Origin of the sequence: Enterococcus sp. DIV0174, from assembly GCF_050529065.1 — a bacterium.
Lineage (GTDB): Bacteria > Bacillota > Bacilli > Lactobacillales > Enterococcaceae > Enterococcus_B > Enterococcus_B thailandicus.
Genome location: NZ_CP172881.1, coordinates 1,440,931 through 1,498,601, shown reverse-complemented (window position 1 = coordinate 1,498,601; position 57,671 = coordinate 1,440,931). Strand labels below are relative to the sequence as shown.

The window sequence follows — 57,671 nt, the reverse complement described above, 5'->3', positions numbered from 1 at the left end:
TGAATCCAGAATTATTAAAAGAAAAAATCGTTCAAAAAAATCCAGCTAAGCAAGTCTTTTTTGGTTTTCAAAATACTGGTGGAACAAGGGAAAGTAACTTAATCACAATTTTACGTTTCAACGGAGGTAAAATGAAAATCAACCTTGACTCCAATGATTTTGAAATGACTCAGCTTTTGAATCAAGTCTTTGCTCGAACAAATTATCAATGGCAATCAGATCCAACTTTACCTGACTGGCTGAAAAGCCATGCCGCATTGATTATGGTGCTGAATAGCTTAGATCTTATTTATCGAAAAAAAATGAAAAATAAACAAGAATTAACTCGCTTATTTTCCATAACGGCTTCAGCATTTAAAGAAGCGTTTACTGTCTTAGAAGAAAACGGATATCCGATTGTGCCGAAGATTCAGAAAAATTTATTGCAAAATGAATTTTTGACGAAAATTGGTTTGAGACTAATGTATGCTACACCATTGATGGCATCAGCTCAGGGAAGTTATACAGAAATCGAGTTGATTATTTGTTCCTTTGAACGGCTTAAAAAAGAAACGGGAACAAAAACACCGAATCTTGATCAATTAATTAAAATCACTGCTCAAGTGAACGAGCGAAAGAGTGTTATCAAAAAGTTTTGATATATTTATTCCGAAAAGTGGAAACGACTCAATAAAAAAGAAAAAAATTAATAAAAAATTGCAACTAATTCTTTAACTCGGCTAACTCATTGAAAAATTATTCGTGCAAGTATTTTTTGTGGAATTTGTGCTAAATAAAAATTAAAAAGCAGCAAATCTAGTTCTTTGTAATTGCATGATGCGAAGAGTAAATGCTATGATTGTTGGAAAAGTATGGAGGAGAGATGGCAATATGGGCTTAAATGAATACCTTTTAGGATTAAATAATTTAGAAAAAATTATTCGTGCGCCTGGCTTCTTCAAGCACACAGAACACACGGTGGCGGCACATTCGTTTCGAGTAGCATCAATTGCACAAGTTTTAGGCGATATTGAAGAAGCTAATGGACAGACGATTGATTGGAAACTGTTATATGAAAAATCTTTGAATCATGATTATACAGAACGCTTTATTGGTGACATCAAAACACCTGTGAAATATGCAAATAAAGAACTACGAGGGATGTTACAAACAGTTGAAGAAAAAATGACTGATGAATTTATTAATCAAGAAATCCCAGAAGAATTTCAAGAAATTTATCGTCGTCGCCTATTTGAAGGAAAAGATGACACGATTGAAGGAGAATTGCTAGCAATCGCGGATAAAGTAGATTTGCTGTATGAATCATTTGATGAAATCAGCAAAAATAATCCTGAAAAAGTTTACCGAGAAATGTTTATTGAATCGATTTTAACAATTAAAGAATTCGATCATCGAGCAAGTGTAAATTATTTCTTTGATTTTATTTTTCCAGAACTATTGAACCAAGAATTTTTCGGAAAAGAAGAGTTTCTAGCAGATATTTCTGCCGCTTTACAAAGAAAGAAACGAACGAACTAACTTTTATGGAAAGACTCAGGAGGACGTAAGCGTTGAAAAAAAATATGGATGTTGAATGGGGCTACTCGGGAGAGCGAGGGCCAGAGCACTGGGCAAGTTTATGTGATTGGTTTGCAAAAGGAGCAGAATTTTCTTTGCAATCACCTATTCCACTTGTTACTTGCCAAGAAGTAAGTGATGTGAAAGAAACGATTTCTTTCCATTATCAATGTCAAAAATTCACAGATAAAGAATTTAAAAACACGATCCACTTAGTACCATTTGACCAAATCAGTTATGTCAAATATCAAGGTGAAGAATTTTATTTGACAGATATCCACTTCCATCTGCCTTCTGAGCATATTATCAATGGAAAACACGAAGACATTGAATTTCATTTTGTCCATACGAATCAGCGTCAAGAAAACTTGGTTGTTGGAGTTATGTATGAGTTGCGACATGAGGATGGCTGGTTTTATGATCGGAATCACGAAGAACGCTGGGACTTAGCAGCGCATGAACATTGGATGAATCCAATCGTATTTTTCCCTGAAAAGAAGAGCCACTATCATTATGTTGGCTCATTAACGACACCCCCAACTGCAGGCCCTATTCAGTGGTTTGTTATGGATCAAGTTGGGCAGTTAAATCAAGACTTCCTGACTCCATTTAAAGGACAGTATGCGCAGCCTAATAATCGTCCGCTACAAGCACTTAATGATCGGAAAATTGACTATTTTGAGGAGTCAAATACATGAATATCCAACAAATGAAGTATGTGATTGCTGTTGCGAATAATGGTAGCTTTCGAGAGGCTGCTAAGAAGTTATTCGTTTCGCAACCTAGCTTGTCTACCGGAATCAAAGAATTAGAAACTGAATTAGGAATCAGTTTATTTACTCGTACAAATCGAGGCGCGTATTTAACAGAAGCAGGACAAGATTTCTTGCAACGTGCAGAAAAAATTTTGGTTCAATTAGAATCACTTGAAAGTTATTATCAAACAAGTGAAACACGCGAAATGTTTTCTGTGGCTTCTCAACACTATGATTTTTTAGGGCCACTGATTGCCAAAATGATGGCAGAATTCAATCAAGAAATCAAACAATTCAGAATCATGGAAACGACTACTGCAAAAGTGATTGAAGAAGTGAGAGAACAGCATAGTGAAGTAGGCGTGCTATACATGAACGAAAAAAACCAAGCTGGAATCATGCGCTATTTACAGCAAGGTGAGCTAGTTGCCAGAACGATTCATACGTTCTCTACACATATTTTTTTGAGACAAGGACATCCACTAGCAAAACAGACGAAAATCCATAGAAAAGAATTGTTAGCTTACCCTCAAGTACGCTTTACTCAAGATGGCAATAATTTTCCTTATTTTTACGAAGATCTGATTGAGATACCTGCACAAGAATCAGTTGTTTATACCAGTGATCGTGGGACACTGATGAACTTAGTACTAGAAACAGATGCTTATGCTTCTGGATCTGGAATTGTTATTGGTGGTATCAAAGATCAAATCAAACTTATTCCATTAGCAGATAGTCAACCAAATCAACTCTGCGTCATTCATTCTGGTAAACGTACGTTGAGTGTAGAAGCACAGCGATTTATTCAAGGTTTAACGGATATACTAACAAGTGAATTAGCAAATAAAAAATAAGTTAGTTATCATTATAAAAAAAGTAACTTCAATTTCCGAAAGCGAGCGCCCAAAGTTAGATTGCTAGTCTAACCTTGGACGCTCGCTACATTTGAAGTTGCTTTTTTATTATGTCTTTAGCCCCAGTTACATTCTTAGATCGTGTGAATGTAACGGGTAGGTGGGTTGATAGTAAAAAATTCTATTAAAAATCTCTTTAGTCTCGTTAAAAGTCAGTTGTTTAGAGTATATAACAATGAAAGAGGTTGAACAGCTTAGTCCATACAAGGTGATGATGATTGAATCATGTTAAGTATTAACAGATAGAAACATAATTCTCCTGTTAAATTCCTATTTTTACAAATCATATAGCTTATAGAAATGGCTACTACTTCTTTCTATCATCAATTTTTTCTATAAATTTTTGTTGGATGAGCGAAATAAGATCTATCCACCTGTTCGAGTTGTTGATGGAATCCAGGTAGAAAAGTATTTGGTCAGTTGATTTTTTTTCAAAACTATCTGTGATTACGATATCAGCTTCGGAAAAATTATTTGTAAAGACAATATTGTTGGTGTTGAAAATTGTTTGGATACGTTTCTCAATAACGTATACGGCTGTAAAAACTTTGGACATTTGAATATATAATTTTAGGGTGGTACTTTTTTTAAAAGAAGAAACAGTGTAAAGCAATGCGGCAATATAATTTTCTAGTGATTTATCTTCAAAAAGTTCAGCGATTTCTTTTTTGATGCGATTCATATAATCATCAGTTTTATTAATACTTAAGTGTGGAACAGGAATCATCAATTCTAAGAAAAGAACGTACTTGTCACCAATCATAGAATAGAGAATATTGAAAATCGTTAAATAATACAAATAGATACCGTTTTCGTTAGCACTGATAGGTTCCAAGAAAACATTTGAAAATTTTGAATATATTTCATTTGCTAGTCGACAAGCAGGGTGATCAAATTCTTGGAATTTTCTTCCTAAATTAATTTTTGCTTCCGAGGAGATCAAATCGGACAGAAAAATTCTTGCGAAAAAGTTGAGATATAGCTTCTCTGAATCTGCTACATTTTCTGAAAGATTTTCAAACGGACTTTTATTAAATAGTTTGGTTACATCGTAGCTCTCTTGTAAAAGTTTCAGTAGGTCATAGAGCGAATCATCAGGGTCAATAACTAGAAAGTTATCATTTAAAAAGCGTTGTTGCACTATTTCGCTAAATAAATACAATGCATGATTTTTGGTTAAAGAAATTGCAGAATTACTATTATCAAAATTTACGATTGGCGTTGTGGAATCAAATGGCCACTCCATTCCTTGAAAATTATCTTGCAAGATTGTATATGAAAACATGCGAAGACAAATTTCGTTTCCTTTAAGAGAGTAGATTTGATTTGTACTGTTGACAGATAAATCAAATTGAGAAAGATAACCATTCAATTGTGAACAGAGTTTCAGTAAATATGCTTCCGAGATAAATAAATGATCGAGAATTTGTTGCTTTGAAATACTGTAATTTGTAAGCAATAAGACACAGAGCCTAAAAAGAGTAGAGTTATTGGAGAGTGCAAGTTTTAGCTGATAAAAATAAGTGATGATATTATCTGAAAACATTGGGTTTATCGAGATGATGCCTTGATTATTTGAAATAATAAGATCATTTTCATTTTTAGTATGCTCAACGAAGTAGTTGTTCAATTTAAGGATATCACCCTTGATCGTTAATTTTGGAATAGCTATTTCTTCTGATAGAAGCGTCAAGGTAGTACTTTTATTAGTAAGTATTATGTGTAAAATAATGAGTTCACGCTCAAAATGATTTGAAATAATCATAGTATGCCTCGTTTCTATTTTGATATTTCTATTTGATAAGAGAAGAACGATGCCTAAAGATATCTATCGTTTTTACGGTGAGATAGAAACCTATAAATAATGCTCTTTTATTGAATGTTGAACTGTGAAAAATGGTTGTTACAGGTAAATTGATACATTTTGTATCATTATCGTTATTAATTTAGCTTATTTATCAGACTGATTATACCGTGTATATTTTATAGAAAAACATTTCTTTAAGAACATCTTCAAAGTAAAAAGATGGCTTAACTTATATACTTGTTTTATTTAATGTTATCTCACAATACAATAGTACTTCTTTTCTTTAGGAATCGTCTAGTCAAAAAAGCATACTTTTTGATTGATTCAGCTTGTTTTCCAAGTATCATTTTTCCATAAAATGAGAAAAATATTTATTTGTAGTAGTTGCATATACAATTTTAGTCTACCGCTCTACTTGATTTGTATTGTCTCATTTGTCAGATAAGATGATAGAATTTTTATTGAACCTACTTGTTATTTGTTATGTGACATTTTTAAAATTGGAGGCTTAATTCTATTTACACGTTTCTTTTATTTGTAGACAAAGATCGATAAAAGAACGACTACTTAACCAAGCCAACCGTTATGTAACTGAAACAGTAAAGAAGGTTCTAAAGAAAAGAGGAAAGAGGCGATTTAGAATGATTAAAAAGTTGTTAGTAAGTACTTTGATTCTTGGAGGAGTAGTTGCTTTTGCACCAACAAATGTAAGTGCATGGACTAGTGGAGATATTGATCCTAGTGATACACCACAAGTTGTCGACGGTGTCGAAACTGGAGATGTAGCTGTAAATGGTTGGATCGGTGAATGGGATGAAACAGATCCAGGGTCACCAACTGATCCTGAAGATCCATCAGCTATTAATGTTACGATTCCTACAAAAGTTTTATACGCTAATAGCGTAGATGGCCAGGGTGCACCGACGGCTAGTATTATTTCACCAATCTATAAAATTGAAAATAATTCGACTACAACTAAGTTGAGTATTGCGGTGGCTAATTTTGCTTCAAAAAATGCAGTGGATGTTAAGCAAGATTTGTCAATAAAAGCTTCCAATGGTGCTGAAGTTGCATTACACAAAAAGACAGGTCAAATGTTGTCTAAGAAAACCTATTTAACTTCACTTGGAACAGATGCAGTTGATACATTTACATTCGTAGGTTCTGTTGATCCAAGTTATTTTCCAGCAAGTGGTGATGCTGCATTACGTCCTGAATATCAAATGGGTCTACATTTTACTGCTATCAAGTAAGCATACTGTTGTAAGAGTCCTTTATGAGGAAACGTAATTAAAGAGATAAAAGATTTTTTTCTCTCTTTTATTCATGATTAAGGAGCGTTACATATGGATAATATCAATAATCAAGAAGAACAAAAAAGGAAAAGAAAATTAATTGTCTTACTATTTTTAGTAATCCTCCTTTTAGCATCAGGTATGACAGCATACTTTCTGAAGGATCGTTTTTTTACGGAGCCCAGAGTAATTAGTGGGTTGCCTGAGTTAGAAACAGGTCTTGAAGTGATGAGCGATGAACAGATGTTGAAATTCATGCAGTCAGAAGTAGATAAAGACAAGATCAATATTAACTTGAAGCATGAGATTTCAGTCTCTAAAGAAACGAATGTTGCCCAACTTGCAGTGAAAAATAAGCCAACAAATGCGTACAGTATTCAAGTGGAGTACTTATTGAAAGAGGGGAATGAACAACTATATAAATCTGGTTTGATTCCCACAAATCGCCAACTATCTGAAGTAAAGCTGAAAAAAAGTCTGTCGGAAGGTAGTCATGAAGTAATGATTATCTATACGATTTTTGATGAGGAAAAACAGATTAATCAATCGACTATTGATGCCGTTCTGTATGTCAGCTAACGGAAGAGATTTCATAGTTAGGAATGGTGGTGAAGAACTGGGGAGATAGAAGATGAAAAATAAATCTAAAATAATTATTTGTTTCATGCTAGGCTCTGTTCTGTTCGGAAATTTTTCTCAAATCATCAATGCCGGCAGTTCAGCAGTATGGGCACAAGAAAAAAATAAAAGTCTAGAACCAATTCAAACTGAAGAAGAACCTGTACCAGTTAAATCAGGTGAGGACCAAATAGAGTCTGAAGAAACAACAGAGGCAATCCAAAGTCAAGAAAAAGTCAGCTTGAACGAAGAAAGTAATCAAGTAGAAAACGAAGATACTTCACACTCTGCTACATCTTCTGAAAGACAGTCAACTGAAAATGAAAATAATATGGAAGTTGACTCTACCAATGACTCTGCCAATAAGTATGCTGAATCAAAAGATGATAGGACAATTATTGCAGAAGCTGTCGAACAAGAGATTATTTTGGGGACACAGAAAGTGGAGCTTGATATCACCAAAATGTACAAAAATGTAACATTGGATGATGGATCGGCTATTGATGCTTCTGACGTAGAGGCATATATTGTCGCAGCTCCCAAGTTTGATTCAATGGAGGCATCAGAAAGCCATATTCAACTTTCACTGACACGAAAATCCAATAACCAATCAATTACATTATGGGTGCCAATCAAGATGAAATGGGCGAGTACCATCCAGCTTCGAGGGTTAAGTGATTATACCGCAGGTGCATATACCTTGCGTCAGAAAGATGGCTCTTACTATATCCGTTCGAATTATGGGGAAACCGATTTCTATCGTGGTACAGGCGTGGACAATAGTTATCTTAGTACACCTTATCACTCAATTACTTTGTTAAGAGGATTGGGCAACATCGATCAGTTGAGTAACATCTACTACAAAGAAACAAAAGGTACTAATACTGCCAGAGATGTGGTAGAAGATTTTGGAACAGATGGGCAACAATCTGTTCAACTAGGTGATGTCGTCAAAATCTGGCATAGAGAACAAAAACGAAATTTCTATACGAAAGATGAGAAAAAAATTGCGTACTCAACTAAGGACGAAGACAGCACGTATTTCGCAATCACTGCTGATGGTTTTGTTCCTTATCGCTTAAATCAATTAGAAGTCAAAGAGTCAACGATTTTAATGAGCACAACGAATGAAGAGCTGGATCAGAAGAAGGATGAACTGATTGATTTTCTCGGAATGACTGGAAATGGATTGAAAGTTTCTAAGATTACGCAATACCCAGACAGATCGAAGCCAGGAAAATCGACAGGGAAAGTTTTAGTCGAGGAAACCATTGGCGGAGTCAAGCTAAACTACGAATATGAAGTGACCTTTAATGTAACAGATGATCGACAAATCTGGGCAGATGTGGTTGAACAAACGATCGAGCTTGGAACATGGTCAGGTGAAATCCCCGCTGTTTCAAAAATGATTACTAACGTACGTTTAGAAGACGGAACAGCAATCAATGCTTCCGACTACACAGCGGAAGTCAACTCAGTTCCTAGCTTCGATAATATGACGGTCACAGACAAAATTGGTGTGAAAATCACCCGCAAGTCAAGTGGTGCGGTGACTTATTTACAAGTGCCAATCAAAATGTCGTGGGGAAATACCATTCAGCTTCGAGGGTATGATAATGGGACAAGTGGTGCATATACACTTCATAAAATAGGCAACTCTTATTATATTCGCTCTAACTTTGGAGAAAACAAAAATTATAGAAGTAACGGTATCCATGAGTATCATAAAGGAATGACTTATCAGTTAATCACGTTACTAAGAGGAACCGGAAGAATTGACCAATTAAGTAGCACATACTATAAAGGATTCAATGGTGAAATCACAACGAATGAAGTAGTCAGTAGCTTTGGAACGAACGCACAGCAGTATGTTCAACTGGGAGATGTCGTCCAAATATGGCATAAGGAACAATGGCGAAATTCTTACATTAAGAATGGTAGCAATACTCAATATTCAGACATGGATGAAGGAAGCGTTTATTTTGCAGTAACGGCTGATGGTTTTATCCCGTATCGTTTGAATCGGTTGGAAGCAAAAGAAACAACAATCACGACCAAAACCACCAATGCAGAGTTAGATAAACAAGCAGGTGATTTGATTGACTTTCTTGGGATGAGCGGGAATGGCTTGAAAGTGACCCAAATCACGCAATATCCAGATCGTTCACAAGCAGGAAAAACCACAGGGAAAGTCTTAGTGGAAGAAACAATCGAAGGTATCACTCATACTTATGAATATGAAGTGACCTTTAACGTACTAAGCGACTTAAATGTTTCTGCTAAACAAATTGCTGACATTTCTTTAGGGACAACGTTATCTGGCACAGCTAAAGATTATGTTGATGTGACTGCCAGTCCTGAATCAGCAGATCAATTAACATTTGAATGGGTTGGTGAACCAATTAGCGGGACAACTGTTGGTCAGCATCAAGCAACTGTTCGTGTCACAAGCCCAACTTATCAAGTTTCTGTAGATGTCAAAGTTGACTACACTGTACTCTATGAGAATAGCATTGTCATAGGAAGCGACCCGAATATTGGTCTTAGTTTGCTGGATGAGGGTGGCATGCCCAAATTGAGCGCAACACCAGGAACACCAAAAAGCAAATTAACACTACGCCCATTAGTCAATATTTATCGTGGTTCAATGACGGAACTAGTTTGTTCCTTACAAACAGATACTGTGTACCAAACGCCTGAAAATTTGTCAGATAACTGGAACCAGCAATTACAAGCAAGCGGTGCACAATACGGTGACGTGCTATCAGCTTCAGCTGCACATAGAGATAAACCAACTTTACAACTTAATGGGGCAGAAACATATATTAGCCGGGATGAAACCTTAGTAAAAGAAGCAGAAGGGTATACGGAAGCTTTCTATGAATTGACACCAAATGGTTATTCTTTATTACACGTCAATTGGTTGAAACCACAAGTGCAAGAAATTGAACAAGGGACGACAGAAGCAGAACTGGATCAACGAATCAATGAATTTCTTTCGACAGAAAACTATAATGAACTGTCAGTGAAAGAATTCGAAATGTATCCAGACACCTCTAAACTTGGTGGAAGTATGGCTGTAATCAGCGTTGTCGAAACGTTGAAGAGCGGGAAAACATTTGCATATAGCCACACGGTACCGTTTATCGTCAAAGCACCGAAGTTAACGCTGGCTGCAGATCTAACTGTTGAAAACCTGTCAAGAAGTGAGGAAGAAACCAATGTTGGTGATGAATTACTTTATGTTTATACGCTAACGAATAATAGCTCCGTTGCGTCACTTAAGTCAGGAAATCTTTCAATTGAGTTACCAGATGGATTGGAAGTCGTGACACGTAGTGAACAAAATGTGAGTATTGATGAGCTAGCACCTGGTAAAACTTTTACTTATCAAGTAAAAGTAAAAGTGACAGATGCTGTGTTGAATCAGAATCCAGTAGTTAAAGTAACAGGAAAAGCAACAAATGAAAGTTCAGTCGAGCAAGATATTCCAGAAGCTTCAATCGAGGTTCCGGGTGGCATCGTTACTCAGATCGATACATCTGAAATCAACCTAACAATACCAACAAAAATGAATTTTGGTTCAGACGAAGAAAAAATCATTTCACCTGTTTACAAAATGGAAAACAATTCAACTGTATCTGTCGAAGTCAAGATTGAACAGTTTGCTGCCGACGAGAATTTAAAAGGAAAAGAGTTAGCCCTGAATCTCATTTCGAATAATAAAAAAATTGTCCTTTATGAAAATGAGAAAGGATTACAAAAATCAGAATCGTTAGGAGTTCTAGGCTTTAACGAAATAAAGACAATAGACTTTGAGGGATCCGTTAAAGAGCAAACTGATCTATCAAAATCTTCATCCACTATGCATTTGAGATTTAAACCGACTCCGTAAATCATGTATAAGATGTTTAAAAAGTAAAGATATTGCAATGAAAACAGGTCTTAAAGGTAATAAGTAGATAGTCAGCTTCTTTTGTCTATTTTTATAAAAAACAAGCGAGAACATCTGCTACTAACATATAGCTATTTTTTAGGTTCATTGTGACGAAAACAAGCATCGTATGCATCTGTTTCTTCAAGATGCGATACTTGGTGTAGCAAGTTGTGCTTACAGACCATATGAACCTAGCACATAAGTAAAAAGGTGCCATCAATTTCCCAAATAGGAAATTTGAAGGCACCTTTTTTGTTTTGAAAAAATTGTTTTTTTCGCAATTATCATGAATCGGTTAAAGACATGACAATGATTGATTAACTCTTATTGTTTTTTCATTTGTAAAATTATTTCTTCAACAGGGGTCACGATAATCGTTTTCTGATTTTCATAAATAACGAATCCAGGTTTGGAGCCATTTGGTTTACGAATATGTTTTACTTGAACCAAATCTACAGGAACTTGCGCTGAATGACGATATTTTGAGAAGTAAGCAGCTAATTCTGCTGCTTGAGTAATCGTCTCATCAGATGGCTCGTTACTTTTGATAATCACGTGTGAACCTGGGATGTTTTTTGCATGGAGCCAGTAATCTGATTTTTTAGCAGTTTTCATTGTTAGTAAATCATTTTGTAAATTATTTTTTCCTACCAGAATTTGAGTACCGTCTTCAGCAAAGTAAACATCTGGTTGAGAAGGTTTCTTTTTCTTTTGTTTTTTAGCAGATTTCTTTTTAAAGTACCCTTGATCAGTTAATTCTTCTTTGATTGCTTCGATATCCATTGGACCTGCAATTTCAAGTTGAGCTAAGACAGAATCGAGATACTGAATTTCGTCTTTGGCTTCTTGGATTTGTTGGCCAATTAGTTTAACGGCATTCTTTAGCTTTTGATAACGGTGGAAATACTTCTGTGCGTTTTGGTTAGGTGTTAATGCAGGATCAAGCTTAATGGTCAGAGGTTGATCTGCTTCGTAGTAATTCGGTAACGTGACTTCTGTTGCGCCACGTGGGACTTGAGTCATAAAAGTGGTCAACAGTTCACCATTGCGACGAAAATCTTCAGCATTTTCAGAATCTTTTAGTGTTTGTTCTCGTTTTTTTAATTTATTTTGATTTCGTTTACGCTCGTTTTCCATTTTTCGAATCAATTCGCTACCTTGCTGTTTGGCACGGTCTTTCTCTGCTTTGTCATGATAAAAACCGTCAAGCAACGTGCTCAAGGTTGAGTAGTTTGTTATTTGATCAGCAGTTTTTGCAATTGATTGATAGGAAATGGGGGTAAAGAAGTCTTTATTTTTTGCTTCATAAAGCGTAGGGGAAAGTTTATCATTCAACTCATGGAAAAAGTTTTCCCAAACAGCCATTTTTTCATTAGGTTGTTCTGTCAAGCGACTTGTTAATTCTTGTGCTGTATCAAAACCAAGACCTTGGAAATTTTGCTGTAAAATTTTTGGTGTCAGTTCTAATTGGGAAAGACGTTGAAAGATTTTTTCTTTTTCTGCTGAAAATGGATTTAATTGTTCTTGTTTTGGTGGAGCAACATACGTAACACCAGGAATCAGCGATCGATAAGTATTTTGAGAGCTTCCGATGTGTTTGATTGCATCTAAGATTTTTCCGCTTTCCCGATTGACCAGTACAATTGTGCTATGACGACCCATCAGTTCAACAATCAAAACAATATTTTGTAAGTCGCCCAGCTCATCTCGTTTTGTAAAATGAAAATGAATGACACGGTCATTTTCAACTTGTTCGATTTTTTCTAACAAAGCACCATCCAGATGTTTTCTTAGCATCATTACAAAGTTAGGGGGGGTGTCAGGATTCTGATAATCAATTTGCGTAATCTGAATTCGCGCATAGCTAGGATGAGCGGATAATAACAAACGATGATTGGCTCCGCGCGAGCGAATAACTAAAATAATTTCATTTTCATAAGGTTGGTGAATTTTGGAAATTCGACCAGATAATAAGGTATCACGCAACTCACTAACCATTGCGTGGGTAAAAACACCGTCAAAGGACATAATGCTTCCTCTTTTCTTTTCGTAATTAGTTTCATTATAACGAAAAACAAGTATAAAAACCAATAGTGGCGTAATGTGCCAGTAAAGCGCTAGTCTATTTACGTACAAGTTTCTAGTGATTCATCAGTGAAAAGAATCTATATTTTGCATAAATAGTAAAAATTTCTGAGGGAGACGCAATTTTTTTCGTCAAAGTGCTAATTTATAGGTATAATAAAGAAAATGAACAAACAACATCGGAGGAAAAAGCGAGGTGTTTATTATTTGGGGAGAAATAAAAGAAAAAATCCAAGAAAGCTGGACGCAATTTGGTGACGCGTTTGCTGAAAATCCAATCAAATATTTTTGGCGTGCAGGTGGCTTACTTTTTTTATCACTGTTGTTAGCAGGCTCAATGATTTTTTTACCTGAAAAAATCAAAGCAGATCAAGTAGATAGTTTGGTGTATTCAACGATCACCTCTGATAAAGTCAAAGGGTTTGATTACAGTAATGCCAAGCAAACAATTGCTGATAGCAAAGCGATATCAGTCATGTTTTGCGTGCCAAAAGGTGAAACCTATGAACAAGTCTTGTCTATTTTTAATGATTCAAAGAAAATGGAAGAGTTGAATCGTCAAATTTATTTTTATCCTCTCGTTTATGACGTTGCTGAGGAAGAAAAAGAGTACGGGATCAACAGGGAACAAATCACATTTATTTTTTTTGATGGCGGTAAGGAGACGAACCGAGTCGTTATCGGTAAGGAAGGAATCACGGATGTTTCAAAAGAATTAGTACCGGAGTTGAATCGCCTTCCATTAGCAAATATTAAAAAACTTGAACTTGAAATGACAACAGACTCAACACAATAATTTGCACAATGCAAATATTTCTATTGACGAATAAAAAAAATTCGATTAGACTTAAATCAATTATTTGACGAAAGGGTGAACCACAATGAACTTATCAAACCAAACTTTACTAGGAAACAATAAAGCATGGCATAACTGGCGTAGATGAGTTGTATTGATGGCGAACTTTCCCATAGATACGACTTTTTAGAGAACAATCTAAAGTTTGTATCTATGCTAGACAAGAAATTTGACTACCGCATAGAGACTTCTATGCGGTTTTTTGTGCACTAAGGACAATACCGTAAAAGGAATTGTCCTTTTTTGTTGGGTTTGCTTAATATAAAACAATTTATTAAAACATTGTTATCGTTCATAGCAAAAATAACTAGTTATTAACAGGAGGAAAAAAATGAAAAATAAACGATTGATAGCGGTCGTAGCGCTACTGGGAATCTACTTGATTGGTAGTTTCGTTTACGAAAAAATGGCTGAGACGAAAAGTGCAGCTCCAGCAACAACGGAAGTAAAAGAAATCGGTGTTTTACAATATGTCAGTCATCCAGCATTAGATGAAATTTATCGCGGAATCAAGGATGGGTTGAAAGAAGAAGGATTGGTTGAAGGAAAAAATCTTAAAATAAACTTTCAAAATGGTCAAGCCGATCAAAGCAAATTAGCGACGATGAGCCAACAACTTGTTCAAGCAAATCCAGCGGCACTAATTGGAATCGCAACACCTGCAGCACAAGCATTAGCAAATACTACAAGTGAGATTCCAGTGGTGCTAGGCGCTGTAACAGATCCAGTTGGGGCAGGATTAGTTGAGTCCTTAGATAAGCCGGGAAAAAATGTGACCGGTGTTTCTGATCAGCCGCCTGTCAGTGCTCAAATCCAATTAGCTACAACCTTACTACCACAAGCCAAAAGAATCGGAATTCTTTATGCGTCATCGGAAGATAATTCTAAATATCAAGTTGCGCAAGCGGAAGCTGCTGCAAAAGAAGCTGGTTTGACAGTGACAAAATATGCAGTACCTTCAACAAATGAGATTGCACAAACAGTTCAAGTCATGAGTCAATCTGTTGATGTGATCTATATTCCTTTGGACAACACGATTGCCAATGCGATGCAAACAGTTATCAAGGAAGCAAACAAAGAACAAATTCCTGTTATTCCATCAGTTGATACAATGGTTGAACAAGGTGGTCTGGCAACAATTGGGATCAATCAATACCAATTAGGTGTTCAAAGTGGCAAAATGGCTGCAAAACTTGCACTAGGAAAAAATGAAGCAGCTACGACACCTGTTTATACCTTTGATAAAGGTGATATTATCATCAATCAAGAGCAAGCAGCTCGCTTAGGTGTCACGATTCCTGAAGAGGTAAAAGAAAAGGCTAAAAGTGTGACACAGGAGTCAACAAAATCAACTGAAAGTTCAAAGGAGGAAGACAAATGATCGTCTCATCTATTTCACAAGGAATGCTTTGGGCCATTTTGGGTTTGGGCATTTTTATGACTTATCGAATTCTTGATTTTCCTGATATGACAACAGAAGGGTCATTTCCGTTGGGTGCAGCCGTTTGTGTGACTGCGATTACGAATGGGGTAGCACCGATTTTTGCTACACTTTTAGGAGTAGGAGCAGGAATGGTAGCCGGCTTGGTAACTGGTTTGCTTTATACAAAAGGAAAGATTCCCGTTATCCTTGCTGGAATTCTAGTAATGTCTGGTTTGAATTCAGTGATTCTATATGTGATGAAAACACCTAACCTTTCTTTATTGAATCGGCCCATTTTACAAGATAGTTTCCAAAGACTTCAACTACCAAATTATTTTGATACAGTTTTGTTAGGTTTAATTGCGTTAGGTGTGATTATTTCTATTCTGTTGTTTTTCTTCAATACAGATTTAGGTCAAGGATACATTGCAACAGGGGATAATGAAACGATGGCACGTTCTTTGGGAATTAAAACAGATCGAATGAAAATTTTGGGGTTAACGTTATCAAATGGGGTGATAGCTCTTTCTGGTGCATTAATTGCTCAAAATGATGGTTATGCAGATGTAAATAAGGGAATTGGTGTAATCGTTATAGGTCTTGCTTCGATCATTATTGGCGAAGTGATTTTTCAAGAGTTAACATTGGCGGAACGGTTGATTGCTATTGTTGTTGGTAGTATTATTTATCAATTATTGATTTTGATCGTTATTAAATTAGGTTTTGATACAACTTACTTGAAACTATTCTCAGCAATCATTCTTGCGTTTTGTTTGATGATTCCGCAAGTGAAAAAAGCGCTGAATCTAAAAACGGGCTTTGAGAAGGAGGCAAAATAAATGACAGCAATCTTAACCATCCAAAATGGAAAAAAAGTTGTGAATAATGGACTGAATGAAAATAAAGTTTTACTTGAAGATATCAACCTCTCAATCAATGAAGGAGATTTTATTACTGTCTTAGGCGGAAATGGGGCAGGTAAAAGCACGCTATTCAATACAATTGCGGGGACACTGCAACTTTCTCAAGGCAGTATTTTGTTTAAAGATCGAGTGATTACGAAAGATTCCGAAGAAAAACGTGCAGCGTTTCTGGCACGTGTGTTTCAAGATCCTAAAATGGGAACAGCGCCGCGAATGACTGTTGCTGAAAATTTATTGTTAGCACAAAAACGTGGACAAAAGCGTCCTTTACACCTGAGAAATTTAAAAAAACAAAAAGAATTTTTCTACCAACTGTGTCAAGAAGTCGGAAATGGATTGGAAACACATTTAGATACGCCAGCAGGTGAACTTTCTGGCGGACAGCGCCAAGCGTTAAGTTTATTGATGGCAACGATTCGAGTACCAGAACTATTGCTGTTAGACGAACACACAGCGGCTTTAGATCCTAAAACAGCGAAATCATTAATGGAACTAACCAACCGCCGAATCACGGAACAAAAATTAACTTGTTTGATGATTACTCATCGAATGGAAGATGCATTAAATTATGGAAACCGATTGATTGTTTTACAAAAGGGACGAATTGTTCAAGATTTGAATGCACAAGAAAAACAAAACTTATCAATGAGTGATTTATTACAATTTTTTGAGGAAGTTCTTGATTAAAAAAGGTAAAAAAATGAGTAGTATTGAGAACCAAGCAAGAGTGTTGCGAATGTCTTCGCCAATGTTTGCGCAACATTGAGTCGTGTCTCCAACTTGTGGACGTTTTCTTCTGGTTGAATCGGATACAATCAAAAGAAAGAGGTAAGGACTTCTATCTATCCTTACCTCTTTTTAGCTGGCGAAGTAGAATGAAAAAGGAATTGACAAGCTCCTTTCATTCGTCCTATACTTAGTACAATCTAAGACAGTTTAGGCGTTTCGTGAGGTTATACTTTGAGTGAAAATTAAATAAGTTTCATGAGATGCTTTACGTTTTGTGAATAGTTCAAGACATCTTGCCACGTAGTCGTTTACTGTACTTTTTGTTTAGTACGAAAACACTAGGTGGTTTTTTTATATTTCATGACAAGATAAATAAACAAAATAGTATTACTTTGGACAATCAAGGAGGACAAAGCGTGATTTCTGGGAAAACAAAACTTGCAGGTTTTTTTGCAAATCCAGCGGAACATAGTTTATCACCACGGATGCATAATCGTGGGTTTCAAGCTTGTGGTGTTGATGCGGTATATTTAGCTTTTGAAGTAGATCAAACAAATCTGGCACGAGCAATTGAAAGTATTCGCACATTGGATATGTTAGGTGTGAATTTGTCAATGCCTAACAAAACGACGGCTATCGCTTATGTCGATGAACTAAGTCAAGAAGCACAGTTGATTGGTGCAATCAACACGATCGTGAATCAAAATGGGAAACTGATCGGCTATAATACAGATGGTATTGGTTTTGTGAAAGCAATGGCAGAAACCGCAAAAATTAAGATAAAAGACAAAAAAATAACTATTCTCGGTGCTGGTGGTGCGGCTAAAGCAATCACTGTCCAGGCTGCGCTTGAAGGTGCTAGAGAAGTTGTTTTATATAAAAGAAAAAATGAACGATTTTTAACGGTGAAACGTGACTTTGAAAAAATTGGAGAACAGACTGATTCAATCGTACGAGTGGTTGATTATGCAGATGAGGAACAACTCGTACGTGACTTGCAGACGAGTGAGCTATTAGTGAATGCAACAGATATTGGCATGGGTACAAAAGAAGGACAATCGCCGTTAGCAAAAGCTACCTTTTTACATGAAAACTTATTTGTGATTGATTTAATTTATTCACCAAGAAAAACACAATTACTAAAAGAGGCAGAAAAAATAGGTGCGCCTGCCTTTAATGGTTTAGGTATGCTATTATATCAAGGTGCAACGGCTTTTCATTTATGGACGAATCACGAAATGCCACTTGATATCATGAAAGATTTATTTGAATAAAGGGGAAAAAGAAATGATTATTATTATGAAACAAAATGCAACAGATGAACAAATTTCACAAGTCGTGAATCGTGTAAAAGAAGAAGGCTTAGCTGTTCAAATGAATCGTGGAAATGAGCAACAAATCGTTGGCTTAGTTGGTGATACTAGAAAAATTCAGGATGTTGCCTTTCAACGATACGACGGAGTAGAAGAAATTGTTCGTATTACAAATACGTACAAACTAACTTCGCGTGAGTTTCATCCACAAGATACAGTTGTGGATATTAACGGCGTCAAAATCGGTGATGGTTCGTTTGTCACAATGGCGGGCCCATGTTCCATTGAAGGCTTAGATCAAATTCGCGAAACAGCTCGAATGGCTAAAGCTGGTGGTGCGAAAATCTTGCGTGGTGGTGCATTCAAGCCAAGAACTTCACCTTATGCTTTCCAAGGGTTGGAAGAAGAAGGGTTGAAATACATTCGCCAAGCGGCAGACGAACTTAATATGCAGGTCATCACTGAAGTAATGGATGAAGCCCACATTGAAATGGTGGCACATTATAGTGATATTTTACAAATTGGCGCACGAAATATGCAAAATTTCCGTTTACTTGAAGCGGTTGGAAAAACAGGCATGCCAATTGGATTAAAACGAGGGATTGCTGGAACGATTAATGAATGGCTAAATGCTGCAGAATATATTGCTGTTCAAAATAATAATCAGATTATTTTTATTGAAAGAGGTATTCGAACGTATGAAACGGCAACTCGAAATACGTTTGATTTAAGTGCCGTTCCTTTGATTAAAAAGCTTAGTCATTTCCCAATCATTGTTGATCCAAGCCATGGGACTGGAGTTTGGGATTTGGTTCCGCCGATGGCTCGTGCTGGTGTTGCTGCAGGTGCCGATGGCATGATTGTTGAAATCCACCCCGATCCGGTTAATGCTTGGTCAGATGGCCCGCAGTCTTTGAATGAAAAAACGTATCTGAAGATGATGGAAGAAGTGCATATTTTAGAAAAAGCAATGAAAGAAATTCGTAAATTAAATAGCTAATGACAAAGGAAATGCAGGTGTGAACATGAGTATTCAAGTAGAGCTACCACAACATTCTTATGAAATCATTATTGAAAAAGGTGCATTATCGAGAATCGGTCAATGGGTGAACGCTTTGTGGTCTCCACAAAAAATTTGTTTGATAACTGATAAAAATGTTGATTCACTTTATGCTCAAACAGTGAGTGAACAATTAACTAATGCAGGCTACATGGTAATCAAAGCTGTGATTGAGCCGGGCGAAGCAAGCAAATCATTGCAGCAAGCAGAAAAGTTGTTTCAGTTACTAACAGAAAAACAATTTACTAGAAGTGATGGCATCATTGCTTTAGGTGGTGGCGTAATTGGTGATCTAGCAGGTTTTGTTGCAGCAACGTTTATGCGTGGTATTCATTTTTTACAAATCCCGACGACTTTACTTGCTCAAGTAGACAGTAGTATTGGTGGAAAAACAGCAGTGAATACCTCGTATGCCAAAAACATCATTGGTGCATTTTGGCAACCTGAAGGGGTATTGATTGATCCGGATACGTTACTTACGTTAACACCAAGAAGAGTCAGTGAAGGATTAGCAGAAGTAATTAAATATGCTGCAATTGCTGACAAAAATTTATGGGAAACCTTAGTGAATATAAATGGACGAGAGGAAATAGTTCAGCAATCTGAACAAATAATTGAAGCGTGTTTAGCTATAAAAAAAACAGTAGTTGAAGCAGATGAATTTGATAATGGGCAACGACTAATTCTTAATTTTGGCCATACAATCGGTCATGCTGTTGAAAAAACTGCCGGTTATGGAAAGATTACCCATGGAGAAGCTGTTGCAATCGGAATGATTCAATTAACCAAAGTCGCGGAAAAAAAGGGTTTAACGGAAACAGGAACAACGGAAAGTTTACGTGAAATGGTGCGGAAATTTGAACTTCCTGAAGAAACAACTGAATGGCAAGAGCGTGCATTATTTGAAGCTATCACTCACGATAAAAAAGCACGAGGAAATAGAGTGAAATTAATTGTGCTCAATAAAATTGGTGAAGCAACTATTTTGCCGACCCCCTTAAATGAATTAATGGATTATTTGAAGAAGGAGGAGAAATGAGATGCGCTTTTTGACAGCCGGAGAATCGCATGGATTAGAATTAACCGCGATTATCGAAGGATTGCCAGCAGGTCTTTTCTTATCTGTTGATGAAATCAATCTTGAACTAGCAAGACGTCAGGTCGGTTATGGTCGTGGCGGCAGAATGAAAATCGAAAAGGATCGAGTAAAAATTACTTCGGGTGTTCGTCATGGCTATACACTAGGTTCCCCAGTAACATTAGTTATTGAGAATAAAGACTGGAAAAATTGGCAAACTGTGATGTCGCCTGAACAAGTTTCCGAGAAAGATGCACCCCTGCGACAAGTGACTCGACCTCGACCAGGACATGCAGATCTTGTTGGGGGGATGAAGTATGGTCACCGCGATTTAAGAAATGTTTTGGAACGATCATCCGCGCGTGAAACGGCAATACGAGTAGCGATTGGAGCCGTTTGTAAACAATTGCTTAAGGAACTGGACGTATCAGTTGCTGGGCACGTATTAGCCCTTGGAGGTTTGAGAAGTGAACTACCGGATAACTTGACAGTAGAAGAAATCAAACATCGCTCTGAAAATTCCGAATTACGTGTAGTTGATTCTAAAGTTGAAGCTGCGATGAAAGAGTTGATTGATCAGACGAAAAAAGCGGGAGATACTTTGGGTGGCGTAGTCGAAGTGCTAGTAGCAAATGTTCCAGCTGGGTTGGGAAGCTATGTCCATTGGGATGAAAAACTAGATGCGAAAATCGCCCAAGCAGTGATGAGTATCAATGCTTTTAAAGGTGTCCAGTTTGGCTTAGGTTTTACTATGGCAAACTTGCCTGGATCAAAAGTCATGGATGAAATCACTTGGGATGGAACACGTGGATTTACTCGGCAGTCCGATAACTTAGGTGGTTTCGAAGGTGGCATGACCAATGGTGAAACGATTATCGTACAAGGAGTAATGAAGCCAATTCCAACTTTATATCGTCCGTTACAAAGTGTTGATATCCAATCAAAAGAAGCATACCGAGCAAGTGTTGAACGTTCTGACACGACAGCTGTTCCTGCAGCAAGCGTCATTTGCGAAAGCGTCGTGGCAACAGAGATAGCTAAAGCATTTTTAACAAAATTTTCTGCGGACACTTGTGGGGAATTAAAAGAAGCTGTTGACTTGTATCGCGATCGAATTGCTCAGTTTTAACGGCAACAAATAGTTTAGCTATTATTTCAGCTATGTTAGGAAGTGGGACAAAAGATGAAATTACTGACAAATCAGACGAAGCTCCGAGGCACTTTACAAGTACCTGCAGATAAATCAATTTCTCATCGAAGTGTTATGTTTGGTGCAATCAGTTATGGAGAAACTGTTATTCATAATTTTTTGCGGGCACAAGACTGCCTTTCAACGTTACAGCTATTCCGAAACTTAGGTGTCGAGATCACTGAGGAGATAGACCAAACTATTCGTATCAATGGAAAAGGGATTGAAGGATTATGTCCAAGTAGTAGTCCGCTAGATTGTGGGAATTCAGGAACAACGGTTCGGCTCGTTTCAGGAATTTTAGCTGGTGCGGCCTTCTCGTCAACGTTAATTGGAGATGCTTCGTTAAGCAAACGACCAATGAACCGAATCATTGATCCGCTGACTCAAATGAATGCTCGAATAACTGGGGCGACGGAGAAAGGTTTGTTACCTCTCAAAATCGATCAAACAAATCAATTAATACCAATCACATATGAAATGCCTGTTGCAAGTGCTCAAGTAAAATCAGCTATTTTATTTGGAAGCTTACAGGCAGAAGGTACGACAACAATTATTGAAAAAACACCTTCTAGAAATCATACAGAAGAAATGATCCAACAGTTTGGTGGGCGAATTCAGCAGTCAGGAAAAGAAATCACACTTGTTGGACCACAAAAATTAACCGGCTGTGAAGTAAATATTCCCGGTGATATTTCTTCGGCTGCGTTTTTTATTGTTGCAGGTTTGTTGTGTCCAGAAAGTGAAATTACACTAAAAAATGTCGGTATTAACCCAACTCGAACTGGCATTTTAGATGTAGTTAAACAGATGAATGGTCAAATCAAGCTAACGGAAGAAGATTCTGTTAACCAATCAGCAACGATTCAGGTGAAAACATCTGAACTTCAAGGCATCGAAATCGGAGGGGCAATCATTCCGCGACTGATTGATGAACTACCTGTGATTGCGTTACTTGCTACCCAAGCAAAAGGAACAACCCGAATTTATGATGCCGAAGAATTAAAAGTGAAAGAAACCAATCGAATTGATGCAGTGGCGACAGAATTAACAAAATTGGGTGCAAAAATCCAAGCGACAGAAGATGGGCTAATCATTGAGGGACCAACACCACTTCGAGTTTTCCAAAAAAAACAACAAGTTTCCAGCCATAACGATCATCGGATTGGTATGATGTTACAAATTGCTGCTTTGTTAGTCGAAACTGGCGAAATAGAACTAGCGGAAGCAGAAGCGGTAGCCATTTCATATCCTCAGTTCTTTGGTGATTTAGCTAAATTAGTCCAAGGTACATCAAATGAATAATTCGATTATACTTGTTGGTTTTATGGGGTCGGGAAAAACCACGATTGGCACACTCTTAGCAGAAAAACTTGCTGTTTCTTTAGTCGATTTAGATGAATTGTTCGAACAGAAATATGCGACTACGATTACACAATATTTTGAAAAATATGGCGAATCACACTTTCGTCAAGCTGAGACAAAGCTGCTTCAAGAACAATTGACTGTTTCAAAAGCACAAGTGATTTCTACTGGTGGTGGCATTATTTTAAATCAAAGAAATCGAACATTGCTAAAAAATGGTGGAAATGTTATTTTTTTAGAAGCATCAATTGCTGAGCTGTATCAAAGAGTTATTCATGACGAAAAAAATGTGAGACCTTTGGCACGACAGAAGACAGTTGCTGAATTCTCAGAACTATATCAGACTAGAAAAGCATTTTATCAAGAAGTAGCCACGTTTCAAATTGAGACGACGAACAAATCGCCACAACAAATCGTGACAGAAATTTTAGCACGCTGTTAAGAAAGCATCTCGAATGACTATTGGTAAATTGGCAAAGAAGAGTGGGGGAAAACAAGAAGTTTGTTTTGTCCTACTTTTTTACGAAATTGACTGAAAAAAAATAGTATTTCAAATAAAAAATCGTTATTTTTTATTAAATTGGACTTAAGTAGCATGCTTTTTATCGATAGGTAACGTATCCTTGAACTATCACTAGGTAATTAGGAGGAAATGCGATGAGTCGGATGGACCGTCACAATAAAAAAAACAAAGGGAAATCCTTAAAAAATAATACAGATAATCTCTTCGCTCGCCGTCAACGAAAACAGGATATTCAGCGAGAATCAGATCAACATGTAGAACAAAATCAAAGCAATCAGTCATTTTCGAATGATTTTGATTCATCAAACAACCAATTGAATCGACCATTTGATGAATACAATGAATATGAGCAATTGAATCAGCAAACAACTGAGAAAAAGAAATTTTTTCGGAAAAAGAAATCACCACAGCCACCACCAAAAGGACGAAAAAAACGTTCATGGAAGAAAATGCTTTTTGGTCTTTTCATTCTTATTCTACTTTATTCAGGTATTTCTTTTTTTGTAGGAAAATTTATGGCTGAGCATGACAGTAGTTTAGCTAATGCACCAGTTGAGACCTTTAATGGTGTTCAGTCAGAAAACGGAGCAAAAAACATTTTGATTTTGGGAAGTGATACAAGGGGAGAAGACGCTGGTCGGGCAGACACAATTATGGTTTTGCAGCTACGAGGTCCAGCGCACAAACCGAAGCTCGTTTCCTTTATGCGTGATAGCTTTGTTAACATTCCTGGTGTCGGGCAAAACAAAATCAATTCTGCTTATGCCTATGGCGGTTCAGAGCTAGTCCGGCAGACGTTAGCAGAAAACTTTGGAATCGAGTGTCAGTATTACGCAAAAGTTGATTTTCAGTCGTTTGAAAAAGTAATTGATGCGTTATTTATGTTCGGTGTGAAGCTAGATGCTGAGAAAGACCTGAATCTTGATGGTGTCGATATCAAGAAAGGGGTCCAAAAAATGGATGGCCATGTCTTATTGCAATATGCTCGTTTTCGAATGGATGAGGAAGGGGACTTTGGTCGTGTTAGACGTCAGCAACAGGTGATGAATGCAATTTTCAGTCAACTAAAAAATCCAATTAACTTACTTCGAGCACCTTATGCGGCTGGAAAAGCAATTGGGTATACTTCGACAGACGTCACCGCAACATTTATAGCTACTCATCTGCTTTCAATTGCTCGTGGTGCAACTGGCATCGATCGACTAAGCGTACCAGTTGACGGCTCTTGGGATTATGGTAACAGTGAGTATGCAGGAAGTGTCTTAGTCATTGATAATCAAATGAACCAAGATGCGATTACCACGTTTTTGAATGAATAATTTGAGTAAAGATAAGAGTGATTTTTGTTATCAGGTAGGCTCATAATGGAAACAATTTAAAAAATCCTAGGATGAAAAAATTCCTAGGATTTTTTTATTATAGACTTTAGTCATTTTTTCGCAAAGCATGTAAAAAAACCACGCATTTTATGCGTGGTTTAATTTATTTTCGTTGCTAGTCCTCAAAGCCGCATAAACCATACGAACCTTGTGCCTCGGACAATGGAATACTTACAACCGAATTTGCGTTATTTAGCCCACGACAATTGGGATTATAGTGATATTTTCGACCAGAATCCGGAGCAATATAAACCATTTGTTGGTTTTGATTTTGCTGGGCTGCAGCTTGCGCAGCGGCGGCTTGTTCCGCAGCGACTCTAGCTTGTTCTGCTTGTTCATCGGCGATCCGCTTAGCTTCAGCTGCAGCCTGCTCATCGGCAACACGTTTAGCTTCAGCTGCAGCCTGCTCTTCAGCGACACGTTTAGCTTCAGCCGCAGCTTTTTCTTCGGCGACTCGCTGTTCTTCAGCAATTCGTTTGGCTTCAGCGGCCTTTTCCTCAGCGACGCGTTTTTCTTCTGCTGCCTTTTTTTCCGCAGTAACGATGGTCTGTTCAACTTTATTTGTTCGTTCAGTTAATGCACTGCTTCCACCAGGGATTTTTCCAATCGCTGTCAACGCAATGTTTAGTTGATCTCTGGTTGGTTCTTTTTCCGCTTTTTCAACTTCTTGTTGTGCCTGTTTTGTTAAATTTTCTAGTTCTTTTTTCTTAGCTTTTTCTTTTGAAATCTCAGTAGTATCTTTAGTTGATGATTCACTTGTTTTTGATGACTTGGTTATGTTGGTCGAACTACTGGTGCTTTCTGTAGTTATAGCCGAACCAGTTCCACAGGCACCAAGAATCAGTGAAAGGGAAAAGATTATTGGCAAAAGCCATTTCTTGTATTGAACTCTTTGTGTTTGTTTTAGTTGCCAACCAACGAATGCAAAGAGTAAGGTACCCAATGTAATCGAGGCAGTTGCCTCCATATTAATTATTGATTGAAAGAATAAAACCATCCCAATCCCTGCAAGAAACCAAGTTACCCCATTTTTCTTTTTCATTTTTTCCTCCTAGATAATTTTTGCTCCCACTTATTGGCAGGTAGCGATAGTCGCCATATAGTTGTGTAAAAGTTATTTAAAGTTGGCTATCATGTATCTTTCAATATGCGTGATTTCCCTAATAAGAAAGTATACGTCATGATGCGCGCGACAAACGATCCAGAAGGAAATACTAAGGGTGGAGCACAAGATTTTCATGACAAGCGTTGGTATTTAAATATTCCACAAAGATAAAAAATTCCCCCCTCTTTGAGGGGCGGTACATAAAAATTTATTATTTAGATTCTATAAACATGTACAACTTATCTAACAACAAAGTATATATTCTACAGAAGTAAACAAATAGCTTATATTTTAGGATGTACACAAATTGACAAGTATAATAAAACTTTGATAAAATACAAATGTTTTTTTATTTTTATGTGTGATTAGTTAGAACTTACTTAAATCCTATTATAATATTTTTGTTAATGATTTTAATAAAATGATTGGAGAGAAAATGATGGATCAAAAAGCGTTTATCGAATCTATTGATTCTACAATCGATAGATTAAAAAAAGAAATTCGATTTTATAATAGAGTAATTGCTATCGGAAATATTATAAAAATAGTCTTATCAGCTAGTATCCCAATATTAATTGATCAGGCTTCCGAACACAGGTCTTTACTATTGATTGTTTCAATTGCTTCAGCAATAATTACAATTATACAAAGTGGGATGTCTGCATTTAATTATCAAGATAAAGTACAGACTTCGACAGAGTTATTAATGAAAATTGAAAAAGAAAAGTTGTTATATATAACGAAAACATCCCCATATAATAAAACAGATGAAGAAAATTTCCATTTAATCGTTACAACCCTTCAAACTGAATTAAATGATATTATCTCTGATTTTAATCAAGTTAATAACTAAAAATTTATTTAATTATAAAGTAGTGCAGATAGTACTAATTGTACAATTAAGAAAAGAGATAAGACTTTACATTCCTAAAAAAATGTAAAGTCTTATCTCTTTTCTTAATGCTATAAATTCATAATAACATTATGGACAATAAATTTAAAATTTATTCAGACTGTAGACAAACTCCTAAATTTAGAGTGTTGTTTGCAGTCTGACGACTCAAAAATGAGTCGTATAAATCAATTATAGTAATAAGTCATTGATTTCTTTAAATTCTTTATCAAGTTCTTTTTCATCATATTTTTCATATTTATCAGCTTCATGAAGAACTTTTTTAATTTCATGAATAGCCTTTCGTTCAACTAACCATTTTTTTAGGTTATGTTTTTTTTCTGGATTTTCAGATAACGTATCAAGTTCGTCTAACTCTTTATCCAGTTTATTGACAACAGAAACAATTTTGTTTACAACTTTTTCTTCTTTGTTTTCTAAATTTGACATTTATCTTCACGTCCTTTTTATTTGATAATTTAAGTATAGAACTTTGATATAGTTTATACAAATAGAAACGCTTCTTCGTGTATTCTGTGATTTTCTTTTGAAATGAGGAAAACTTTGGAGTAAAATGAACGTGGACAGAACAATATTTAGGAGGAATAAACTATGTGTACGTCTATTACTTATGTAACAAGTGATCATTATTTTGGAAGGAATTTTGATTATGAAATATCTTACAATGAAGTAGTCACTGTTACTCCAAGAAATTATAAGTTGAATTTTCGAAAGGTAAATGATTTGGATACTCATTATGCAATGATTGGTATTGCCGCTGGTATAGATGACTACCCTCTTTATTACGATGCGACAAATGAAAAAGGATTGAGTATGGCTGGGCTAAATTTTTCTGGGTATGCTGATTATAAAGAAATACAAGAAGGGAAAGACAATGTATCTCCTTTTGAATTTATTCCTTGGATTTTAGGACAATGCTCAACAGTAGGAGAAGCTAAAAAATTGTTAAAAAATATCAATTTAGCAAATATAAATTATAGTGATGAACTTCCTTTATCCCCTTTACATTGGCTATTAGCTGATAAAGAAAAATCAATTGTCATTGAAAGTATGAAAGATGGACTTCATATATATGATAACCCTGTGGGCGTTCTTACCAATAATCCTTCATTTGACTATCAATTATTTAATTTAAACAATTATCGTGTCTTATCGAGTGAAACTCCTAAAAATAATTTTTCAAATCAAATAAGTTTGAATGCCTATAGCCGCGGTATGGGAGGGATAGGCTTGCCTGGAGATTTATCCTCAGTATCTCGTTTTGTTAAAGCGACTTTTACGAAGCTGAATTCTGTATCTGGAGATTCAGAGTCAGAAAGTATTAGTCAATTTTTCCATATCTTAGGTTCAGTAGAACAACAAAAAGGTTTGTGTGATGTTGGTGATGGAAAATATGAATATACAATTTATTCTTCTTGTTGCAATGTTGACAAAGGAATATATTATTATCGAACATATGAAGACAGTCAAATTACTGCAATTGATATGAATAAAGAAGACTTAGATAGTCATAAGTTAATTAGTTATCCAATTATAGAAAAACAACAAATTAAATATATAAATTAGTTAATGTGTTGTGATTGATTATTTAATATAGATATAATACAAAAAGGCAAAGATATTTTCAAAACATTTTTTCTTGATGTGATATCCTTGTCTTTTTTGTAATGTTTTTAACTTATTGCTTTTGCAAAATTTATTTACCTGTTTTCTGGATCAACGATAGTGTATATTATGCTATCCTTGTTTGGATTTTAGGACGTTTAAAGAGGCACTTTTTTACATAACTTAATCTATAGACCTTTTAAGCATGCTGTGAGATAATAATAAAGAAGAGTTTAAAGCGCACCCCAAACCACTTACCCATAAGTGTTTTACGCTTTAAACTCTTTTATATTTGAATTCACTAAGAAGCATACCATATTTTTGAAAAAAAGTGAGAAAAAAGGCTTATAATTAGGATTTAGAGTAATTAATTAGATGTTTATTTTATAGGACTGATACTATAGATTACAAATAGTATCGTATTTCGCAATCTTAAAATTATCTTCTTACTATGAATAAGATAATAAAATTTGTATTTGTCCTTTTTAGGTAACTTATTTTAATCTATATACCTTTCTGGATCAACGAAAGTATACTTTATATAGTCATAACGTCGATGTTTTTGGCGAACATCGGGGACATCTGTTTTAACATTAAATAAAAAATAGATTGACTTGCCAATTCTACTCTTAGATGCCGAAATCTTAATGTATTTTTTTTGACTATAATATAAATTGATTAGCAATCTATCTTCGATAGCTTCAAATATGATTTCAGTACTCCAAAATTTGTACAAGTCTTTAACGAATTTATGTGTTGGGTCATAGTTGAACCACAGATAGACTCCATCAATTGCAAACATAAGATCACCTCGAAAATATTATACGAACAAACGTTTTTATTGTAAAGTTGATTTTCTGAGACGGAAGGGGCAAAAAACTATTTCTAGTGCGCTCTAGTTCGATCTTTGCGTAAATAAAAAACGTTATATTTCCTTGATTTTATGCGAAAAAGTACCAGTTTGTATTAGTGATAAACAAGTTGAGTTAAAGTTAATCTTAAAATAACCATCTTATTAAATAAGTTTACTATATTGTAACTAGTAATTAAAGAATTAATCAGGAAATTAAAATGACAAAATGAAATTTAAGTTAGCGGTTACTTTTTAAATAATTTTGCTATAAATAAAAACTGCTATTTTTCTAGTTACTAAAATCGTAAATAGAAAAATAGCAGAGTAGTCAAGGTGTAAGTTTTACAACAAAAGTTTCGTATGGACGTAAGTTAAGTTGGTCAAGTGTTGAATAAGTGGCATCGTAATTACTGATAATTGTCATTTCTGGTTTTTCAGAAAAAGAATAGAAAGTCTTTTGATCTGAAAAATTTGCGCAGACTAACCAAGTCTCGTGTTCGTAATTTCTTTTATAGGCAAAAATTGTAGGGGGAGTATCTAATAACTCATAGTTTCCCCAAATAACAATTGGGTATTTTTTTCGTAAAGCAATCAGCTTTTGATAAGTAAAGAAAAGCGAATTAGGATGATTCAAATTTGCTTCGACATTGATTTGCTCGTGATTTGGATTGATTGGGTACCAAGGAGAAACAGTTGAGAATCCTCCAAAGAGCGAATCGTCCCATTGCATAGGTGTACGTGCATTGTCACGACCTTTGGTATTGATCGCTTCAAAAATTTTTTCTTTCGCAATCCCCGCTTCTTGTTGACTATGATAAAAATTTAGACTTTCGATATCTTGAATCTGCTTGGCGGAATGAATCGGAAAATTCGTCATACCGATTTCTTCACCTTGATAAATAAATGGGGTCCCACGCATCAAATGAAGCAGGATTGCTAACATTTTCCCGCTCTCTAATGGATAGTTTAAGTCTCCCCAACGAGATAAAATGCGAGGCTGATCGTGATTGCTCCAAAATAAACTATTCCAAGCATTTTCAGGCAGGGCAGTTTGCCATTTTGAAAGCACCTTTTTTAGTTCAGGAACACTTAACTTTTTAAGTGCCCACTTTGAGTGCCCAGTTTGCTCATCTAATGCCATATGTTGAAATTGAAAGACCATTGAAAGTTCGTTTCTTTCTGGTGCCGTATATAACGGTGCAGTTTCAGGAGTCACACTTCCTGCTTCGCCAATAGTCACTAGGTCAGTTTCTTTTAAGACTTCATGATACATTTCTTGGAGGTATGTGTGTAAGTTTGGTCCGTTACCGAGTACTTCTTTTTCAGGTTGCTTTCCAATCAAATCAATAACATCTAATCGAAAGCCACCGATCCCTTTATCAATCCAAAAGCGCATCATTTCCCAAATCTCTTTTCGCATATTGGGATTCTCCCAATTTAAATCTGGTTGATGTTTGGAAAATAAATGCAAATAATACCGATTTTGTTTTTCGTTAAATGTCCAGGCCGTTCCGCCAAAAAAGGACTGCAAAGTATTGGGTGGTTCTTTTTGCCAAATATAATAATCCTGATATTTTTTATTTCCTTTTTCTGCTTCCAAAAACCAAGAATGTTGATCAGATGTATGATTAACAACTAAATCCATAATGATTCGGATTCCAAAAGACTTCGCTTTGGTAATTAATTGTTCAACATCCGCCATTGTTCCAAATTCAGCTAAAATTGTATAATAGTTGTCAATATCATAACCATTATCAACGTTAGGCGAGGAATAAACCGGTGATAGCCAAATCGCATCAATTCCCAGTTGATGCAAGTAGGGAAGGCGAGAGACAATACCGCTGATATCACCAATTCCGTCATGATTGCTGTCTTGAAAACTCTTTGGATAGATTTGATAAAAAACCGCTGATTGCCACCAAGGTATAGTCTCTTTATTGTCTTTATTCATAAAAAACTCCTTTCTGGTGAAACGTTTCTAAGAGTCGCTTGATAAAATTCAAACAAGTTCCTGACTTAGCTTTCATTATAATCAAAAAAATCAAGCTTTCAATGCTTTTTTATCGAAAAAATATTTTAGAAAGCGCTTTACAAATTAGAAGCAAGCTAGTATACTTCTCCCTGTAGAAACGTTTCACTAAAAAATGGAGGAGTAAAAAAATGAAACTATCGAAGAAAATTGGCTTATTAGGATTGACAGCTGTAATGGCACTTGGTGGATTGGCGGCGTGTGGTTCAAGCAATAATTCAGCAAAAGATAGCGAAGTTTTAAATATTTGGGGAATGGGGGACGAAGTAAAGCAGTTATCAAAAATGACTGATAAATTTACAGATGAAACTGGAATTGAAGTGAAAATTCAATCTATCCCATGGTCGAATGCACACGATAAGCTACTAACGGCTGTGGCTTCAAAAAGTGGTCCAGATGTTTTACAGATGGGAACGACTTGGATGCCTGAATTTCAAGAAGCTGGTGCATTAGCAGATATGTCAAGCTACATTGATAAATACGATGCGATGAATCCAGATAACTTTTATGAAGGTTCTGTTGAAACGACACAGTTTGATGGGAAGTCTTATGGTATTCCTTGGGCGGCAGAAACACGTGTCTTGTTTTACCGAACGGATATCTTAGAGTCAGTAGGATATAAAGAACCACCGAAAACTTGGGAAGAATTAGAAGATGCTGCGAAAAAATTAGCAGCACGTGGAGATGATAAATATGGAATCAATATTGATTCCAAGGAACAAACATTAGGGTTCATGTTTGCACGACAAAATGGTTCACCTTTGATTAAAGATAACCAACCAGAATTTGACCAAGCACCTTTTGTCGACAGTGTTGCTTACTTGAACAACTTTATCCAAAAAGGCTATGCGCCTAAGCAAGATCTTGGCTTAGATGTCAGCCAAACGTTTTCAGGCGATGCGATGGTTCCAATGTTCATTAGTGGACCGTGGATGGCAAAAACGGTGAAGGATACTGTTCCAGATATTGATGGAAAATGGGCAATCGCACCGTTACCGGGTAAAGAAAACAATATCTCATCCATGGGTGGCTCAAACTTAACTATTTTTGAATATTCAGAGAAAAAAGATGATGCGGCGAAATTTATTAACTTTATGGCACAGCCAGACAATCAGTTAGAGTGGATGCATTTGACAGACGCACTTCCAACAGCTAAAAAGACTTGGGAAAATCCTGAATTGAAAGATGATCCAATTTATAGTGTCTTCAATGAACAACTACTTAATTCAGAACCAATGCCATTAATCACACAATTTGAAGAAATCGCTCAAAACTATTTGAAACATTTTGAACAAATCTATTTAGGTGGTCAAGATGTTCAAAAAGAAATGGATTCATTCAATCAAGAAACAGAAACTTTATTAAATAAATAGTTTATCGGGCCTGAGGTCAGCAACTCGTGTCGCTATCTCGGGCCGATTTATTCAATTAAATTGGCGAAAGAATCTAATGTTTGCTTGTCAAATAGCAATCAAGCTAGCTTTCCCCATTCTAGAAAGGAAGTTCTGAAAGTGAAAAAAAGTCGAACACTTAAAGCACCATATTTATTTATTGCACCTGCACTTCTTTTGCTTTTACTTTTTTCAATCATTCCGATTTTTGTCGCTTTTTTTATTAGTTTTACTGATATGAGCTTGGTAGGGTTAGCAGATTGGTCAAAAATCAATTTTGTTTCATTCGATAACTATCAAGAAATCATTAGTGACCCGGTGTTTTTAAAAAGTATTCAAAATACGATTTTTTATGTTGTTTTGGGCGTGCCGTTAGTCATTGTCATGTCGCTAGGCTTAGCATTAATGATTAACTTTGGAAAAAATAAATTATTCTCAGCTTTTCGAATGATTTTTTACACACCAGCAATTACCAATGTGGTTGCCGTTGCAGTGGTGTTTAGTTATCTTTACAATCCAAGTTTTGGTTTCTTGAACTATTTGTTGTCTTTAGTTCATTTACCAGCTGTTCCTTGGCTAACGGATCCAACCATCGCAAAAATATCCTTGATTATCTTGGGTGTTTGGCGGGCTGTTGGAACAAATATGTTAATCTTTTTAGCGGCAATCCAAGGAATCCCCAAAGAATTATATGAAGCAGCATCATTAGATGGAGCTTCAAAAAAAGCACAGATTTTTTATATCACGATTCCGTCCTTACGTTTTTCAACTTTCTTTGTAACGGTGACAACTTTAATCGGCTGGCTTCAATTTTTTGAAGAACCATTTGTAATGACGAATGGTGGACCATTAGATAGCACGACTTCAGTTGCGTTATTCATTTATCGTAATGGGTTCCAATTCAGTAAATTTGGGTATGCCGCTGCGGGGTCATTTATTTTATTTGCGGTAATTATCCTAGTTACTTTATTCCAATTTAGAATGCAAAAACGCAATATTGAAAATCAACTATAGAGGTGTGACTGTTATGAATAAAGAATTACAAAGTAACCGACGAGTGAAATTTGTTATGGGTCTGGTTCTAACGATTGGCGCACTAGTCTGGATGTTGCCGTTTATTTGGATGCTATTATCCTCGTTAAAAACGGATATGGAAATCATGCAATTTCCACCTAGAATTTTTCCAGAAAAAGCGAGTTTAGATAATTTTATTGAATTGTTCAATGCATTTGATTTTACGACGTACTTAAAAAATACGCTGATTGTTGTCGCATTTTCTTTTTTAGGAATGATTTTTAATGCGATGGCAGGTTTTGGTTTTGCTAAATATAAATTTAAGGGAAGAGAACCTCTTTTTTATTTAGTATTAGCAACGATGATGATTCCTGGTCAAGTGACAATGATCCCCGTTTACTTGATTATGAATTCAATGAACTTGACTAATACGATGCCAGGGATTGTATTGCCAGGCTTGGTTGGAGCATATGGTATCTTCTTGTTCCGACAGTTCATGTCAGCAATCTCAAATGAGTTATTAGAAGCTGCTCGTTTGGATGGTGCGAGTGAATGGTTTATTTTTACGAGAATCATTTTGCCAATTTCTAAACCAGTATTGGCTGTTCAAGGAATTGCCACATTTATCGGTGGTTGGAACTCATTCTTATGGCCGTTGATTATGGCAAGTGATGAAAAATATTACACGTTATCAGTTGGGTTGCAGTTATTAAAAGGTCAATATGCAAACAACTATGCGTTACAAATGGCAGGATCTGCTTTTATGGTCGTACCGATTATTATTATCTTTATGTTTTTACAAAAATATATTCTAGATGGGTACAATGTGTCTGGTAATAAATAGAGGAGCTTACGCATGAAACAACAAGAAATTCTGAATTTACTTGAAAAAATGACGCTAGAAGAAAAAATCGATCAGCTGTTACAATTAGCAGCAGAATTTTATTCGGAAAACGCAGAAGAACGAACAGGTCCAATGGCTGATTTAGGCTTAACTGAAGCAACCATTGCAAATGCAGGGACAACGTTAGGGGTTTCAGGTGCAGAAGAAGCCATTCGAATCCAAAAAAAATATTTAGAAAAAAACCGTTTGGGTATTCCTACTATTTTGATGGCAGATATCATTCACGGGTTTCGTACGATTTTTCCGATTCCATTAGGGTTAGGGAGTTCATGGGATCTGGATGCTGCTGAAAAAATGGCAGAGATTTCAGCGAAAGAAGCCGCTGTATCTGGCTTACATGTGACTTTTTCACCAATGGTTGACCTCGTTCGAGATCCGCGCTGGGGCAGAGTGATGGAATCAACGGGTGAAGATTCCTTTCTAAATAGTCGGTTTGCTGAGCGCTTTGTGAAGGGATATCAAGGAGAAGATTTAAAAGAAGATTTCTTCAGAGTGGCTGCTTGTGTCAAACATTTTGCAGCTTATGGAGCAGCGATTGCTGGTCGTGATTATAACACGGTGAATATGTCAGAACGCCAGTTGAGAGAAAGCTATCTTCCCGGGTATCAGGCTGCACTAGAAGCAGGTGCTAAATTAGTAATGACTTCTTTTAACACCATAGATGGTATTCCAGCAACAGGGAATAAGTGGTTATTTAGAGAAGTTCTCAGGAAAGAACTTAATTTTCAAGGAGTTGTGATTTCTGACTGGGGTGCAGTCAAAGAACTGATTCCACACGGCGTTGCCAAAGATGAAAAAGAAGCGGCTAAACAAGCGTTGCTAGCTGGAGTAGATATTGAAATGATGACGACTTGCTACAGCAATTATTTAAGTGAGTTGATTGAAGAAGGACAAATCTCTGTCGAATTATTAGATGAAGCTGTCGTTCGAATTTTAGAATTGAAAAATGATTTAGGCTTGTTTGAACAACCATTCCGTGGGGCAGATCCAGTGAAAGAAAAAGAGATTGTTCTATCCAATGAACATCGAGAAGTCGCGTGTGAGATTGCTAAAAAATCAATGGTATTATTGAAAAATGATGATATCTTACCTTTTAAAAAAGAAGAAACCATCGCGATTATTGGCCCAGCTGCTGCTTCTAAGAAAATTTTAGGTGCGTGGTCTTGGCAAGGGAAATCAGAAGAGGCAATTTCGTTAGTTGAAGGTGCCGCTAGTTTAAGCAAGAAATTGTTAGTTGGAAACGAAGTATTTGATTATTTAGAACCAACAACTGAGGCGATTCAAGAAGCCTTATTGTTAGCAGAACAAGCAGATAAAGTTGTTATTGCATTAGGTGAATTAGAAGAAATGAGTGGAGAAGCAGCAAGTCGCAGTGATATTCGCTTACCAGGTGCGCAATTAGCATTTTTCCAACAAGTTTTGGAAATAAATGATCAAGTTGTTGTTACTTTGTATAATGGTCGTCCATTAGACTTACAGGGAATTGATGAAGCAAAAGGAATCATTGAAGCATGGTTTCCTGGGACAGAAGGTGGGAGAGCATTAGCAGAAATTCTTTGGGGTAAATATAATCCAAGTGGACGATTAAGTATGTCCTTTCCTGAAACAGTTGGTCAAGTACCGATTTATTATAATTGTGATAATACTGGTCGTCCGTTTGAGACGACACCTGATGAAAAATATGTTTCAAAATATCTAGATGTTTCAAATTATGCAAAATATCCGTTTGGTTTTGGCCTTAGCTATAGCGATTTTCGTTACTCAGCAATTTCTTTAACCAGTGATGAATTGACACCAGCAACGGAGATAACTGTTTCTGTTACGATCAAAAATCAATCAGTTTTTGCGGGTGAAGAAACGGTTCAGCTCTATATTCATGATTTAGTCGGTGAAGTTGTTCGACCAGTCAAAGAACTAAAAGGATTCCAGAAAGTTCACTTGGCACCTTTTGAAGAGAAAACGGTGGCTTTTTCGATTGATGAGTCGCTTTTGCGATATGTACACAGTAACCAAGAAATGAGCAGTGACGCAGGTGAGTTTGAAGCAATGATTGGTCCAAACAGCCGAGAAGTTTCGTCGGTGCGTTTCAACTTAAAAAATAGATAGGAAGATTAGATGATGACACAAAAAATGATTGATTTGACAGAAAAAAATAGCCATTTTTCTTTTCTGCCAACAGGTGATTTAGCAGAAATCGAAAGTCATGGGATGATGATCAACCAACTAATGGGAAATTATTTAGATGGTAGTTTAACTCAACTTTATTTAAGAGTTTATCAAGAAGAAACTATTTTATTTGCGCCAATGATCGGGTCGAATGCGCATAGTCAGTTTTTCCAAAAAGAGAATCAATTGGTGTGGAAAGGACAATTTGCAGGAGTTAGTTATCAAGTGGACTTTCAATTAGCAAACACTGGCTTGTGGTTTTGGCAAGTCAATTTGCAAGGAACGGGACAGCAAGCAGATGTGATTTATGGACAAGATTTAGGCAATGCGTTACCAGGAGCAGTTCGTTCAAACGAGGCGTATATGTCACAATACTTGGATCACCATATTACCCAAGTCGATGATAAACTTGTGATTTCTTCGCGCCAAAATCAAATTCAAGGGGGAAATTATCCTTTAGTAGAAGTAGGAAGTTTAACGAATGCTGTTGCTTTTTCAACAGATGGGTATCAATTTTTTGGCCAGAGTTATAAAGAAACAAATCAGCCAGAAGCATTGAACCAGCCATTTTTAGCAAATGAAGTTTATCAATATGAATTTGCTTATGTTGCGTTGCAGTCAGAAAAAATAACAGTTGCACAAGAGAAACAAATAATTATTTTTTATGGTGGGACACTGGCAAATCAAGCAACGGCTGTGACAAAGCCAGCTTTTTCAAAAGCAGAAGTTGTAGCCTCGTATCATTCATTAACGTTTGATCATTCGTTTATGGGGACTGAAGGAAAACAAGTAACGAAACATTTGGGCGAGCCAATTGTTGGTGAAACGATGACTAAAGAAGAAATTTTGAAGTACTTTCCTGTGAAAGAACAAGTTGAACAAGAAAATCAGCAGTTACTTTCCTTTTTTACAACCAATTATCATCATGTCGTTACCAAAGTAAAAGAGCGAGCAATGGAGCGAACGCATGGACATATCTTATTAAGCGGAACTGAGCTAGATGTTGACCGTCCCTTATTAAGTACAACTGTTTATATGCCCGGAATTTTTAATTCCCAAGTGGTCTTAGGCAATACGACAATGAATAAATTGATGAGTAATAGTCGAAATGCTTTAAATGTTATCAAGGAATCTGGTCAAAGAATCTATTTGAAACAGGGCGAAAATTGGCGGATTTTAACAATGCCTTCTTTATTTGAGATGGGACTGAATTCGGCTAAATGGTACTATAAATTAGAGGACGATTTGTTGACCATTACGACTTATACTGTGGTTGACGGCCGTGAAATCCGAACAGAGATCCACAGCCAGAAAGGGAAAAACTATACATTCGCGATTACCAACCAGCTAGTGATGGGTGCCGATGAAGCACAACCAACTTATCAGTTAGAGCAAAACAAGCAAGTGGTGACGGTAACAGGGAGTGAACAGTCAGATACACAGCAAACGTATCCTAATCTAGCTTATCGTTTCACCTTGGATCAACCGTTTCAGCTAACAGACGAATCACTGTTTTTTGCTAGTCCTAATAATGACCAGAAACTAACCATTTTCCTAATTGAAAATCAAGCAGAAGTAACAGTCAAAATTGAAGGAAGCCTAACAGGTGAATTTAAGGCAGCTAAAGCAACAACTCTTGCTGAACAAGATCAGCAGTATACAGAATATATCAATGAGTTATTAAACAACTTTGAATTAGTGCATGAAACACAAACAGTTGAGCAAATGAATTTGATTGCACGCTGGTACACCCATAATATGTTAGTTCATTATTTATCTCCACATGGGTTAGAACAATATGGCGGAGCTGCCTGGGGAACCAGAGATGTTTCGCAAGGACCAACTGAATTTTTCTTTGCTGTGAATCGACCGGAAGTTGTTGCGTCCATTATCAAAAAAGTTTATGCTAACCAATTCTCTGATGATGGAAACTGGCCGCAATGGTTTATGTTTGATCGTTACGAAACACAAAAAGCGGATGAAAGCCATGGAGATGTAATTGTTTGGCCAATGAAAGTTGTTGCAGATTACTTGGATAAAACGAGTGATTGGGGCATTCTGAACGAAAATATAACTTATACTGATCGTAAAACTTTTTTGAAAACAAATGAAGCAGAGACACTATTAGACCATATCAAAAAAGAAATTTCCTATATCGAATCCCACTTTTTACCTGGGACAGCTTTGTCTTGCTACGGTGACGGTGATTGGGATGATACGTTGCAACCATTTGATAATCAATTAAAGAAATCAATGGCAAGTAGCTGGACAGTCGCTTTGACGTATCAAGTACTGCACAAGTTAAGTATTTTGCTGAGAGAGGTCGATCAGTCTTATAGTCAGCATTTGAGTGAATTAGTTGCTAAAATAAAACAGGATTATGAAACATATATGTTCACAACCGATACTTTGCCAGGCTTTGTCCGAATGGACGCACAAAACGAAGTAGAATTGATGATCCATCCAAATGATCAGAAAACGGGCATTCATTATCGTTTGTTGCCAATGACTAGAGGAATGATTGCTGAATTACTGACGCCAAAACAGGCTGAACATCATTTAGCCATTATCAAAAAACACTTACAATTTCCTGATGGTGTTCGGTTGATGAATCGCCCAGCGGCTTATCAAGGTGGTGTAAGTACGAACTTCAAACGGGCAGAACAATCTGCCAATTTTGGGAGAGAAATTGGGTTACAATATGTGCATGCACACATTCGTTTTACAGAAGCCATGGCGAAATTAGGCAAGACAGAAGAAACTTGGCATGCACTCAATATTATTAATCCTATCGGAATAACGAACCAAGTAAAGCATGCAAAATTACGACAAGCAAATGTCTATTTCAGTAGTTCTGATGGAGATTTTAAAACAAGGTATGAAGCGGAATCAAACTTTGGTAAACTGAAAGATGGAAGTGTACCAGTAAAAGGTGGCTGGCGCATTTATTCAAGTGGTCCGGGAATTTATTTAGGCCAATTGATCTCAAGTGTTTTAGGTATTCGAGAAACAAGTCAGAGCGTAACCTTCGATCCAGCATTGCCAACTGAGCTGGACCAATTAAGCCTTCGCTATCAATTGCTAGGAAAACCAGTCACTATTCATTACCATTTAGGTTCAGGTGAATCAAAAGTGATGTTGAACCAGCAAGAATTGCCAGTTGAACATGAAAAAAATCCGTATCGAACGGGTGGCTTGAAAGTATCTAACCAGGCGATTCTAGCGCATTTACAAGCAACAAATCGAATTGATATCTATTGTTAGGAGATGAGAGCAACATGGTGGGAATTAAAGATATCGCAAAAAAAGCAGGGGTATCCATCTCTACTGTTTCGTACGCTTTAAATGGTAGCCAAAAGGTGACGGAAGAAACGAGAGAAAGAATCAAAGCAATTGCGGATGAATTAAACTACGTTCCTAATATGGCTGCTCGTACATTAAAAAGACAACAAACAAATATTATTGGTGTTTATTTAGCAGATTATGGTGGCAGTTTTTATGGTGAATTATTAGATGGAATCAAAAAAGGCTTAGCATTTTATGACTTTGAGATGATTGTTTGTAGTGGTGAGAAATCTCATTTATTCATTCCTGAACGAATGGTCGACGGTGCAATCATTTTAGATTGGACATTTGATTCACAGGAAATTTTACAGTTTGCACAACGGGGACATTCAATCGTTGTGTTGGATCGTAAACTTTCTCATGAACATGTTCGGAAAGTATTGTTAGATAATAAAGGTGGAGCAACACTGGCAGTAGGTGAAATGGTTGCAAAACAGACGAAATTTGTTCATCTGATTACGGGTTCAACAAAAGCATATGATAGTCAGCAACGTTTAGCTGCAAGTACAAAAGAGCTTCAACGATTTGGTATTGATTATCAAACAATTGAGGGGGATTTTACAGAGCCATCTGGGTATCAAGCAGCCAAAGAAATCGTAGCTAGCCAACCGGATTTTCCAATTGATATTTTTGCTTTCAATGATGAAATGGCGGTAGGTGTGTATAAATTTTTCAAAGAAACGCCGTATGAAATAGGAAAAGACGTTCGTATAATCGGGTTTGACCATATCGAAATTGGTGAGTTTTTAACACCAACGTTAGCAACGATTTCATATTCTAAACATCGTTGGGGAATGTTAGCAGCAGAAAAAATTATTCAATTGATTCAAGGCGAATCTACAGAAGATGAGCACATTTACACGACGTTTATCAATGGGGATTCCTTCAGCTAAACAGAAATCAAAATAAGCAGAACTTACTTTGTATCCAAAGATGAGTTCTGCTTATTTTTTGAGAAAAGAAAATGAAAAAATTAGGAGTTTTGGGATGTCCTAATAATAAGAAATGAACCTTAAAAAAAGCATAAAAGCTCATCATTCAATCGGATGATAGGTGAAGCCACTACCTGTAACTTCAGCAACATTATTTGCGATAACGAAAGCAGTTGGATCGATTTCTTTGATCAATGGTTTGATCCGAGTAAATTCCTGATCCGTCGTGACAATCAGTAAGACTTCTTTAGGCTTTCGATTATAGCCGCCTTTTGCTTCTAATAAAGTCAAACCGCGACCAATCTCCGCAGTTAAACGAATACGGATTTCTTCTAATGAATCTTCACTCATAATCATAATTGATTTCTTACGATTGAGACCAGTTTCGATATAGGTCATGACAATTGAAGTAATAACAATGGAGAGAATGGCATAAAGAAATTCTTCAAAACCGAAAATAAGTAAGTTTAAGGAGACTACCACAGCGTCAGTTAACAGCAACCCAATGGATGTATTCAAGTGAAAATATTTTTTAAAGATTAACGGAGGGATGGTCGTTCCACCACTAGAAGAGTTGTTGTTGTATAAAATCGCAACACCTAAGGCAAAAATGGCACTACCAAAAATAACTGATAGTAGGCGATCAGAGGTCACCATTGTCTCAGGGACGATGGCAATCACAAGGGGAAAAACGATGCTACCAAAAAGAACTTTTAAAAATAATTTTTTGCCTAAAAAGAGAATAGCAAGCACTAGCATGAGACTATTCAAAGCCAAAATAACTAAAGCACGATTCATTCCAAAAGCGGATTCAAATAAAATACCTAGCCCACTAACACCGCCAGCCGCTACATGGTGAGGGCCTAAAAATAAGTTGATACTTACACCTAAAATAAGTAAAGCAAAAAGAATTTTTATGTAAGTCCAAATAAAATCTTTTGTTTGTCTCATTCATCCACATCCTAAACACATTTTGTTTTAATTCCTTTTTTTCAAGTAGTTCATTGTAACCTAATTTTTGTGTAATGTTAACTATGGTTTGTGTTTTTTTTTAGGCATAGCGAACATTTCTTTTGATTTGAAAAATAATGGATGTAGTTGAATCAACTTCGAAAAATCACTACACTAGGTGAGAAGAAGCTTACGGGAGGGCTAGAAATGGGCAAAAAGGAAACAAATGCAGCCGTTATGGATAAAGCAAGAAATGTTTTCAGCAAAATGGCGTGGCTGAACAAATTAACAATGGAAAAACGATTAGAAGGCTATCAGCCATCAGAAGTCCACTGTATCGAATTCATCGGGAAAAATCAGGACTCAAATGTGACTAAGCTTGCTAGTTCATTATTTATGACAAGAAGTGCAATTAGTAAAATAACTAAAAAATTAGTGAAAAAAGGCTATATCGAAAGTTATCAAAAACCTGACAATAAAAAAGAAGTTTATTTCAAATTGACTGGGAAGGGAAAAGAAGTTTTTGAAGTGCACGAACGGACACATCAAGAATTTCAGCAACGAGACCAAGTGATTTTTGACCAAGTGACGGAACAACAGTATGAAGAATTAGGGCTTTTTTTAGCAAAGTATGACCAACATCTAAATCAGGAAATCGAGAAATTAGGTTTGTGAGAAGAAAATTTAGAGAGCAAAATGTTGACTGAAAATAGAGCGAATCATTCGCTCTATTTTTTTGCGTAAAAATTGTTGACAAGGACACAAAAAAGAATATTATTTTGTTGCCTGGGACACAATATGATATTTATAACAAAGGAGTTTTTTATGTTTTCTAATCAACAAAATACGATCAAATCACGTAATCAAATCGACCAAAAGGCTTTTCTTTTTGGTTTGATCTCAGTTTTTCTTTCAGGCATTGGTTTTACAATTGTTTCACCTGTGATTCCATTTTTAGTTCAACCTTATATCAGTAATCCAGCCAATCAAGCACTTGCAGTGACAGCACTGACTTCTGTATATGCTGTTTGTGTTTTTCTGGCAGCTCCTGGATTAGGTGCATTAAGCGATCGCTTTGGCCGACGAGTTGTGTTGCTGATTTGCTTGTTAGGTTCAACAATTGGCTATTTAGTATTTGGTTTAGGTGGTGCACTTTGGATTTTATTTCTTGGTCGGATAATTGAAGGGTTCACGGGAGGGACGATTGGTACGATTTTTGCCTATTTTTCAGATATCACTCCAGCTGAGGAACGAACGAAATATTTTGGCTGGATTAGTGCTGTTACCGGTGTTGGTGTCGTATTCGGACCAACGATCGGTGGTTTACTTGCTAATTTTGGTTATGCAATTCCAATGTTTGCCGGTGCTTTTGTAACGTTTCTCAATTTTTTATTTGGGTACTTCTTTATGCCAGAAAGTTTAGCAAAAGAAAGTCGCTTGACCGCAGTTCCTGTTAGTCGCTTAAATCCATTTACCCAATTAAAAAATATTCTTTCCATTAAGCAAGTCAGTCGTTTATTGTTCGCCGGTTTTTTGCTTTGGATTCCAAACGGTGCATTTCAAGCAGTGTTTTCTCAATTTACGATTGATTCTTTTCACTGGCAGCCGACAGTTATCGGTTTAGTTTTTTCAATAATTGGTATTCAAGATATTTTTTCTCAAAGCTTAATCATGCCTCGACTACTAAAATGGCTCACGGATCGTCAAATTGTTACCTTAGGAATGAGTGCTGAAATTGTTGGCTATGTATTGATTGCTTGTTCGACAATTTTTCACCAACCAAGTTTATTTATTATCGGAATGTTTATCTTTGGTTTTGGTGATTCAATTTTTGGGCCAGCGTTCAACGGCCTCTTATCTAAAGCAGTTACACAACAGGAACAAGGACGCGTGCAAGGTGGAAGTCAAGCAATCCAATCGTTAGCAAGAGTTATCGGACCATTGATTGGTGGACAGCTATATGTCTCGCTGGGACATTCTGCGCCAGCAGTTATGGGGATTTTCTTGATTTTCTGTGCAATTGTAGTGATGTATCAAACCATTCAAACAGTAATAGTTAAACATTAATCGTTTTACTGAAAACAGGTGAAGCTCTTCAAAAATAACTTGAAAGCTTCACCTGTTTTATTTGACAGCTAAGGTACAGCGTCCGACTGCGATTTTTGTTTGTTGATTTAAAAAAATGTCTGCATGCCAAACTTGTAAAGAGCGTCCAACTTTGTCTGGCACAGCAATGACAGTTAACGTACCCGTCTGTGTTTTATTGAGATGATTTACTTGTAGATCCACACCAACAGCAAAATGAGGTTGCTCTAAATGTTGATTTGCGCCAAGGCTACAAGCTGTTTCAATCAAAACGCCATTGATTCCGCCATGTAGATAGCCATAAGGTTGCAAATGAATGGCGTGGATGTCTAAAGATAAGACAACTTTTTCTGGAGAAAGTTCTAGCGTTTTGATTTGTAAATGTTCCAGTAAATTCATACAAATATCACTCCGTTCTTTTTCTTAGTATAACAGAATACTAAAAATTCCGCGGATTTTTAACCGTTTTCTTTCGTTCTTGTGTATAATAAAAAGGATGAATTGAAGGAGGAAAATTATGAGAACATGGCAAACAATTAAAGAATATAGTGAAATTTTATTTGAACAATATGGAAAAATCGCGAAAATCACAATCAATCGCCCAGAGGTTCATAATGCGTTTACCCCAAAAACAGTTTTTGAAATGATGGACGCTTTTACAATTAGTCGTGAACGTCAAGATATCGGTGTCATTATTTTAACTGGCGCTGGGGATCAGGCATTTTGTTCTGGTGGTGATCAAAAAGTTCGAGGGAATGGGGGTTACGTTGGTGACGATCAAGTTCCACGTTTAAATGTTCTTGACTTACAACGCTTAATTCGTGTGATTCCCAAGCCAGTAATTGCAATGGTTAAGGGCTGGTCAATTGGTGGAGGAAATGTATTGCAGTTGGTTTGTGATTTAACGATTGCGGCTGATAATGCCAAATTCGGGCAGACGGGTCCTAATGTTGGTAGTTTTGATGGCGGCTATGGCGCAGGTTATTTAGCGCGGGTCGTAGGTCATAAAAAAGCAAAAGAAGTTTGGTTCATGACCAAACAATATACAGCTGAAGAAGCATTAGCAATGAATTGGATTAATACGGTGGTTCCACTAGCTGATGTGGAAGATGTGACAATTGAATGGGCAGAAGAAATGTTGAAAAAAAGTCCATTGGCATTGCGCATGATTAAAGCTGCTATGAATGCTGATACAGATGGCCTTGCTGGCATTCAACAACTTGCTGGTGATGCAACGTTACTTTATTACACTATGGATGAAGCACAAGAAGGGCGCGATGCCTTTAAAGAAAAACGAGAACCAGATTTTGATCAATTCCCTAAATTCCCATAGGCTACATCCAAGGAGTTGGTTGCAGCAACAAGCACAGCTTCATCCAACTAGACCAGCTTTTTATTTTGAAAATAAAAGGTGGTCTTTTGCTGCATTAAACCAATTTGTCCAAAGATACGCGACTTATTTTGCACAAAAATTGCCTGAAAACGAACAAAGAGTAGCCATTTATAGCCAAAACTCAGAGCAATGTTATTTGACAATTTTGGCTTTGTGGGAGTTAGGTCTTGAAGTTCAGTTCTTAAACACACACCTGACATCGGAGGAGGTTGCATTTCAATTAGCTGATGCTGAAACTAAGTGGCTGATTACAGAACATACACATATTTCCGTAACTAGTTCTTTACTGGAATTTCCAAGTCCAACACAATTGCCTGTAGTGGATCAACTGGACTACCATGATTCTGGTTATGATGAGGAAAAAATTGCTTCTATTATGTATACATCTGGAACGACAGGGAAACCAAAAGGAGTGCCACAAACATTTGCGAATCATCGCGCCAGCGCTTTAGCAACCAAGATGAACATGAAACTGACAGCTTCTGAGAGCTGGATTTGTTGTTTGCCTCTGTATCATATTAGTGGTTTGGCAATCTTGTTGCGTTCATTAGTGTTGGGTATTAGTGTTCGTTTACATACGAATTTTTCTCCAGAAAGAATCCATGAAGAGCTATTGGAAGGGCAAGAAATCTGTCTTTCTGTTGTGACAAAAACGTTAAAAGACCTTCTACCGTTTGTTCCGGAAAATGGGTATGCTACTGCACCAAAACTATTATTGGGTGGTGGGCCAGTTGATCGGGAAACGTTAAGCGAATGTGTAGTCAAAAAACTATTGGTAATTCAGTCTTATGGAATGACAGAAACTTGTTCACAAGTGGTTGCTTTATCACCAGAAAAAGCGTCAGAAAAATTGGGTTCTGCTGGTGTCCCGTTGACCGGAACTAGGTTGAAAATCGAAATGAACCAGGATCAGCAAACTACTGGAGAAATTTTACTAAAAGGGCCGACAATTGCTAGTCACTATTTAAACTATCGCGACGAAGAATCATGGACACAAGATGGCTGGTTCAGAACGGGGGATTTAGGTCATCTGGATGAAGATGGTTTTTTATATGTGGATAGCCGGATGAGCGAATTGATTATCTCTGGTGGCGAAAACATTTATCCTGCAGAAATTGAATCTACGTTGCTCCAGAGTGAGTTGATCCAAGAAGTCGTGGTGGTAGGACGAAGAGACGAACGCTGGGGACAACGACCAGTAGCCTATTTAGTAGTGAGAGAAATGGCTGATTTAACAAGTGATGAATTAGCCAGAGTCTTACAACCGTTAGCAACGTTTAAACATCCTAGTGAAGTCTTTAGTGTGTCGCGTATTCCAAAAACGGCGAGTGGCAAACCATTGAAACGACTATTTCTGACAGAAGAAAGAGTGAATTATATTGAAAATCAACTTAAGTAATTGGAAAGAAAAAGTGTCTTCAACTGAGAAAGCCTACTTTAGTTATAGTTATGAACTTCCGTCTCAAGAATTTGGTCAATTATTTGCTAAAACTAGCGACTACCGTGGTGCGCGTTTTTTTTGGCAAACCCCAGACCGTCACTTAAGCTATATTGGGTTAGGAACAGTGAAGCAGTTTTTCAATGCGGAAACAGAATTTGAAGCGATTGAGCGATTTAAGAAGGAGTTTTTTAAAAGTTTTTGTATGGTGAGTAAACGAAAAGAAGCACCTATCTTATTTGGTGGGTTCCCGTTTGACCGTGAAGGCGCGAAAGAATCATTTTGGGGGAAGTTAGAAAATGGCTACTTTGTATTACCTGAAATTTTGTTTACTCAAAGAGAGGATTTTTGCGTAGTCACGCTAACTTGTCATCAAGAAAAAGAGACTTGCGACTCAGAGTTTTTTAAAAGACTTGAGAAACACTTTGAATCATTGGAAAATGAAGTTGCGAACTTACTCGATCACCCTCCTGTCGAATCTTCATGCACAAATGTCGTTAGGAAAGAACGAAACGTTGGCGCGTTTGTTTCCTTGGTTGATGAAAGCGTGGAGGAAATCAAAAAAACAAATGCTAAACTCAGAAAGGTTGTTCTAGCACGTCAAATGGAACTCAAGGGAAAGTCTTTTTCAATCGAAACAATTGTCGAAAATTTATTGCGACAACAACCAAATACTTATGTTTTTGCCTTGGAGGACAAACAGCAAGCTTTCGTCGGAGCAACGCCTGAACGACTTGTTGAAGCAAGCAGAACGATGTTTGCAACAGCGGGCATTGCAGGTTCAATTTCACGAGGGAAAAATCAAACAGAAGACCAGGAAAATAGTTTGAAACTTTTAAAAGACGCTAAAAACTCATATGAACATCAAGTGGTAGTCGAACGAATCAAAAAGCAGCTAAAAGATTTTACGCAAGGTGAATTGCTTGTTTCAGATAAGAGTCTTTTAAAAAACCGAGACATTCAGCATTTATTTGTAACTGTCAAAGGTTCTAGGAAAGGGCAAACTAGTTTGCTAGATGTTGTTCGAGAATTGCATCCAACGCCTGCATTAGGTGGAGAGCCTAAGGCAGAGGCTTTACGTTGGCTGGCGGAAAAAGAAGTCGCCGGACGAGGACTTTATGGCGCACCAATTGGTTGGCTTGACTTAACCGAAGATGTCGGTGAGTTTGCAGTGGGGATTCGTTCAGGTATTTTCAGCGGAAATCAAGGCTTATTATATGCTGGATGTGGAATTGTTGATGATTCAGATCCAGAAGCAGAACGATTGGAAACAAGGTTGAAATTCCAGCCAATGATTAGAGGGGTGAAAGGCAATGACGAGTAAACAAGAAACAACTAGTTATCTGTTAGCTTTTATTCAAGGCTTAAAAGAAGGTGGGTTAACGAAGGTAGTCATTAGTCCTGGTTCACGCTCTACACCTCTAGCACTATTGCTTTTTCGCGATCCTGAAGTTGAGTGTTACGTTGACGTTGACGAGCGCTCTGCGGGTTTTTTTGCCTTAGGCTTAGCTAAAGGATCAAAAAAAGAACTAGTTGCCTTGTTATGTACATCTGGGACAGCGGCAGCAAATTATTATCCAGCAATTTGTGAGGCCAAAGAAACCAATCATCCATTGGTTGTTTTAACTGCAGACCGCCCGCCAGAACTACGTGAAGTGGGTGCACCTCAAACGATGAATCAACAGGAGCTTTATCGGACCCATGTGAAAAAATTTGTGGAGTTAGCTGTTCCGGAAGGCTCGGAGTCAATGCAACGTTATAGTTATTGGCAAGGTGTCCAGTTAGGATATACTGCTCAACAGATACCAGTGGGGCCGGTTCATGCCAATTTACCTTTTCGTGAGCCATTGCTACCAGATTTAGATTTTCAGTTAGAAAAATCTTTTAAAAGTGAAAAATTGACGAAAACTGAAGAAGCAGTCCAATCAATACCAGAGCTTTCAGATTGGTTGGAAAAAAAAGGATTATTGATTGTTGGAAATGAAGTGAGTGTAACAGAAGCACAATTGTTGATCCAGCTTGCAGAGTATTTGGGCTGGCCGATTATTGGCGATCCGCTAACTAATTTAGCAACCTGTGGTAGTCAAAGTGAGAATTACTTGAAGCATGCCGAGTTGATTTTCTCTAGTAGTAAGGTGGAACAGCCAGAAGTAGTGATTCGTTTTGGTCGGCTACCAGTTACGAAAAATGTCATGCTGTATTTACAAAAACTAACTAGAGAAACGACGACTTTTGTGTTAGTCGATGAGCAAGAACAGTGGCAAGACTTATTACACGTAACCAATTACTTTTTACCTTTCACGATTTCCGTTTTTTGTCAATCAGCCCTAGCTGTGGATTCAATAGAAAAACAAAAGCATTCAAGCTGGCTAAATGGATGGAAGCAAGCTGAAGAAACAGCACAAGTCGTACTTCAAAAAGAAACCCTGACACAGTCTTTCAATGAAAGTAGTGCCAGCTTGAAATTGAGTGAGTTACTTTATGCTGATGAACAACTTTTTTTATCAAACAGTAATGCCATTCGTTTTGTAGACCGTTATGCAATGAGTAGCGTCACTTCTTATCCAGTATTTGGTAATCGTGGAATCAATGGAATTGACGGCATTGTTTCAACGGCAGCTGGTATTTCAGCTGCTACGATGCAACGGACTTATTTATTGATTGGGGACTTGGCACTTTTTCATGATATGAATGGATTGCAAATGATCCGTTCATTGAAGTTACCAGTTACAATTGTATTACTCAATAATAATGGTGGCGGAATCTTTTCTTTTTTACCGCAAAAACAATTGGATAAAACAGATTTTACTCCGTTATTTGAGACACCACTTTCATTGGATTTTGCAAAAGTGGCTGATTTATACGATGGCCAGTATATCAAACCAACTTCCTTAGCTGAATTTGAATTTGCAATCGAGAAAAGTCGGTTTGCTGATCGTTGGACATTGATTGAGATTGCAGGAAATCAAGATGAACCAGTGCAGTTTTGGCAAGAGGTAGTAGCTGAATACCGAGAAAAAATCGGTGAAATAAATGAATAAGATCATTCGTGGCGTAAAATATGCGTATAGCTGGCAACAAAAATATGATCCTTCAAAGGAGACGATTGTTTGCTTGCATGGTTTCACTGGAACGAGGCAAACATTTCAGTTGCTTCAAGATCCAATATATAATTTCCTGTTCATTGATTTGCTTGGCCATGGTGAATCAAGTATTTTTGTACATCCGTGGCGTTATCAATTGTCCGAAATAGTGAAGGACCTCAATCAGTTGATACAGGAATTAGGAATTAACCAATGGTATGTTTTAGGCTATTCTATGGGGGCAAGAGTCGCATTAGCTTGGGCGATTGAGCATCCAAGTAAACTTCTTGGTGTCATTTTAGAAGCTGGAACTCCTGGAATTGTAGACGAGCAAGAAAGAAAACAGCGAAAAGAGTCTGACCGACGATTAGCGCTCAGGCTATGGCGTGAACCACTCGTTGATTTTGTAGATTTTTGGCAAAATCTTCCGTTATTTTCTAGCCAAAAAAAATTACCGAAAGAAATACAAAAAAAGATTCGAGATGAGCGATTGAGTCAAAATAAATTTGGTTTGGCAATGAGTTTGTGGTTTATGGGGACAGGTGTACAAAAAAATTATTGGTTGGAATTAGAAGAGTTAAAGCAACCAGTTCTATACGTGGTAGGGGAACAAGATCCAAAATTTCTTGCTATTGGGGATACGTTGTGTCAACAACTGCCACATTCGACATTGGCAGTTATTCCTGATAGTGGTCACTGTGTGCATCTGGAACAGTCACAAGCTTTTGCGAACAAATTGTCTCAATGGTTAGCAAAAAGAAAAACGCACTGTTAGTGAGGAACATGTGATGAAAATTATGAAAGTTGAGCAGTACCAACTACGTTTACCGTTAGTTACCCCTTTTCAAACTAGTTATGGTGTCCTTAACGAAAAAGCGTTAGACCTTTTGATTTTAGAAGATGAGCTAGGCAATCAAGGATACGGAGAGCTAGTTTCTTTTGAACAACCTGATTATATCGAAGAAACGATTGGTGCGGATCGGCAACTTATTGAACAGCAATTAGTGCCACGTCTATTTCAAGCTGATTTGCAAAAGGTAGGGGATGTTTGGTCATTGTTTCAAACTGTCCAAGGAAATTTTATGGCAAAATCAGCATTGGAAACGGCCGTCTGGGATTTGTTTGCGAAACGAGAACAGCGAAGTTTACAAAGTTATTTTGGCAGCCACAAATCAGAAATCCCAGTTGGTGTCAGTGTTGGGATTCATGCGACAACAGAGGATTTGATTGCACAAGTATCAAATTATCTTGAACAAGGATATCAGCGAATCAAAGTGAAAATCAAACCGGGCTATGACATTGTGCCACTAAGTGCTATTCGTGAAGAGTTCCCAGATGTTCCCCTGATGGCAGACGCAAATTCAGCGTATACATTCGCTGATTTAGAGTTATTTAAACAACTAGATCAATTGAACTTAGCGATGATTGAGCAACCTTTTCATCAACGAGATTTTGTCGATCATGCCAGACTTCAACAACATCTTCAGACAAAGATTTGTTTAGATGAAAATATTCGGACATTGGAGGATGTGAAAACCGCTTATACGCTAGGAAGTTGTCAAGGAATCAATTTGAAGATTCCACGCGTGGGAGGAATCACAGAAGCTCTACGAATCGTTGATTTTTGTCAAACACATCAGTTACTAGTTTGGCTTGGAGGAATGTTCGAGTCTGGAATTGGCCGAGCGTTAAATTTACAGTTTGCTAGCCAAAATATCTTTACTTTTCCTGGTGATATCTCAGCTGCTGATCGTTATTACACTGCAGACGTCATAAAGAAACCGGCAAAAATGGAAAGAGGAAATATTGTCGTTCCTCAAGGAGTTGGTTTAGGTGTTGAGTTAGATTGGCAAGTGATTGAACAAGTTTGTGACCAGAAACAAACCTATCAATAAAAACATTGAAGCAATCAGTAAGTGAATGTACGAAAACAAAAAATGTTTTCGTACATTTTTTTGTTTCAAGAGAACTTGTTATCGTTAACATTTTTGAAAGCGTTGTCTTTCGTGCTTGATTCTTTTATAGTGAAATTATCTTAGAAGTAAAAAAGGAGGAAATACATGAACACAGCAGCAGTTTATCATCGCCCAGAAAGCGAATTTGCTTATTTGTATACGAAAGAAACACTTCGTTTGCGGCTACGAACTGGCAAAGATGATATCGAAAAAGTATTTGTGATAAAGGGTGATCCATACACATTCACGACGGAACAGTGGTACTTAGAAGAAGTGCCGATGAAAAAAGGATTAAGTACCAATGTGCATGATTATTGGGAACTTGAAGTCCATAGTGATACAAGGAGAATCCAATATGGGTTTCATGTGATTGGCAAAGATGAAACGGAATGTTTTTATGGGGATCAAGGCGTGTTTCCTTATCAAAATCGCTTTTTAGCAGAACCAAACATGTACTTTAGAATGCCTTATTTTCAAGAAATTGATCGTTTCAAAGTGCCAGAATGGGTGAAAGAAACTGTTTGGTATCAAATTTTCCCAGAACGTTTTGCTAATGGAGATACGAATAACGATCCAGAAAACACATTACCGTGGGGAAGTAAAGCGCCGGATCGGGATGATTTTTTTGGCGGTGATTTGCAAGGAGTAGTTGATCATCTGGATTACTTAGTTGATTTAGGAATCAATGGTATTTATTTCTGTCCAGTTTTTAAAGCAACGTCTAATCATAAATATGACACGATTGACTATTTAGAGATTGATCCTCATTTCGGTGATAAAAAATTATTTAAAACATTAATTGAGCAAGCGCATCAACGAGGAATTCGCGTGATGTTAGATGCTGTTTTCAACCATATGGGCGATGATTCACCACAATGGCAAGACGTAATTAAAAACGGTGAAGAGTCGATTTATAAAGATTGGTTTCATATTCATTCCTTTCCAGTGGACGATTACCGGTTGACAGAGGTGCCAGAAACAGCAGAACATCTTTCGTATGATACGTTTGCATTTACGCCACATATGCCTAAGCTAAATACGGCAAATCCTGAAGTGCAAGCACATCTTTTAAAGATTGCGACTTATTGGATCGAAGAATTCGATATCGATGGTTGGCGATTAGATGTAGCAAATGAAGTCGATCATCACTTCTGGAAGAAATTCTATACAGCAGTCACTGAGGCAAAACCCGATATCTATATTTTGGGTGAAATCTGGCATTCTTCACAAGCTTGGTTACAGGGAGATGAATTTCACGCAGTAATGAATTATGCATTTACAGATTCAATCAAAGATTATTTTGTGAAAAAGAAAATCAGTGTTTCGCAAATGATTAGCGGAATGAATCAACAACAAATGCTTTACCGAGACCAAGTCAATGAAGGAACTTTCAATTTATTGGATTCCCATGACACAGCGCGAATTCTCACGATGTGTGAAGAAAATAAAGAGTTGCTGAAAGCTGTCATGACGTTCATGTTTTTACAAAAAGGTTCACCTTGTATTTACTATGGAACAGAAATTGGTTTAACAGGACATGATGATCCTGATTGTCGGAAATGTATGATTTGGGACGAAGAAAAGCAAGACTTGGAACTTTTTGCCTTTATGAAAGAACTTATTCATTTGCGCAAACGGTTGCATTTGATTTTATCCGAGGGAGAAACTTTGTGGAAAACATCACCTGAAACACAAGGAATTATTTCGTTTGCTCGACAACTAGATCAACAAAAAGTTCAAGCCATTTTTAATGAATCAGAGAACGTGTATGTCGTAGACCAACCAAGTGAAGTACTTTTTTCACAAGGTGTTCATGTCTTGAAAGATGAAAAAATTGAGATCCAACCACATGGGTTTATTCTTAGCTGCTGATATTTTGTTACCGGTAACAAAGAGAAAGCGGTTGCACTAATATTTTTAATAACAGTATAATGATTTTAGTAAGAAAACAGAAAAATAAACTACAGGGGGAAATAAAAAATGAAAAGTAAAATGATGAAGACATTAGGTTTAGGTTTGCTTTCAGTCGGTGTGATTGGTGGACTTGCTGCTTGTGGTAATGGTGGAAAATCAAACAGTAAAGCAGCAGATGATGAGAAAACACTAACGATTTCTGTTGATTCAGGTTATACCGATTACATGAACGAGATTAAAGGTAAGTTTGAAAAAGAGAATGATGTCAAAATAAAATTAGTTGAAAAAGACATGTTTGACCAATTAGAAGCGTTAGCTCTTGATGGTCCTGCAGGAAAAGGGCCAGATGTGATGATGGCTGCTTATGACCGAATCGGTGCTTTGGGACAACAAGGTCACTTAGCAGAAGTAAAATTAGGAAATGAAGCAGATTACGATGAAACGGATAAAGCACAAGTAACTTATGATGGCAAAATTTACGGAGAACCTGCTGTAATTGAAACACTGGTTTTGTATTATAACAAAGACTTGATCGATGCAGCGCCAACAACATTCAAAGAAGTCGAAGATCTTGCGAAAGACGAACGATTTGCATTTGATTCAGAAGCAGGTAAAAACACTGGCTTCCTAGCAAAATGGACTGATTTTTATTATTCATACGGACTACTTGCAGGTTATGGCGGTTATGTTTTTGGTGAAGATGGAACGGATGCTTCAGATATTGGTTTGAACAATGCTGGTGCAGTTGAAGGAATCACTTATGCAACTGACTGGTTCCAAAATGTTTGGCCAAAAGGAATGCAAGATGTGACTAGTGCTGGCGACTTTGTGACACAACAGTTTACTTCAAACAAAGCAGCAGCGATTATTGATGGACCATGGCAAGCACAATCATATAAAGAAAGTAAAGTTAACTACGGCGTAGCAAAAATTCCAACATTAGATAACGGTGAATCTTACCAACCATTTGGTGGAGGTAAAGGTTGGGTTGTTAGCAACTATGCAAAAAATAAAGATGTGGCTCAAAAGTGGCTTGATTATGTGACTAACCAAGAAAACCAAGAAACATTCTTCGAAATGGTCAATGAAATTCCTGCAAATCAAAGCGCACGTGAAACAGCTAAAGCTAAAAATGATGAATTGACAACTGCGGTAATCGAACAGTATGAAACAGCACAAGCAATGCCAAACATTCCGGAAATGGCTGAAGTTTGGACAGGGGCAGAAAACTTAATGTTTGATGCAGCTTCTGGTGCTAAAACACCAAAAGAATCTGCTAACAGCGCAGTCAAAACAATTACTGAGGCAATTGAGCAAAAATATTAAAGTTCCACAAAGCTAGACATAAAGGAAGAAGGGGAGCGGTGGCTTAGGTCACTTCCCCTTTAACTAGTTAGAATCAAATGATTAGGGGGCGTTTTAGATGAAACAGTCTGGAACGAAAAATGAAGTTCAAGTCAATAAAGTGACACTTTTTTCGCTAATACCTGGCTTCGGTCAGCTAGCAAATGGACAAAAAGCGAAAGGAATTGCTTTTTTCAGTATCTTTCTTATTTTTGTGATTCAAATGATCCTTGGTGGTTTTCAATCATTAGTTGGATTAGTAACACTGGGAAGTATCCCTATAGAAGATCATTCATTGTTTATTTTGATTGAAGGAACATTACAATTAATCATCACGATTATTTTCTTTCTCTTTTATGGTTTAAATCTTTATGATGCACGACGTGTGGCAACTATGCGAAAAAATGGCCAAAAAATCAATGTAACAATGAAAGAAACGTTGCAGACTATTGGGGATGAAGGATTTCCTTACTTACTAACTTTACCAGCCTATCTTTTAATGATTTTTACCATTATTTTTCCAGTGTTGGTTACCTTATTTACAGCATTTACAAACTACGATTTCAACCACATTCCGCCTGCAAGTTTGATTGATTGGGTGGGATTCAAAAACTTCTTTAGTATCTTCTTTTTAAGTTCCTATCGAAATACTTTTTTATCTGTTTTCAGTTGGACAATCATCTGGACTTTGTGTGCAACAACTTTGCAAATTAGCTTAGGCGTGTTGACTGCCGTAGTTGCTCACCAAAAGTTTATTAAATTTAAACGTGTATTTGGTATTATTTTCTTATTACCTTGGGCTGTTCCTGCTTTTATTACAATTATGAGCTTCTCTAACATTTTTAATGACAGTGTTGGAGCGATTAACACACAAGTTATCCCATTTTTGAACAACTTACCTTTGGTTGATATTGGCGCAATTTCTTGGAAAACAGATCCGAATTGGACAAAAGTGGCAATTATTCTTGTTCAAGGTTGGTTAGGTTTCCCATATATCTATGTCATGGTCACTGGAATCTTGCAGTCAATCTCTGAAGATTTGTATGAAGCTGCAAAAATTGACGGGGCGAATGCTTGGAAACGTTTCTCAAATATAACGTTACCTGCAATTTTCTTAGTGGCGGCGCCAACATTCATTACGCAATACACAGGGAACTTCAACAATTTCTCGATGATCTACCTATTTAATAATGGAGGGCCAGGTAGTGTCGGTGGTGGCGCAGGTTCAACCGATATTTTGATTTCTTGGATCTACAAACTGACAACAGGGACATCGCCACAGTATTCAATGGCTTCGGCAATTACATTGATTATTTCTGCTGTAGTAATTTGTGTTTCCTTGCTTGTCTTTAAGAAAACAAATGCGTTCAATATGGGGGATTAGCAGATGAAAAAAATAAATTCTAGTGCGAGATTTCAACGAAGCGTGTCACATTTTTTTACGTATGCTTTCTTGATATTTCTCTCAATCATTATTTTATATCCACTATTGATTACTGCTAGTACAGCATTTAAGCCAGGGAACATTGCTGCATTTAGCTTAGACTTATCCGGTGAATGGACATTAAATAATTTTTCACGTTTGTTTAATGAAACATTGTATGGCACTTGGTATAAAAATACCTTGATTATTTCTGTATTAACAATGGTGATACAAGTAACGGTTGTAACATTAGCAGGTTACACATATAGTCGTTATCGCTTTATTGGTCGCAAATCAAGTTTGATGTTTTTCTTAGTTATTCAGATGGTGCCAACAATGGCGGCTTTGACTGCCTTTTATGTTATGGCATTCTTGCTTGATGCGCTAGACAAGTATTGGTTCCTAACAATGATTTATATTGGTGGTGGCATCCCGATGAATACTTGGTTGATGAAAGGCTATTTCGATACTGTGCCGATCGACCTTGATGAATCAGCGAAGTTAGATGGCGCAGGTCATTTTCGAATTTTCGCTCAAATCGTTTTACCATTAGTTAAGCCAATGATCGCCGTTCAAGCACTATGGGCATTCATGGGACCATTTGGCGATTTCATGCTATCAAAATTCTTATTACGTACACCGGAGAACCAAACAGTAGCAGTAGGGTTGCAAACCTTTATTTCTGACGTAACGAATCAAAGAGTATCGTTATTTGCAGCGGGAGCAATCTTAATTGCTTTACCAATTTGTTTGTTATTCTTCTTCTTACAAAAGAACTTTGTTACAGGCTTAACTTCAGGAGGAACCAAAGGATAGGAGGTATCAGAAATGCAAACTTTCCCATTTAATTATTTCGCCAGTCTAGCTGGACCAAAACGTTTGTTTGCTGGACGAAAAGAACTTTCGTGGCCAAAATTTTTCTTAGTATTAGTCTTTTTAGTTTCTTTTATGACGATCCCAATCACTCTTTATTACGCAAATCAGGTTACAGCAATACCGAGTCAGCAATTTTTAGCGGTCAA

At 36.9% G+C, this 57,671-nt stretch carries 47 protein-coding genes and 1 pseudogene (2 of these 48 only partly in view); 40 read left to right on the top strand and 8 right to left on the bottom strand.

The window, feature by feature from the left end; genetic code table 11:
• The 4 genes from IGJ93_RS07105 to IGJ93_RS07090 all read left to right on the top strand — a co-directional run.
• Positions 1 to 638, top strand: the 3' portion of a protein-coding gene (locus IGJ93_RS07105) for a ketopantoate reductase family protein (RefSeq protein ID WP_270492636.1). It extends 313 nt beyond the left edge of the window; 638 of the gene's 951 nt are visible here — the last part of the coding sequence; its start codon lies off the left edge, out of view; it ends in the stop codon at positions 636 to 638.
• A gap of 232 nt (positions 639 to 870) precedes the next feature.
• Positions 871 to 1,518 (top strand): YfbR-like 5'-deoxynucleotidase, encoded by a 648-nt coding sequence (locus IGJ93_RS07100; protein WP_067482237.1) that lies wholly within the window; start codon positions 871 to 873, stop codon positions 1,516 to 1,518.
• A gap of 32 nt (positions 1,519 to 1,550) precedes the next feature.
• The gene (locus tag IGJ93_RS07095) at positions 1,551 to 2,255 is read left to right on the top strand and encodes a carbonic anhydrase family protein (protein ID WP_067482235.1); all 705 of its coding nucleotides are present in this window, start codon (positions 1,551 to 1,553) and stop codon (positions 2,253 to 2,255) included.
• A complete protein-coding gene (locus IGJ93_RS07090; protein ID WP_067482233.1) occupies positions 2,252 to 3,166 on the top strand; it encodes a LysR family transcriptional regulator in 915 nt (304 codons plus the stop codon). Before IGJ93_RS07095 ends, IGJ93_RS07090 begins: the two co-directional genes overlap by 4 nt.
• Before the next feature lie 367 nt (positions 3,167 to 3,533).
• Here the strand turns inward: IGJ93_RS07090 and IGJ93_RS07085 are convergent, their stop codons facing one another.
• The gene (locus IGJ93_RS07085; protein ID WP_430596890.1) at positions 3,534 to 4,991 is read right to left on the bottom strand and encodes a helix-turn-helix domain-containing protein; all 1,458 of its coding nucleotides are present in this window, start codon (positions 4,989 to 4,991) and stop codon (positions 3,534 to 3,536) included.
• A gap of 683 nt (positions 4,992 to 5,674) precedes the next feature.
• Between IGJ93_RS07085 and IGJ93_RS07080 the strand changes: the two genes are divergently transcribed.
• The 3 genes from IGJ93_RS07080 to IGJ93_RS07070 all read left to right on the top strand — a co-directional run bounded on the left by IGJ93_RS07080 (position 5,675) and on the right by IGJ93_RS07070 (position 10,841).
• On the top strand, positions 5,675 to 6,286 hold the full coding sequence (locus IGJ93_RS07080) for a hypothetical protein (protein ID WP_270345411.1): 612 nt from the start codon (positions 5,675 to 5,677) through the stop codon (positions 6,284 to 6,286).
• A gap of 93 nt (positions 6,287 to 6,379) precedes the next feature.
• Positions 6,380 to 6,907: a hypothetical protein gene (locus tag IGJ93_RS07075; RefSeq protein WP_086270903.1), complete on the top strand. Its 528-nt coding sequence runs from the start codon at positions 6,380 to 6,382 to the stop codon at positions 6,905 to 6,907.
• Between the two features lie 52 nt (positions 6,908 to 6,959).
• On the top strand, positions 6,960 to 10,841 hold the full coding sequence (locus tag IGJ93_RS07070) for a hypothetical protein (RefSeq protein ID WP_430596889.1): 3,882 nt from the start codon (positions 6,960 to 6,962) through the stop codon (positions 10,839 to 10,841).
• A gap of 366 nt (positions 10,842 to 11,207) precedes the next feature.
• On the opposite strand, the gene efbA is transcribed toward IGJ93_RS07070, so the two are convergent.
• On the bottom strand, positions 11,208 to 12,911 hold the full coding sequence (gene efbA / locus IGJ93_RS07065) for a fibronectin-binding protein EfbA (RefSeq protein ID WP_075491477.1): 1,704 nt from the start codon (positions 12,909 to 12,911) through the stop codon (positions 11,208 to 11,210).
• 253 nt (positions 12,912 to 13,164) lie between these two features.
• Here efbA and IGJ93_RS07060 point away from each other — a divergent pair, with 253 nt between their 5' ends.
• From IGJ93_RS07060 to IGJ93_RS07010, 11 genes are all read left to right on the top strand, one after another.
• Entirely contained in the window at positions 13,165 to 13,764 is a 600-nt protein-coding gene (locus IGJ93_RS07060) for a hypothetical protein (protein ID WP_086270905.1), read from the top strand.
• 391 nt (positions 13,765 to 14,155) lie between these two features.
• Entirely contained in the window at positions 14,156 to 15,205 is a 1,050-nt protein-coding gene (gene trpX, locus IGJ93_RS07055; RefSeq protein ID WP_270345413.1) for a tryptophan ABC transporter substrate-binding protein, read from the top strand.
• The gene (locus IGJ93_RS07050; protein WP_067482217.1) at positions 15,202 to 16,086 is read left to right on the top strand and encodes an ABC transporter permease; all 885 of its coding nucleotides are present in this window, start codon (positions 15,202 to 15,204) and stop codon (positions 16,084 to 16,086) included. The genes trpX and IGJ93_RS07050 overlap by 4 nt, the downstream gene beginning before the upstream one ends.
• On the top strand, positions 16,087 to 16,857 hold the full coding sequence (locus tag IGJ93_RS07045) for an ABC transporter ATP-binding protein (protein ID WP_067482215.1): 771 nt from the start codon (positions 16,087 to 16,089) through the stop codon (positions 16,855 to 16,857).
• Positions 16,858 to 17,315: 458 nt separating this feature from the next.
• Positions 17,316 to 18,173 carry a shikimate dehydrogenase gene (locus tag IGJ93_RS07040; RefSeq protein WP_067482213.1) on the top strand — a complete coding sequence of 286 codons (858 nt, stop codon included), beginning with the start codon at positions 17,316 to 17,318 and terminating at the stop codon, positions 18,171 to 18,173.
• A 13-nt stretch (positions 18,174 to 18,186) separates the two neighbouring features.
• Positions 18,187 to 19,212: a 3-deoxy-7-phosphoheptulonate synthase gene (aroF, locus tag IGJ93_RS07035; protein ID WP_067482211.1), complete on the top strand. Its 1,026-nt coding sequence runs from the start codon at positions 18,187 to 18,189 to the stop codon at positions 19,210 to 19,212.
• Between the two features lie 25 nt (positions 19,213 to 19,237).
• Positions 19,238 to 20,311 carry a 3-dehydroquinate synthase gene (aroB, locus tag IGJ93_RS07030; protein WP_071868424.1) on the top strand — a complete coding sequence of 358 codons (1,074 nt, stop codon included), beginning with the start codon at positions 19,238 to 19,240 and terminating at the stop codon, positions 20,309 to 20,311.
• 1 nt (position 20,312) lies between these two features.
• Positions 20,313 to 21,479: a chorismate synthase gene (gene aroC, locus IGJ93_RS07025; protein ID WP_071868423.1), complete on the top strand. Its 1,167-nt coding sequence runs from the start codon at positions 20,313 to 20,315 to the stop codon at positions 21,477 to 21,479.
• 54 nt (positions 21,480 to 21,533) lie between these two features.
• Positions 21,534 to 22,844 carry a 3-phosphoshikimate 1-carboxyvinyltransferase gene (gene aroA, locus IGJ93_RS07020; protein ID WP_067482205.1) on the top strand — a complete coding sequence of 437 codons (1,311 nt, stop codon included), beginning with the start codon at positions 21,534 to 21,536 and terminating at the stop codon, positions 22,842 to 22,844.
• Positions 22,837 to 23,346 carry a shikimate kinase gene (locus tag IGJ93_RS07015; protein ID WP_067482203.1) on the top strand — a complete coding sequence of 170 codons (510 nt, stop codon included), beginning with the start codon at positions 22,837 to 22,839 and terminating at the stop codon, positions 23,344 to 23,346. The genes aroA and IGJ93_RS07015 overlap by 8 nt, the downstream gene beginning before the upstream one ends.
• A gap of 215 nt (positions 23,347 to 23,561) precedes the next feature.
• A complete protein-coding gene (locus IGJ93_RS07010; RefSeq protein ID WP_430596888.1) occupies positions 23,562 to 24,746 on the top strand; it encodes an LCP family protein in 1,185 nt (394 codons plus the stop codon).
• A gap of 175 nt (positions 24,747 to 24,921) precedes the next feature.
• Here IGJ93_RS07010 and IGJ93_RS07005 read toward each other — a convergent pair whose 3' ends face one another.
• Positions 24,922 to 25,848, bottom strand: coding sequence for a hypothetical protein (locus tag IGJ93_RS07005; protein ID WP_067482199.1), 927 nt, complete (start codon positions 25,846 to 25,848; stop codon positions 24,922 to 24,924).
• A gap of 81 nt (positions 25,849 to 25,929) precedes the next feature.
• Between IGJ93_RS07005 and IGJ93_RS07000 the strand changes: the two are divergent.
• Positions 25,930 to 26,082, top strand: a pseudogene (locus IGJ93_RS07000) (N-acetylmuramoyl-L-alanine amidase); the annotation flags it as partial.
• A gap of 250 nt (positions 26,083 to 26,332) precedes the next feature.
• Positions 26,333 to 26,764 carry a DUF4231 domain-containing protein gene (locus tag IGJ93_RS06995; protein ID WP_172843727.1) on the top strand — a complete coding sequence of 144 codons (432 nt, stop codon included), beginning with the start codon at positions 26,333 to 26,335 and terminating at the stop codon, positions 26,762 to 26,764.
• Between the two features lie 231 nt (positions 26,765 to 26,995).
• On the opposite strand, the gene IGJ93_RS06990 is transcribed toward IGJ93_RS06995, so the two are convergent.
• A complete protein-coding gene (locus IGJ93_RS06990; protein WP_002295273.1) occupies positions 26,996 to 27,253 on the bottom strand; it encodes a hypothetical protein in 258 nt (85 codons plus the stop codon).
• Positions 27,254 to 27,415: 162 nt separating this feature from the next.
• On the opposite strand from IGJ93_RS06990, the gene bsh reads away from it, so the two are divergent.
• Entirely contained in the window at positions 27,416 to 28,390 is a 975-nt protein-coding gene (gene bsh, locus IGJ93_RS06985; protein ID WP_067482195.1) for a choloylglycine hydrolase, read from the top strand.
• Positions 28,391 to 28,928: 538 nt separating this feature from the next.
• Here the strand turns inward: bsh and IGJ93_RS06980 are convergent.
• The gene (locus tag IGJ93_RS06980) at positions 28,929 to 29,231 is read right to left on the bottom strand and encodes a DUF5960 family protein (RefSeq protein ID WP_067482193.1); all 303 of its coding nucleotides are present in this window, start codon (positions 29,229 to 29,231) and stop codon (positions 28,929 to 28,931) included.
• Positions 29,232 to 29,610: 379 nt separating this feature from the next.
• Positions 29,611 to 31,233, bottom strand: a complete 1,623-nt coding sequence (locus IGJ93_RS06975) for a glycoside hydrolase family 13 protein (RefSeq protein ID WP_067482191.1) — start codon at positions 31,231 to 31,233, stop codon at positions 29,611 to 29,613.
• Positions 31,234 to 31,442: 209 nt separating this feature from the next.
• On the opposite strand from IGJ93_RS06975, the gene IGJ93_RS06970 reads away from it, so the two are divergent.
• The 6 genes from IGJ93_RS06970 to IGJ93_RS06945 all read left to right on the top strand — a co-directional run bounded on the left by IGJ93_RS06970 (position 31,443) and on the right by IGJ93_RS06945 (position 41,024).
• Positions 31,443 to 32,684, top strand: a complete 1,242-nt coding sequence (locus IGJ93_RS06970; RefSeq protein WP_067482189.1) for a sugar ABC transporter substrate-binding protein — start codon at positions 31,443 to 31,445, stop codon at positions 32,682 to 32,684.
• A gap of 138 nt (positions 32,685 to 32,822) precedes the next feature.
• Positions 32,823 to 33,716 carry a carbohydrate ABC transporter permease gene (locus tag IGJ93_RS06965; protein ID WP_067482187.1) on the top strand — a complete coding sequence of 298 codons (894 nt, stop codon included), beginning with the start codon at positions 32,823 to 32,825 and terminating at the stop codon, positions 33,714 to 33,716.
• A 13-nt stretch (positions 33,717 to 33,729) separates the two neighbouring features.
• Positions 33,730 to 34,560 (top strand): carbohydrate ABC transporter permease, encoded by an 831-nt coding sequence (locus IGJ93_RS06960; protein ID WP_067482185.1) that lies wholly within the window; start codon positions 33,730 to 33,732, stop codon positions 34,558 to 34,560.
• Positions 34,561 to 34,572: 12 nt separating this feature from the next.
• Complete coding sequence (gene bglX / locus IGJ93_RS06955) at positions 34,573 to 36,726, top strand: beta-glucosidase BglX (protein WP_067482182.1); 2,154 nt, start codon at positions 34,573 to 34,575, stop codon at positions 36,724 to 36,726.
• A gap of 12 nt (positions 36,727 to 36,738) precedes the next feature.
• A complete protein-coding gene (locus IGJ93_RS06950; protein WP_430597048.1) occupies positions 36,739 to 40,050 on the top strand; it encodes a GH36-type glycosyl hydrolase domain-containing protein in 3,312 nt (1,103 codons plus the stop codon).
• Positions 40,051 to 40,064: 14 nt separating this feature from the next.
• A complete protein-coding gene (locus IGJ93_RS06945) occupies positions 40,065 to 41,024 on the top strand; it encodes a LacI family DNA-binding transcriptional regulator (protein ID WP_067482178.1) in 960 nt (319 codons plus the stop codon).
• Between the two features lie 141 nt (positions 41,025 to 41,165).
• Here the strand turns inward: IGJ93_RS06945 and IGJ93_RS06940 are convergent, their stop codons facing one another.
• Positions 41,166 to 42,014 (bottom strand): YitT family protein, encoded by an 849-nt coding sequence (locus IGJ93_RS06940; protein ID WP_067482176.1) that lies wholly within the window; start codon positions 42,012 to 42,014, stop codon positions 41,166 to 41,168.
• A 207-nt stretch (positions 42,015 to 42,221) separates the two neighbouring features.
• Between IGJ93_RS06940 and IGJ93_RS06935 the strand changes: the two genes are divergently transcribed.
• Positions 42,222 to 42,689, top strand: a complete 468-nt coding sequence (locus IGJ93_RS06935; protein WP_067482174.1) for a MarR family transcriptional regulator — start codon at positions 42,222 to 42,224, stop codon at positions 42,687 to 42,689.
• Positions 42,690 to 42,839: 150 nt separating this feature from the next.
• Entirely contained in the window at positions 42,840 to 44,081 is a 1,242-nt protein-coding gene (locus IGJ93_RS06930) for an MFS transporter (protein WP_067482172.1), read from the top strand.
• Between the two features lie 57 nt (positions 44,082 to 44,138).
• Here the strand turns inward: IGJ93_RS06930 and IGJ93_RS06925 are convergent, their stop codons facing one another.
• Positions 44,139 to 44,498: a PaaI family thioesterase gene (locus IGJ93_RS06925; protein WP_430596887.1), complete on the bottom strand. Its 360-nt coding sequence runs from the start codon at positions 44,496 to 44,498 to the stop codon at positions 44,139 to 44,141.
• 118 nt (positions 44,499 to 44,616) lie between these two features.
• Between IGJ93_RS06925 and menB the strand changes: the two genes are divergently transcribed.
• The 11 genes from menB to IGJ93_RS06870 form a co-directional block, all read left to right on the top strand.
• The gene (gene menB, locus IGJ93_RS06920; protein ID WP_067482168.1) at positions 44,617 to 45,432 is read left to right on the top strand and encodes a 1,4-dihydroxy-2-naphthoyl-CoA synthase; all 816 of its coding nucleotides are present in this window, start codon (positions 44,617 to 44,619) and stop codon (positions 45,430 to 45,432) included.
• Positions 45,377 to 46,891, top strand: a complete 1,515-nt coding sequence (gene menE / locus IGJ93_RS06915; protein ID WP_430596886.1) for an o-succinylbenzoate--CoA ligase — start codon at positions 45,377 to 45,379, stop codon at positions 46,889 to 46,891. The genes menB and menE overlap by 56 nt, the downstream gene beginning before the upstream one ends.
• Entirely contained in the window at positions 46,872 to 48,254 is a 1,383-nt protein-coding gene (locus tag IGJ93_RS06910; RefSeq protein WP_067482166.1) for an isochorismate synthase, read from the top strand. The genes menE and IGJ93_RS06910 overlap by 20 nt, the downstream gene beginning before the upstream one ends.
• Complete coding sequence (gene menD / locus IGJ93_RS06905) at positions 48,244 to 49,971, top strand: 2-succinyl-5-enolpyruvyl-6-hydroxy-3-cyclohexene-1-carboxylic-acid synthase (protein ID WP_270492625.1); 1,728 nt, start codon at positions 48,244 to 48,246, stop codon at positions 49,969 to 49,971. The genes IGJ93_RS06910 and menD overlap by 11 nt, the downstream gene beginning before the upstream one ends.
• The gene (gene menH / locus IGJ93_RS06900; RefSeq protein ID WP_067482163.1) at positions 49,964 to 50,788 is read left to right on the top strand and encodes a 2-succinyl-6-hydroxy-2,4-cyclohexadiene-1-carboxylate synthase; all 825 of its coding nucleotides are present in this window, start codon (positions 49,964 to 49,966) and stop codon (positions 50,786 to 50,788) included. The genes menD and menH overlap by 8 nt, the downstream gene beginning before the upstream one ends.
• 13 nt (positions 50,789 to 50,801) lie before the next feature.
• A complete protein-coding gene (gene menC, locus IGJ93_RS06895) occupies positions 50,802 to 51,908 on the top strand; it encodes an o-succinylbenzoate synthase (protein WP_270492623.1) in 1,107 nt (368 codons plus the stop codon).
• Between the two features lie 165 nt (positions 51,909 to 52,073).
• Complete coding sequence (locus IGJ93_RS06890; protein WP_270607576.1) at positions 52,074 to 53,840, top strand: glycoside hydrolase family 13 protein; 1,767 nt, start codon at positions 52,074 to 52,076, stop codon at positions 53,838 to 53,840.
• Between the two features lie 108 nt (positions 53,841 to 53,948).
• Positions 53,949 to 55,208 (top strand): extracellular solute-binding protein, encoded by a 1,260-nt coding sequence (locus IGJ93_RS06885; protein WP_067482157.1) that lies wholly within the window; start codon positions 53,949 to 53,951, stop codon positions 55,206 to 55,208.
• 97 nt (positions 55,209 to 55,305) lie between these two features.
• A complete protein-coding gene (locus IGJ93_RS06880) occupies positions 55,306 to 56,610 on the top strand; it encodes a carbohydrate ABC transporter permease (RefSeq protein WP_067482155.1) in 1,305 nt (434 codons plus the stop codon).
• 3 nt (positions 56,611 to 56,613) lie between these two features.
• Positions 56,614 to 57,465 carry a sugar ABC transporter permease gene (locus IGJ93_RS06875; RefSeq protein ID WP_071868410.1) on the top strand — a complete coding sequence of 284 codons (852 nt, stop codon included), beginning with the start codon at positions 56,614 to 56,616 and terminating at the stop codon, positions 57,463 to 57,465.
• A gap of 12 nt (positions 57,466 to 57,477) precedes the next feature.
• Positions 57,478 to 57,671, top strand: the 5' portion of a protein-coding gene (locus IGJ93_RS06870; protein ID WP_071868409.1) for a maltodextrose utilization protein MalA. It continues 628 nt past the right edge of the window; 194 of the gene's 822 nt are visible here — the first part of the coding sequence; it begins with the start codon at positions 57,478 to 57,480; its stop codon lies off the right edge, out of view.

Coding starts and splice junctions, on each gene's coding strand:
- aroA (WP_067482205.1), top strand. CDS start 21,534: ATGAAATTACTGACAAATCAGACGAAGCTCCGAGGCACTTTACAAGTA.
- IGJ93_RS07090 (WP_067482233.1), top strand. CDS start 2,252: ATGAATATCCAACAAATGAAGTATGTGATTGCTGTTGCGAATAATGGT.
- aroF (WP_067482211.1), top strand. CDS start 18,187: ATGATTATTATTATGAAACAAAATGCAACAGATGAACAAATTTCACAA.
- IGJ93_RS07100 (WP_067482237.1), top strand. CDS start 871: ATGGGCTTAAATGAATACCTTTTAGGATTAAATAATTTAGAAAAAATT.
- IGJ93_RS06945 (WP_067482178.1), top strand. CDS start 40,065: ATGGTGGGAATTAAAGATATCGCAAAAAAAGCAGGGGTATCCATCTCT.
- IGJ93_RS07015 (WP_067482203.1), top strand. CDS start 22,837: ATGAATAATTCGATTATACTTGTTGGTTTTATGGGGTCGGGAAAAACC.
- IGJ93_RS06890 (WP_270607576.1), top strand. CDS start 52,074: ATGAACACAGCAGCAGTTTATCATCGCCCAGAAAGCGAATTTGCTTAT.
- menB (WP_067482168.1), top strand. CDS start 44,617: ATGAGAACATGGCAAACAATTAAAGAATATAGTGAAATTTTATTTGAA.
- IGJ93_RS06950 (WP_430597048.1), top strand. CDS start 36,739: ATGACACAAAAAATGATTGATTTGACAGAAAAAAATAGCCATTTTTCT.
- menC (WP_270492623.1), top strand. CDS start 50,802: ATGAAAATTATGAAAGTTGAGCAGTACCAACTACGTTTACCGTTAGTT.
- IGJ93_RS06990 (WP_002295273.1), bottom strand. CDS start 27,253: ATGTCAAATTTAGAAAACAAAGAAGAAAAAGTTGTAAACAAAATTGTT.
- bsh (WP_067482195.1), top strand. CDS start 27,416: ATGTGTACGTCTATTACTTATGTAACAAGTGATCATTATTTTGGAAGG.
- IGJ93_RS06995 (WP_172843727.1), top strand. CDS start 26,333: ATGATTGGAGAGAAAATGATGGATCAAAAAGCGTTTATCGAATCTATT.
- IGJ93_RS06980 (WP_067482193.1), bottom strand. CDS start 29,231: ATGTTTGCAATTGATGGAGTCTATCTGTGGTTCAACTATGACCCAACA.
- trpX (WP_270345413.1), top strand. CDS start 14,156: ATGAAAAATAAACGATTGATAGCGGTCGTAGCGCTACTGGGAATCTAC.
- IGJ93_RS06975 (WP_067482191.1), bottom strand. CDS start 31,233: ATGAATAAAGACAATAAAGAGACTATACCTTGGTGGCAATCAGCGGTT.
- IGJ93_RS06880 (WP_067482155.1), top strand. CDS start 55,306: ATGAAACAGTCTGGAACGAAAAATGAAGTTCAAGTCAATAAAGTGACA.
- aroB (WP_071868424.1), top strand. CDS start 19,238: ATGAGTATTCAAGTAGAGCTACCACAACATTCTTATGAAATCATTATT.
- efbA (WP_075491477.1), bottom strand. CDS start 12,911: ATGTCCTTTGACGGTGTTTTTACCCACGCAATGGTTAGTGAGTTGCGT.
- IGJ93_RS07045 (WP_067482215.1), top strand. CDS start 16,087: ATGACAGCAATCTTAACCATCCAAAATGGAAAAAAAGTTGTGAATAAT.
- IGJ93_RS07010 (WP_430596888.1), top strand. CDS start 23,562: ATGAGTCGGATGGACCGTCACAATAAAAAAAACAAAGGGAAATCCTTA.
- IGJ93_RS07070 (WP_430596889.1), top strand. CDS start 6,960: ATGAAAAATAAATCTAAAATAATTATTTGTTTCATGCTAGGCTCTGTT.
- IGJ93_RS07075 (WP_086270903.1), top strand. CDS start 6,380: ATGGATAATATCAATAATCAAGAAGAACAAAAAAGGAAAAGAAAATTA.
- IGJ93_RS06970 (WP_067482189.1), top strand. CDS start 31,443: ATGAAACTATCGAAGAAAATTGGCTTATTAGGATTGACAGCTGTAATG.
- IGJ93_RS06930 (WP_067482172.1), top strand. CDS start 42,840: ATGTTTTCTAATCAACAAAATACGATCAAATCACGTAATCAAATCGAC.
- IGJ93_RS06940 (WP_067482176.1), bottom strand. CDS start 42,014: ATGAGACAAACAAAAGATTTTATTTGGACTTACATAAAAATTCTTTTT.
- aroC (WP_071868423.1), top strand. CDS start 20,313: ATGCGCTTTTTGACAGCCGGAGAATCGCATGGATTAGAATTAACCGCG.
- IGJ93_RS06960 (WP_067482185.1), top strand. CDS start 33,730: ATGAATAAAGAATTACAAAGTAACCGACGAGTGAAATTTGTTATGGGT.
- IGJ93_RS06935 (WP_067482174.1), top strand. CDS start 42,222: ATGGGCAAAAAGGAAACAAATGCAGCCGTTATGGATAAAGCAAGAAAT.
- IGJ93_RS07050 (WP_067482217.1), top strand. CDS start 15,202: ATGATCGTCTCATCTATTTCACAAGGAATGCTTTGGGCCATTTTGGGT.
- IGJ93_RS06875 (WP_071868410.1), top strand. CDS start 56,614: ATGAAAAAAATAAATTCTAGTGCGAGATTTCAACGAAGCGTGTCACAT.
- bglX (WP_067482182.1), top strand. CDS start 34,573: ATGAAACAACAAGAAATTCTGAATTTACTTGAAAAAATGACGCTAGAA.
- IGJ93_RS07085 (WP_430596890.1), bottom strand. CDS start 4,991: ATGATTATTTCAAATCATTTTGAGCGTGAACTCATTATTTTACACATA.
- menE (WP_430596886.1), top strand. CDS start 45,377: ATGCCTTTAAAGAAAAACGAGAACCAGATTTTGATCAATTCCCTAAAT.
- IGJ93_RS06925 (WP_430596887.1), bottom strand. CDS start 44,498: ATGAATTTACTGGAACATTTACAAATCAAAACGCTAGAACTTTCTCCA.
- menH (WP_067482163.1), top strand. CDS start 49,964: ATGAATAAGATCATTCGTGGCGTAAAATATGCGTATAGCTGGCAACAA.
- IGJ93_RS07080 (WP_270345411.1), top strand. CDS start 5,675: ATGATTAAAAAGTTGTTAGTAAGTACTTTGATTCTTGGAGGAGTAGTT.
- IGJ93_RS07005 (WP_067482199.1), bottom strand. CDS start 25,848: ATGAAAAAGAAAAATGGGGTAACTTGGTTTCTTGCAGGGATTGGGATG.
- menD (WP_270492625.1), top strand. CDS start 48,244: ATGACGAGTAAACAAGAAACAACTAGTTATCTGTTAGCTTTTATTCAA.
- IGJ93_RS06885 (WP_067482157.1), top strand. CDS start 53,949: ATGAAAAGTAAAATGATGAAGACATTAGGTTTAGGTTTGCTTTCAGTC.